Annotated in this window: 36 protein-coding genes; 27 read left to right on the forward strand and 9 right to left on the reverse strand. The window is 71.2% G+C overall.

Features of this window, described 5'->3' with window-relative positions:
* Positions 1-167 precede the first annotated feature (167 nt).
* Complete coding sequence (gndA, locus tag HLK59_RS23085; RefSeq protein WP_171143404.1) at positions 168-1,607, reverse strand: NADP-dependent phosphogluconate dehydrogenase; 1,440 nt, start codon at positions 1,605-1,607, stop codon at positions 168-170.
* A 278-nt stretch (positions 1,608-1,885) separates the two neighbouring features.
* Here gndA and HLK59_RS23090 point away from each other — a divergent pair, with 278 nt between their 5' ends.
* Entirely contained in the window at positions 1,886-3,043 is a 1,158-nt protein-coding gene (locus tag HLK59_RS23090) for a transglycosylase family protein (protein ID WP_171143405.1), read from the forward strand.
* Positions 3,044-3,082: 39 nt separating this feature from the next.
* Here the strand turns inward: HLK59_RS23090 and HLK59_RS23095 are convergent, their stop codons facing one another.
* Positions 3,083-4,249, reverse strand: coding sequence for a DMT family transporter (locus tag HLK59_RS23095; protein ID WP_171143406.1), 1,167 nt, complete (start codon positions 4,247-4,249; stop codon positions 3,083-3,085).
* Between the two features lie 210 nt (positions 4,250-4,459).
* Here HLK59_RS23095 and HLK59_RS23100 point away from each other — a divergent pair, with 210 nt between their 5' ends.
* The 5 genes from HLK59_RS23100 to HLK59_RS23120 all read left to right on the forward strand — a co-directional run bounded on the left by HLK59_RS23100 (position 4,460) and on the right by HLK59_RS23120 (position 10,752).
* Positions 4,460-5,209, forward strand: coding sequence for a (2Fe-2S)-binding protein (locus HLK59_RS23100; protein WP_171143407.1), 750 nt, complete (start codon positions 4,460-4,462; stop codon positions 5,207-5,209).
* A gap of 40 nt (positions 5,210-5,249) precedes the next feature.
* Complete coding sequence (glgA, locus tag HLK59_RS23105) at positions 5,250-6,404, forward strand: glycogen synthase (protein ID WP_171143408.1); 1,155 nt, start codon at positions 5,250-5,252, stop codon at positions 6,402-6,404.
* Positions 6,405-6,452: 48 nt separating this feature from the next.
* A complete protein-coding gene (glgC, locus tag HLK59_RS23110) occupies positions 6,453-7,673 on the forward strand; it encodes a glucose-1-phosphate adenylyltransferase (RefSeq protein ID WP_171143409.1) in 1,221 nt (406 codons plus the stop codon).
* Positions 7,674-7,822: 149 nt separating this feature from the next.
* Positions 7,823-9,142, forward strand: coding sequence for a wax ester/triacylglycerol synthase family O-acyltransferase (locus HLK59_RS23115; RefSeq protein ID WP_171143410.1), 1,320 nt, complete (start codon positions 7,823-7,825; stop codon positions 9,140-9,142).
* A 104-nt stretch (positions 9,143-9,246) separates the two neighbouring features.
* The gene (locus HLK59_RS23120) at positions 9,247-10,752 is read left to right on the forward strand and encodes an SDR family NAD(P)-dependent oxidoreductase (RefSeq protein ID WP_171143411.1); all 1,506 of its coding nucleotides are present in this window, start codon (positions 9,247-9,249) and stop codon (positions 10,750-10,752) included.
* A 175-nt stretch (positions 10,753-10,927) separates the two neighbouring features.
* Here HLK59_RS23120 and HLK59_RS23125 read toward each other — a convergent pair whose 3' ends face one another.
* Together HLK59_RS23125 and HLK59_RS23130 are read right to left on the reverse strand one after the other, a co-directional pair.
* Positions 10,928-11,734, reverse strand: coding sequence for an SDR family oxidoreductase (locus tag HLK59_RS23125; protein ID WP_171143412.1), 807 nt, complete (start codon positions 11,732-11,734; stop codon positions 10,928-10,930).
* Between the two features lie 25 nt (positions 11,735-11,759).
* Positions 11,760-12,155 (reverse strand): inositol oxygenase family protein, encoded by a 396-nt coding sequence (locus HLK59_RS23130; RefSeq protein ID WP_171143413.1) that lies wholly within the window; start codon positions 12,153-12,155, stop codon positions 11,760-11,762.
* A 464-nt stretch (positions 12,156-12,619) separates the two neighbouring features.
* Between HLK59_RS23130 and HLK59_RS23135 the strand changes: the two genes are divergently transcribed.
* Together HLK59_RS23135 and HLK59_RS23140 are read left to right on the forward strand one after the other, a co-directional pair.
* Positions 12,620-12,793 (forward strand): hypothetical protein, encoded by a 174-nt coding sequence (locus HLK59_RS23135; protein ID WP_107080540.1) that lies wholly within the window; start codon positions 12,620-12,622, stop codon positions 12,791-12,793.
* Between the two features lie 45 nt (positions 12,794-12,838).
* Positions 12,839-13,321, forward strand: a complete 483-nt coding sequence (locus HLK59_RS23140) for an N-acetyltransferase (RefSeq protein WP_171143414.1) — start codon at positions 12,839-12,841, stop codon at positions 13,319-13,321.
* 193 nt (positions 13,322-13,514) lie between these two features.
* Here the strand turns inward: HLK59_RS23140 and HLK59_RS23145 are convergent, their stop codons facing one another.
* Positions 13,515-14,858 carry an amidase family protein gene (locus HLK59_RS23145; RefSeq protein ID WP_171143415.1) on the reverse strand — a complete coding sequence of 448 codons (1,344 nt, stop codon included), beginning with the start codon at positions 14,856-14,858 and terminating at the stop codon, positions 13,515-13,517.
* A gap of 295 nt (positions 14,859-15,153) precedes the next feature.
* Here HLK59_RS23145 and HLK59_RS23150 point away from each other — a divergent pair, with 295 nt between their 5' ends.
* The gene (locus HLK59_RS23150; protein ID WP_171143416.1) at positions 15,154-16,986 is read left to right on the forward strand and encodes a family 20 glycosylhydrolase; all 1,833 of its coding nucleotides are present in this window, start codon (positions 15,154-15,156) and stop codon (positions 16,984-16,986) included.
* Between the two features lie 14 nt (positions 16,987-17,000).
* Positions 17,001-18,545 (forward strand): alpha-L-fucosidase, encoded by a 1,545-nt coding sequence (locus HLK59_RS23155; RefSeq protein WP_171143417.1) that lies wholly within the window; start codon positions 17,001-17,003, stop codon positions 18,543-18,545.
* Positions 18,546-18,604: 59 nt separating this feature from the next.
* Here HLK59_RS23155 and HLK59_RS23160 read toward each other — a convergent pair whose 3' ends face one another.
* Together HLK59_RS23160 and HLK59_RS23165 are read right to left on the reverse strand one after the other, a co-directional pair.
* Positions 18,605-19,651, reverse strand: a complete 1,047-nt coding sequence (locus HLK59_RS23160; protein ID WP_171143418.1) for a prolyl oligopeptidase family serine peptidase — start codon at positions 19,649-19,651, stop codon at positions 18,605-18,607.
* Between the two features lie 218 nt (positions 19,652-19,869).
* Positions 19,870-20,916 (reverse strand): LacI family DNA-binding transcriptional regulator, encoded by a 1,047-nt coding sequence (locus HLK59_RS23165; protein ID WP_171143419.1) that lies wholly within the window; start codon positions 20,914-20,916, stop codon positions 19,870-19,872.
* A 222-nt stretch (positions 20,917-21,138) separates the two neighbouring features.
* On the opposite strand from HLK59_RS23165, the gene HLK59_RS23170 reads away from it, so the two are divergent.
* From HLK59_RS23170 to HLK59_RS23205, 8 genes are all read left to right on the forward strand, one after another.
* A complete protein-coding gene (locus HLK59_RS23170) occupies positions 21,139-22,428 on the forward strand; it encodes a sugar ABC transporter substrate-binding protein (RefSeq protein ID WP_171143420.1) in 1,290 nt (429 codons plus the stop codon).
* Positions 22,429-22,434: 6 nt separating this feature from the next.
* The gene (locus tag HLK59_RS23175) at positions 22,435-23,325 is read left to right on the forward strand and encodes a sugar ABC transporter permease (RefSeq protein ID WP_171143421.1); all 891 of its coding nucleotides are present in this window, start codon (positions 22,435-22,437) and stop codon (positions 23,323-23,325) included.
* Positions 23,322-24,173 (forward strand): carbohydrate ABC transporter permease, encoded by an 852-nt coding sequence (locus tag HLK59_RS23180; RefSeq protein WP_171143422.1) that lies wholly within the window; start codon positions 23,322-23,324, stop codon positions 24,171-24,173. The genes HLK59_RS23175 and HLK59_RS23180 overlap by 4 nt, the downstream gene beginning before the upstream one ends.
* Positions 24,174-24,211: 38 nt before the next feature.
* A complete protein-coding gene (locus HLK59_RS23185; protein WP_171143423.1) occupies positions 24,212-25,468 on the forward strand; it encodes a glycosyl hydrolase in 1,257 nt (418 codons plus the stop codon).
* Positions 25,465-27,489 (forward strand): endo-beta-N-acetylglucosaminidase, encoded by a 2,025-nt coding sequence (locus HLK59_RS23190; RefSeq protein WP_171143424.1) that lies wholly within the window; start codon positions 25,465-25,467, stop codon positions 27,487-27,489. The genes HLK59_RS23185 and HLK59_RS23190 overlap by 4 nt, the downstream gene beginning before the upstream one ends.
* Positions 27,490-27,519: 30 nt before the next feature.
* The gene (locus HLK59_RS23195; protein WP_171143425.1) at positions 27,520-30,528 is read left to right on the forward strand and encodes a glycoside hydrolase family 38 C-terminal domain-containing protein; all 3,009 of its coding nucleotides are present in this window, start codon (positions 27,520-27,522) and stop codon (positions 30,526-30,528) included.
* Positions 30,529-30,695: 167 nt separating this feature from the next.
* Positions 30,696-31,076, forward strand: a complete 381-nt coding sequence (locus tag HLK59_RS23200) for a hypothetical protein (protein WP_171143426.1) — start codon at positions 30,696-30,698, stop codon at positions 31,074-31,076.
* Positions 31,073-33,964 (forward strand): penicillin-binding transpeptidase domain-containing protein, encoded by a 2,892-nt coding sequence (locus HLK59_RS23205; protein ID WP_171143427.1) that lies wholly within the window; start codon positions 31,073-31,075, stop codon positions 33,962-33,964. The genes HLK59_RS23200 and HLK59_RS23205 overlap by 4 nt, the downstream gene beginning before the upstream one ends.
* Before the next feature lie 7 nt (positions 33,965-33,971).
* On the opposite strand, the gene HLK59_RS23210 is transcribed toward HLK59_RS23205, so the two are convergent.
* Complete coding sequence (locus HLK59_RS23210; RefSeq protein ID WP_171143428.1) at positions 33,972-34,712, reverse strand: FadR/GntR family transcriptional regulator; 741 nt, start codon at positions 34,710-34,712, stop codon at positions 33,972-33,974.
* A gap of 124 nt (positions 34,713-34,836) precedes the next feature.
* Between HLK59_RS23210 and HLK59_RS23215 the strand changes: the two genes are divergently transcribed.
* The 8 genes from HLK59_RS23215 to HLK59_RS23250 are packed head-to-tail and all read left to right on the forward strand — an operon-like array spanning position 34,837 to position 42,630.
* A complete protein-coding gene (locus HLK59_RS23215) occupies positions 34,837-35,913 on the forward strand; it encodes a sugar ABC transporter substrate-binding protein (protein ID WP_171143429.1) in 1,077 nt (358 codons plus the stop codon).
* Positions 35,910-37,403 carry a sugar ABC transporter ATP-binding protein gene (locus HLK59_RS23220; protein ID WP_171143430.1) on the forward strand — a complete coding sequence of 498 codons (1,494 nt, stop codon included), beginning with the start codon at positions 35,910-35,912 and terminating at the stop codon, positions 37,401-37,403. Before HLK59_RS23215 ends, HLK59_RS23220 begins: the two co-directional genes overlap by 4 nt.
* A complete protein-coding gene (locus HLK59_RS23225; RefSeq protein WP_171143431.1) occupies positions 37,396-38,421 on the forward strand; it encodes an ABC transporter permease in 1,026 nt (341 codons plus the stop codon). Before HLK59_RS23220 ends, HLK59_RS23225 begins: the two co-directional genes overlap by 8 nt.
* Before the next feature lie 37 nt (positions 38,422-38,458).
* On the forward strand, positions 38,459-39,808 hold the full coding sequence (locus HLK59_RS23230) for an L-fuconate dehydratase (protein ID WP_171143432.1): 1,350 nt from the start codon (positions 38,459-38,461) through the stop codon (positions 39,806-39,808).
* Positions 39,805-40,560 carry an SDR family oxidoreductase gene (locus tag HLK59_RS23235; RefSeq protein ID WP_171143433.1) on the forward strand — a complete coding sequence of 252 codons (756 nt, stop codon included), beginning with the start codon at positions 39,805-39,807 and terminating at the stop codon, positions 40,558-40,560. Before HLK59_RS23230 ends, HLK59_RS23235 begins: the two co-directional genes overlap by 4 nt.
* Positions 40,557-41,504 (forward strand): aldo/keto reductase, encoded by a 948-nt coding sequence (locus HLK59_RS23240; protein WP_171143434.1) that lies wholly within the window; start codon positions 40,557-40,559, stop codon positions 41,502-41,504. The genes HLK59_RS23235 and HLK59_RS23240 overlap by 4 nt, the downstream gene beginning before the upstream one ends.
* Positions 41,501-41,815, forward strand: coding sequence for an L-rhamnose mutarotase (locus tag HLK59_RS23245; RefSeq protein ID WP_171143435.1), 315 nt, complete (start codon positions 41,501-41,503; stop codon positions 41,813-41,815). The genes HLK59_RS23240 and HLK59_RS23245 overlap by 4 nt, the downstream gene beginning before the upstream one ends.
* Positions 41,812-42,630 (forward strand): amidohydrolase family protein, encoded by an 819-nt coding sequence (locus HLK59_RS23250; RefSeq protein ID WP_171143436.1) that lies wholly within the window; start codon positions 41,812-41,814, stop codon positions 42,628-42,630. Before HLK59_RS23245 ends, HLK59_RS23250 begins: the two co-directional genes overlap by 4 nt.
* Here HLK59_RS23250 and HLK59_RS23255 read toward each other — a convergent pair.
* Positions 42,618-44,039, reverse strand: coding sequence for a lipase maturation factor family protein (locus HLK59_RS23255; RefSeq protein WP_171143437.1), 1,422 nt, complete (start codon positions 44,037-44,039; stop codon positions 42,618-42,620). The two genes, HLK59_RS23250 and HLK59_RS23255, sit on opposite strands and share 13 nt — an antisense overlap.
* A 91-nt stretch (positions 44,040-44,130) precedes the next feature.
* Between HLK59_RS23255 and HLK59_RS23260 the strand changes: the two genes are divergently transcribed.
* Positions 44,131-45,390, forward strand: coding sequence for a DUF6777 domain-containing protein (locus HLK59_RS23260; RefSeq protein ID WP_346779806.1), 1,260 nt, complete (start codon positions 44,131-44,133; stop codon positions 45,388-45,390).
* The last annotated feature ends 76 nt before the right edge of the window (positions 45,391-45,466 follow it).

Genomic DNA, 45,466 nt, shown 5'->3' on the forward strand with positions numbered 1-45,466 from the left:
GGTTTCGGTACCGGCTCCGACGCCGGTCCCCCCGGGCCCGGAGCCGGTACCGAACCCGGAGCCGGGCCCTCCGCTCAGCTGAGTGGAACGAGGCTGAGGGGCGCGGGGAACTGCGCGATCAACCACCGGTTCCCCGCACCCGCCCTCGTACCGAACCACCCGAGCTCTCAGGCGGACACCTCGGACCGGTCCCCACCCCACAGCGTGTGGAACGACCCCTCCCGGTCCACCCGCCGGTAGGTGTGCGCCCCGAAGAAGTCCCGCTGCCCCTGCGTCAGCGCCGCGGGCAGCCGCTCGGACCGCAGCCCGTCGTAGTACGCCAGCGCCGCCGAGAAGCCCGGCGTCGGCACCCCCTGCCGGGTCGCCGCGACGATCACCTCACGCCAGTCGTCCTGCGCCTCGGCGATCTCCCGCGCGAACGTCTCGTCGGACAGCAGACTCGGCAGATCGGCCCGCGTGTCGTACGCGGCCCGGATCCGGTCCAGGAACGCGGCACGGATGATGCACCCGCCGCGCCAGATCGCCGACACCGCACCGAGGTCGATGTCCCACTCGTACTCCTCACGAGCGGCCGCGATCTCGTGGAACCCCTGCGTGTACGACACGATCTTCGAGGCGTACAGCGCCTGCTCGACGCGGTCGGCGAAGGCGGCCGCCTCGGACTCGGACAAGGGGGACGCCGTGGGCCCGGCGAGACCGCGGGACGCCTCCCGCAGCTCCGCGTGCCCGGACAGCGACCGTGCGAAGACCGCCTCGGCGATGCCGGAGACCGGGACACCGAGGTCGAGGGCGATCTGCACCGTCCACCGCCCCGTGCCCTTCTGCTCCGCCTGGTCCACGACCACGTCCACGAAGGGCTTGCCGGTCGCCGCGTCCACGTGGGACAGCACCTCGGCGGTGATCTCGATCAGGTAGGAGTCCAGCCGGCCCGTGTTCCAGGTCCGGAAGATGCCCGCGATCTGCGCGGGCGAGTACCCGGCGACATCGCGGAGCAACTGGTAGGCCTCGCCGATCAGCTGCATGTCGGCGTACTCGATGCCGTTGTGCACCATCTTCACGAAGTGCCCGGCGCCGTCCGGACCGACGTGCGTCACACAGGGCGCGCCGTCGGCCGCCTTCGCGGAGATCTTCTCCAGCATGGGTCCGAGCGAGTCGTAGGACTCCCGCGGGCCGCCCGGCATGATGCTCGGTCCGTTCAGCGCGCCTTCCTCGCCACCGGAGACGCCCATGCCGACGAAGTGGATGCCCTGCTCGCGCAGTGCCTTCTCACGGCGCCGGGTGTCCGCGAAGTGCGCGTTGCCACCGTCGATGATCATGTCGCCGGGCTCCAGAAGCGGCGCGAACTCGTCGATGACCGCGTCCGTCGGACCGCCCGCCTTGACCATGATGACCAGCCGCCGCGGCCGCTCCAGCGCCGCCACGAACTCCTTGGCGGTGTCCGCCGCGATGAAGTCGCCCTCGTTCCCGAACTCCTCGACCAGGGCGTGCGTACGCGCCGCCGTCCGGTTGTGCAACGCGACCGTGTAGCCGTTGCGCGCGAAGTTCCGGGCGAGATTGCGGCCCATGACCGCGAGTCCCGTGACGCCGATCTGGGCTGTATTGCTCATTCGGTTGGCTCCTAGAGGATCCGGTATCGGTGGTGCCGGTCGTGCACGTCAGTATCGCCCCACCGACCATCCTGACGTGCCGCTACGGCGAGCGCACGTCCGGGGTGCCCGGCGTGACGTACGCAGATACGGACGACGGACCCCACCTGCCTCAGCCGTGGTGAAAGTGCGGCGCGTTCCTGGTCGTTCGCGGTGCAGGGCGGCCGATTGCGGTCTTGTCATGGCCTGTTCGGGGCGCTTACTTTTGGCCCTCCTGACGAATGTCGAGGGGGAGCTCCATGGCCGTACGCGGCCGGCACCGCCGGTATCAGCCGAACAGGATCAACCGCGCGTCGCTCACCGTCACGGCGGGCGGTGCCGGAATGGCGATGCCGCTCATCGGCGCCGGCACGGCCCAGGCGGCCGACGTGGACACCTGGAACAAGGTCGCCGCGTGCGAGTCGACCAACAACTGGAGCATCAACACCGGCAACGGGTACTACGGCGGACTCCAGTTCGCCCAGTCCACCTGGGAGGCGTTCGGGGGCACGCGGTACGCGCCGCGGGCCGATCTCGCCACCAAGGACGAGCAGATCGCCGTCGCGGAGAAGGTGCTGGACGGACAGGGGCCGGGCGCCTGGCCGGTGTGCTCGGTCGAGGCCGGGCTGACCCTCCCCCACTCTCAACTTCGTTCGAGCGGGGGGACCCCCACCGGCGACACCCCGGACGTCCACCCGGCCGGGTCCACCAAGAGCTCCGTGGCGGACGTACAGCCGCAGACCACGCCCCAGTCCCGGGCCGGGACCGCCGAGATGTACACCGTGGTGCACGGCGACAGCCTCTCCGGCATCGCCGAGCGGGAGGACGTCAAGGGCGGCTGGCAGCGGCTCTACGCCGCGAACCGGAAGACCGTCGGGGCCGATCCCGACCTCATCCTGCCGGGGCAGCGGCTCAGTCTGCGCGGCGAGGCGGTCACGACGACCACCCGGACGTCTCCCAAGTCGACGCCGCAGACGTCCACTTCGGACACCGAGGAGACGAAGGAGACCGGCCGCTCCCTGGTCGCCCCGGTCGACGCCCCCACCGGAACGCCGTACCACAAGGCCGGTTCGTCCTGGTCGAAGGGCTATCACACCGGTGTCGACTTCGCCGTGCCCACCGGGACCTCCGTGAAGGCGGTCGCGGCGGGGCGGGTGGTCAGTTCCGGGTGGGCCGGTTCGTTCGGCTACCAGGTGGTGATCCGGCACGCGGACGGCCGGTACACCCAGTACGCGCATCTGTCGGCGATCTCCGTGAAGAGCGGCCAGGGCGTCGGCGCCGGACAGCGGATCGGCCGCTCCGGGTCCACGGGCAACAGCACGGGCCCGCATCTGCACTTCGAAGTGCGGACGGGGCCCGGCTTCGGCACCGACATCGATCCGGTCGCGTATCTGCGGACGGGCGGTGTCAGGCTCTGAGGTCTCTCGGGGGCGCGGTCGTGTGCGGGTCGCGTGCGGTCAGGATTTGACGCGTGCGCGGTGGCGGTCGAGGACCGGCATCGGGACGAACGAGGCGCCGTAGAGCGGGCCGTAGAGATAGACCGGTGAGTGGGCGTCGTTGGGGTCCTGCGGTGCGCCGTCCTGGACCGGCTCCGGCGCCGGGACCAGGACCTCCTCGCGGACCTGCTCGGGGAGGCCGACGACGAGGAGGTCCTCGGCGGCGGGCTCGGCCAGGTCGGCCAGCAGCTCCTCGGCGGTGGCGGGCTTCGGGACGCTCACCCTGGTGGTCGGGACGCTCACCTTCGCGGCGGGCTCGGGGAGCGCCGGGGCCGGCTCGGGCAGCGGCTGCGACTCGGTGCGGGTGAGGCGCTCGGTCGTCAGCAGGATCAGACCGCCCGCGGCCACCACACCGCAGCCCAGGGCGAGCACGGTGCCCGTGGTGCCGTAGCGGAAGGTCTCGCCGAACATCGTGATGCCGACGGCGGCCGCGGCCACCGGGTTCACGACCGTGAGGGTGGCCAGCGGGGCCGCGAGGCCGGCGCCGCGGTAGGAGGCCTGCGAGAGCAGTACACCGGCCGTGGCCAGGACGCCGATCACGGCCAGGGAGGGCACGTCCGCCGTCGTCACACCGCCGGTCCAGTCGACCGCGACGGTCTTGGTGAACACCGAGGACATGCCGAACGCGATGCCGGACGCGGTGGCGAGCAGGATGCTGCGCACCGCCGGGTGCCGGTGGGCCGCCCGGCCCGCGATCATCAGCGCGACGACGGCGATGCCGGTGGCCGTGGCGACCGCCACCCGCTGCGTCGTGTCCAGCGACTGCGCGTCGGACGCGCCGACCAGGGAGAGCAGACCGGCCAGACCCACGGTCGACATGATCGCGCCCCGCCAGGCCGTCGCCCCGGCCTTGCGGCGCACGAACAGCGCCGCCATGGGCAGGGCGAACACGATGGTCAGGGCGCCCAGCGGCTGCACCAGGCTCAGCGGGCCGTACGCCAGCGCCACCACGTGCAGCAGTCCGCCGAGGCCGTTCAGCGCGACCGCCGCCCACCAGCTCGCCCGCCGCAGGGGCGCGAACTGCTGCTCGGGGGAGGACACCGCGACCTGCTCCTGGACGATCGCCCCACCGGCGTACGCGACGGCGGAAACGAGCGACAGGACCACGGACAACGCGAGGGCGCTCATGAGCTGCTCCTCTGCGTGAGGCAGGGGCGATGGCCCCGGCGCGGCGAACGGTCGGCTTCCATGTGCAACACGATGCCGCGAAAAGCCATTCCCGTCGTCGTACCTGAGCAGGCAATGGGTCCTACTGCCGATGGAGTACTACGGAGGGTGGGTCCTCCCCAAGGTGGGTGACACCACGCAGAGCCCTCCTGGGGGCACCCCCTAGGGGCCTTGGTACTACTGCTCTTCGTGGACCTCGACGCCGATCTCGCCGCGCTCCGCCCGCTCGGCGGCTTCTTTCTCCTACGCACGGGCGCAGCACCGCGTTCAACGCTGCCGACGCTCGCTCAGACGTACGGAGGTGAAAAGTGTGATGTTTATGGAAATTCCATGACTTTCCGTATCCAGAAGGTCTCCTCCCTGCTGAGCGCCCCCGAACCGCGCGTCGCCGCCTCGATCGCCCACCAGGGCCTCGCGTCCCGGCTGTGGTCGGCGGCGCTCGGCTGCGCGGTCCTCTACGGCCGCGTCCCCGACCTGGACGCCCGGCTCCTGCGGTGGGACCCCGACGGCAGCGCCCCCGACGACCTGTGGCTCACCGAGGTGCGCCCGCTGCCCGGGGACGCCGCGAGCCTCGCGGGCGCCGTACTGGAGGGCCACCTCGAACCGCTCGCTCAGGCGCTGCGCACCCGGTACCGGGTGGCGCCAGGCCTGCTGCGCGGCAACGCGGCCTCCGCGCTGGCCGGCACCGCACGGCAGCTGGCGGGATGGGCGCGGGCGAACGGCCGCCCGGACGCCGTCGCCCGCACCCGCGCCCTGACCACGGAACTCCTCGCCCACCCCGGCCTCGCCGGCGCGCTCGACGCGGGCACCCTGCGGCGCCGCAGCTGCTGCCTCTACTACCGCGTGCCCGGCGGAGGTGTCTGCGGCGACTGTTGCTTCACACGACCCCCGCGCTCTTCCCCGGGCGCCGCTTCTGGGTGACCATGAGGAGCAACCAGCCGTCGAGAACAGGGGGTTCCGGGTGCGAGTGGGACTGCTGACCCGGGAGTACCCGCCGGACGTGTACGGCGGCGCGGGCGTCCATGTCGAGTTCCTCGCCCGGGAGTTGAGCTCCCTGATCGACCTGGACGTGCACTGCTGGGGCGAGGGCCGCGCGGAGGGCGTCCTGCGCCATCGCCCCTGGCCCGTGCTGGACACCGCCAACGACGCGCTGCGCACCTTCTCCGTGGACCTCGCGATGACCGCGGGCCTCGAAGGCCGCGAACTCGTGCACTCGCACACCTGGTACGCCAACCTCGCCGGCCACCTCGGCAAGCTGCTGTACGGCATCCCGCATGTGATGACCGCGCACTCCCTGGAGCCGCTGCGCCCCTGGAAGGCCGAGCAACTCGGCGGCGGATACGCCCTGTCGAGCTGGGCCGAGCGCACCGCGATCGAGGCCGCCGACGCGGTGATCGCCGTCTCCGGCGCCATGCGCGAGGACATCCTCGCCTGCTACCCGGCCCTGGACCCGGCCCGGGTGCACGTCGTGCACAACGGCATCGACACCGCCCTCTACCGGCCCGACCACGGCACCGAGGCCCTCACCCGCATCGGGATCGACCCGGACCGCCCCTTCGTGCTCTTCGTGGGCCGTATCACCCGGCAGAAGGGCGTGCCCCATCTGCTGCGCGCGGTACGGGACATCGACCCGGCCGCCCAGGTCGTGCTGTGCGCCGGAGCGCCCGACACCCCGGAGATCGACCGCGAGTTCCGCGAGCTGTTCCAGGAGCTGAGCGGCGTCCGCGAGGGCGTCCACTGGATTCCGCAGATGCTGCCGCGCCCGGATGTGATCCAACTCCTGACGCACGCCGCCGTGTTCGTCTGCCCTTCGGTGTACGAACCGCTGGGCATCGTCAACCTGGAGGCCATGGCGTGCGGAACCCCCGTGGTGGCCTCGCGGGTCGGTGGCATCCCGGAGGTCGTCGACGACGGCAAGACCGGTGTGCTCGTTCCGGTGGACGACGATTTCGAGCCCGCGCTGGCACGCGCGTTGGACTCGGTCCTCGGTGATCCGGAGGGGGCCCGGCGGATGGGCGAGGCCGGCCGGGAGCGGGCCGTGGGCGAGTTCGGCTGGGACGCGGTGGCGCGGCGGACGGTGCGGCTCTATGAGGAGATCCTCAAACAGGCGTACTAGACCCCGGTCAAGGGCAGGCATGGGTCAACCAGGTTGAGGGGAGCGGCCATGCGTCGTGGCGGACCTTCGGTGCTCGGAATCGTGCTGGCGGGCGGAGAGGGCAAACGCCTGATGCCCCTGACCGCGGACCGCGCGAAACCAGCGGTCACTTTCGGAGGAACGTATCGCCTGGTCGATTTCGTCCTCTCCAATCTCGTGAACGGCGACATCCTGCGCATCTGCGTCCTGACGCAGTACAAGTCGCACTCGCTGGACCGGCACGTCACCACGACCTGGCGGATGTCGAGCCTGCTCGGCAACTACGTCACGCCGGTCCCGGCCCAGCAGCGGCTCGGCCCGCACTGGTACCTGGGCAGCGCCGACGCCATCCTCCAGTCGCTGAACCTCGTCCACGACGAGGAGCCCGAGTACGTCGTGGTGTTCGGCGCCGACCATGTGTACCGGATGGATCCGCGGCAGATGCTCACCCAGCACATCGAGAGCGGGGCGGGGGTGACGGTGGCCGGCATCCGGGTGCCGCGCTCGGAGTCCTCGCAGTTCGGTGTGATCACGCCGGGGTCGGACGGGCTGACCGTGGAGCGGTTCCTGGAGAAGCCCGCCGACCCGCCCGGCCTCGCGGACGACCCGGAGTGCGTCTTCGCCTCGATGGGCAACTACATCTTCACCACCAAGGCCCTCATAGAGGCGTTGCAGCGGGACGCCGAGGACCAGGACTCGGTGCACGACATGGGCGGCTCGATCCTGCCCCAGCTCACCGACCGGGGTGAGGCACAGCTGTACGACTTCAGCCTCAACCACGTGCCCGGTGAGACCAACCGCGACCGCGGCTACTGGCGGGACGTCGGCACGCTCGACGCGTACTACGACGCCCATATGGACCTGATCGCGGAGCGTCCCGCCTTCAACCTCTACAACCGGCAGTGGCCCATCTACACCCACTCCAACCAGCTGTCCCCGGCCCGCTTCAACGCGGGCGGCATGGCCAGCGAGTCGATCATCAGCGCCGGCTGCCTGATCCGCGGCCAGGTCACCCGCTCCATCCTGTCGCCGGGCGTCAGGGTCGACCCGGGAGCGGTGGTCCAGGGCTCGATCCTGCACGACAACGTCAAGATCGGGCGGGGCGCGGTGGTCCGCGGAGCCGTGCTGGACAAGAACGTCGAGGTACCGCCGGGTGCGACGATCGGGGTGAATCCGGAGCGGGACGCGGAGCTCTACACCGTCTCCAAGGGCGGTGTGATCGCCCTCGGCAAGGGCCGGCAAGTGTCCTGAGACACAGGGAAGGGCGCCCCTGTGACTGCTGGGGCGCCCATGGCTGGACTTAATCTGCTGTTAACTGTGCGTAGCTTGATCGTACTTGACCGTAATCACGTGCGGGAGGTTGACTGCTTGCTCACCCGTCGTCGACGCGAGGCAAGCCATTGACTTCTGACCTGCTCGCCCCTCTCGACCTGGCCTTCTGGAACATCGAGTCCCCGGAACACCCCATGCACCTGGGTGCCCTCGGTGTCTTCTCGGCCCACTCGCCCGCCGCGGGCGCCCACGCGGCCGACCTGCTCGCCGCACGGGCGGCGGCGGTGCCGGGACTGCGGATGCGGATCCGGGACGTCTGGCAGCCGCTGGCCTTCGGGGGCGCCACGCGCGAGCCCGCCCCCGACTTCGACCCGCTGGACCACGTCCGGCTGCACGCGCCCACCGCCGACTTCCACGCCGTCGCCGGGCGGCTCATGGAGCGCCCGCTGGAGCGGGGCCGGCCGCCGTGGGAGGCGCATGTGCTCCCCGGGGAGGACGGCTTCTCCTTCGCCGTGCTCTTCAAGTTCCACCACGCCCTGGCCGACGGCCTGCGCGCGCTGACGCTCGCGGCCGCCATCCTCGACCCGATGGACATGCCGGCCCGCAAGCCGCGCCCCGAGGAGCCCGCGAAGGGCTTCTTCCCCGACGTACGCAAGCTGCCGGCGTTCATCAAGGGCACCGTCTCCGACGTCGGCCGCGCCCTCGACATCGGCGCGTCCGTGGCCCTGTCCACCGTCGGCGTGCGCTCGTCCTCGGCGCTGACCTCCGAACCGAGCGGTACCCGCCGCACCGCCGGGGTCGTCATCGACCTCGACGACGTGCACCGGGTGCGCAAGGCCCAGGGCGGCACCGTCAACGACGTCCTGATCGCCGTCGTCGCGGGCGCCCTGCGCCGCTGGCTGGACGAGCGCGGCGACGGCAGCGACGGCGTCGCACCCCGCGCCCTCATCCCGGTCTCCAAACGCCGCCCGCGCACCGCGCACCCACAGGGCAACCGGCTCTCCGGTTACCTGATACGGCTCCCGGTCGACGACCCCGACCCCCTCGCACGCCTCGACACGGTCCGCACCGCCATGGACCGCAACAAGGACGCGGGGCCCAACCGCGGAGCGGGCGCCGTCGCCCTGCTCGCCGACCACGTCCCCGCACTGGGACACCGCCTCGGCGGACCGCTGGTGAGCCAGGCCGCCCGGCTCTGGTTCGACATCCTCGTCACCAGCGTGCCCCTGCCCGGCATCGGCCTGAAGCTCGGCGGCAACCCGGTCACGGAGGTCTTCCCCTTCGCACCGCTGGCCCGCGGCCAGTCCCTCGCGGTAGCCGTCTCGACGTACCGCGGACAGGTCCACTACGGCCTCGTCGCCGACGCCGAGGCCGTCCCGGACCTCGACGTCCTGGCGAAGGCCGTCACCGAGGAGGTGGAGACGCTCATCACCGCCTGCGAGGCTTGACCGTCCCCGTTTTTGGAGGACCGGCCCGGCGCTCCGTAGAATTCCCCGTTCGAAAGCGGACGCGGTCGGAGCGCCGCACGGTGAGCCAAGGAAACGGCAGCGCGATGACGGTGACAGAGGAAGGCCCGGCGGCCACGGACGAAGCCGTGGGCGAGATCGAGTACGGGCCCGGCATCGACCCCGAGCGGCTGGCCGTCTGCCTCGGCGTGCTCGACGAGCTGGACAAGCTGGAGGTCGACCACCCCGACGCGATCGCCGTGCGCCGGGCCACCGCCGGCGTCTACCGCACCGTCAAGCAGCGCCGCCGCCAGGAGCGCCGGGCCGCCAAGACCGCGCACGACAAGACGGTCACCGAAGCCACGGCGACCGGCTCCGCCCAGCGCATCGACGACGAGACCGAGGGCATCCTGCCGTCGTCGGTCACCGAGGCCGGCAGGATCGCCGGGATACTCCAGCGCCCGCGCTCCTGCTACACCTGCAAGACCCGGTACGTCGAAGTCGACTACTTCTACCACCAGCTCTGTCCGGACTGCGCCACCCTCAACCGGGACAAGCGCGACGTCCGCGCCGACCTCACCGGCAAGCGTGCCCTGCTCACCGGCGGCCGCGCCAAGATCGGCATGTACATCGCGCTCAGGCTGCTGCGCGACGGCGCCCACACCACGATCACCACGCGCTTCCCCAAGGACGCCATCCGCCGCTTCAAGGCCATGGACGACTCCGCGGACTGGCTGCACCGCCTTGAGGTCGTCGGCATCGACCTGCGCGACCCGGCCCAGGCCGTGGCCCTCGCCGACCAGGTCGCCGAGGCGGGCCCGCTGGACATCCTGATCAACAACGCGACCCAGACGGTACGCCGGCTGCCCTCCGCCTACGCCGCGCTGGTCGACGGCGAGAGCGCCCCGCTGCCCGCCGGTGAGCTCCCCGCCCACCAGGTCATCGGCGCCTTCGGCTCCGGCGCCGTGGACGGCCTCGCCGCCCTGCCCGTCGGCATCAGCGGTCTCGACGCCCAGCAGGTCGCCGACCTCGCCCTGGTCGCCGGCAACGCCAGCGTCGCCAAGCACCTCGACGGCACCGCCATCGACGCGGGCGGCCTGGTCCCCGACGTCGTGGACACCAACACCTGGGTGCAGACCATCGAGCAGATCTCCCCGGTGGAACTGCTGGAGACCCAGCTGTGCAACTACACGGCGCCGTTCATCCTCATCAGCAAGCTGCGTCCGTCGATGGCGGAGGCCGCGCGCAAGGCATCCTCGAAGCGCGCGTACGTCGTCAACGTCTCCGCGATGGAGGGCGTCTTCGGCCGCGGCTACAAGGGCGCGGGCCACCCGAACACCAACGCCGCCAAGGCCGCGATGAACATGGTCACCCGGACCAGCGCCCAGGAGATGTTCCAGAGCGACGGCATCCTCATGACCTCCGTCGACACCGGCTGGATCACCGACGAACGCCCCCACTACGACAAGCTGCGCCTCGCGGAGGAGGGCTTCCACGCCCCCCTCGACCTGGTCGACGGCGCGGCCCGGGTCTACGACCCGGTCGTGCGCGGCGAGGCCGGCGAGGACCTGTACGGCGTCTTCATGAAGGACTACGCGCCCGGCAAGTGGTAGGCCCTAATTCGCTCGCGGCTCCGGGTGCCGGCGTTCTACCGTGACGGTGGAGCGCCGGTGTGCCCGGTGCGATGGTCACGCGTTCTTCGTGGTTCGATCCCTCGCAGGCCCACCCGCGGGCCTGTCGCCCTGTCGGAGGGCACCGCGCGACCGCCTTGATCTCGGGCACACACGCTCAGCCGGTTCCCGGCGCCCGTGACCGCAGCCGCTCGTGCACCGCGTCCGTCCCGGAGGAGTACGCGGCCCGCACCCGCGTGCCCCCGTCCACCAGCAGGTCTGCGCCGGTCACCCACTCCGCCGCGTCCGAGGCCAGCCACACGACGGCCCGCGCCACGTCCTCCGGCTCCCCGATCCGCCCGAGCGGCAGCCCCGCGGCGAGCTCCTCCTCGCCCGGCTCCCACACGAAACGGGCCATCTCGGTGCGTACGAGGCCGGGGGAGACGGAGTTGACCCGGACCCGCGGGGCCAGCTCGCCCGCGAGCTGCCGGGTGAGGTGCAGCAGGGCCGCCTTGCTGGTTCCGTAGGCGCCGACCCGCGGGCCCACATGTCCCGCGCCCTCCGTGCAGACGTTGACGACCGCACCGCCGTGCTCCCGCATCCACGCCCGCCACGCGCCCTGTGTCAGCCGCAGCGGCGCCTCCACGTTGACGAGGAACGCCTCGCGCCACGCCTGTGGATCGGCGTCCATGAGGGGGCCGTACGGCTGGTTGGTCGCCGCGTTGTTGACGACGACGTCGATCCGGCCGAACTCCCGCAGGGCGAGCCGGACGACCTCGTCCAGATGCGCCGGATCCGCCACACTCCCCGCCACGCCGATGCCGCCCAGCTCGGCGGCGACCCGCCCCACGTCCGCGGCGTCCCGCGCGGTCACGCACACCAGCGCGCCCGCCGAGGCCAGTCGCCCGGCGACCGCCCGCCCGATGCCGCGCGTGCCGCCGGTGACGATCGCGGCCCTGCCCTGAAGTCCGTACGGCGACGTCATCGGCGTACCGTCTCATGACGGACCGTCAGTCGACAGCCCCGAGGCGGGAGTTCCGGGCCGCCACCAGTTCCAGGACGGTGCGCCAGTCCTCCAGGACCCCGGCGTCGAAGCCCGCGGTCAGGCTCTCCTCGTCCGCCATCCGCAGGCGCAGCAGGTCGTCGTCGCCGGCCGGACCGCGGCGGCGTACGAGGTGATAGACCCGCTCGCCCAGCAGGGGCCGTACGGCCTCGGCCGCGCGCTCGGCCCGCAAGGTCCCGTCGCCCGGGCACAGCAGTTGCCCGATGTCGTGCACCAGCCCCGCCACCTGGAGCTCCTTGTCGGCGGGGCGGCCGCGGCGCAGCAGCGCGGCGGTCCGCAGCGCGTGCTGATGCCGGCAGGCGTACAGCAGATCCATCAGCTCCTCGACACTGCGCAGCTCCATGCGTCGGTCCTCCCGCCGGACAGGCCGTTGCCGTCCGTCAGCAGATCATGGCCGCCTTGCGATTCGGCCAACGGGACTTGAACTGCGCTGCCGGGGTGCTCGAAGGCGCGACCGCCGGTGTAGGCCGAACGAGTGATGTCTCGATGGGGCATCAGATGACAAACCGGCACATAGTAGGACCGAGTGCACGTGGGCGACTTGGGAAAGTTACCCCTTGTTTTCAGCCCCATCGAGCGGGCCTCCGCTCATTTGGTTAATCTGTAGCGGACGGACAGCAGTACGGGGTCCCACCCACACCCACGGTCCGTCCCGGGGCAAGCCGATCACCACGGCCTGTTCTGACATGAGTGACCGGCGCCACCGCGTCCGAGCTTTTCTCGACTCAGACCCGAGCGGGCGTCCGGCGGCAGATCGCACACTGACCGGTATGCCCCGAGGGTGACCCGACACATAAGGAGTGCGCGGTGACACCGGAGAAGACGAATCGCGATCAACGGCCCAAGGAACGCCCCGAGCGCGCGGGCCGCCGGCCCGGACAGCTCGGCAGCCTCGACGTGTGGGCGCGGTCCGCCCCCATCCGTCTCGCGGGTTACGAGGACGACCTGGCCGAGCCCCACATCCTGCCCAGCGTGGACTGACCCCGTCGCGATCGCCGTCAGCATGGGCGTGCCAGACTCACGCCCATGCTGATCAGAGAAGCCGCGGCCGAGGACTGGCCGCGGATCTGGCCTTTCTGGCACCGGATCGTCGCCGCGGGCGAGACCTACGCCTGGGATCCGGACACCTCCGAGGAGGCGGCACGGGCGCTGTGGATGAGCCCGGCCAAGCGGGTCCACGTCGTCGAGGACGAGACCGGCGCCGTCGTCGCCTCCGCCTACACCACCCCCAACTACGCCGGCCCCGCCGCCCGCATCGCCAACGCGGGCTTCATGGTCGACCCCGACCACACGGGCCGGGGCATCGGCCGCGCCCTCGCCGAGCACGTCCTGACCGCCGCCAAGTCCGACGGGTACCGCGGCATGGTCTTCAACGCCGTCGTCGAGACCAACCCGGCCGTGGCCCTGTGGACCTCCCTCGGCTTCACCGTGCTGGGCACGGTGCCCGACGCGTACGAGCATCCGCGGCACGGACCGGTGGGGCTGCACATCATGTACAAGGCGCTCTAGGCGGAGACACCGCCTCCGAGCGAGCCCGAGGCGGCCGCGGTCGAGCGGGAGTCTCGCTGCCCCTCGCGCGTGTGCCGATCGTCGTCCAGGAACACGGCTGCGGCTTCGCCACCCTCCTGGCGCTGACCGGCCCGCCCGTCGGCACCGTGGGGGGCGGGCCACCTGCGGGGCGCCCGGCCGGGGCTGACCCGGCTCAGTCCAGCGGTGCCGTCCGCTCCCACGGGTGCAGCTTCTCCAGCTGCTCCGCCACCTCCAGCAGTACCGCCTCCGAACCCGGCCGCCCCACCAGTTGCACGGCGGTGGGGGCGCCGGACGGGAGCTTGCCGAAGGGGACGGACATCGCGGGCCAGCCCGTGAGGTTCCAGGGCGGCGTGAGGGGCGAGTAGTTGCTGTTGGCGACGACGTTGCGCAGCCAGCCCCGCTCGTGCCAGGGGGCCGACTTGGGGGAGCGGCGGGCCAGCGCCGGGGTGAGCAGGACGTCGTACTCCTCGAAGAACGGCTCCAGGCGGCGGCGCAGCGCGTCGCGGCTCGTGCCGGTGCGCACGCCCTTCACGAAGCGGCGGCCCACCGCCGCGTGGACCCGGGTGCGGCGCGTCAGCTGTCGCGGGTCCAGGCCCTGGGCGTCCTCCGAGGTGCCCGCCGTCCAGTGGGCGAGCGAGGTGAGGCTCAGCGACATCGGGTAGGACGGGTCGGCGCGGCGGACCTGGTGGCCCGACTTCATCAGGACTTCGGCGGCCTCCCGGGCGGCGGCCGTGTACGGCTTGGTGACGACGATGCCGGCGAGCGGGCTGCGCAGGGAGAGCGCGATCGTGCGCATCGCGGCGGTGGACGGGGGCGCCGGCTCCGTGTCCGCCAGGATGTCGAGCATGAGACGGGCGTCCTCGACGGTCGTGGCCAGGGGTCCGTTCTCGGACATGCCGAACCAGTCGCCGTCGCTGACACCCGCCGGGACCACACCGTGGCCGGGCTTGATGGTGACGAGGCCGCAGTTGGCCGCCGGGATGCGCAACGAGCCCATGCCGTCGTTGCCGAGGGCGATGGGGACCAGGCCCGCGGCCACCGCGGCCGCGCTGCCGCCGGAGGAACCGCCCGCGGTGCGGGTGAGGTCCCACGGGTTGCGAGCGGTGCCGTGCACGCCCTCCGTCGTACCGAAGACACAGAGCTCCGGCACGTTCGTCAGGCCCACGACCACGGCACCCGCCGCCCGCAGCCGGGCCACCGTGACATGGTCCTCGGTGGAGGGGGTGTCCGGCGTGGCCGCGGAGCCGATGCGTTTGGACTCGCCGCGTACGGCGAGGTTGTCCTTGACGGCGATCGGCACACCCGCGAGGGGCAGCTCGGCCAGGTCGGCGCGGGCCCCCACCTCGTCGGCCTCGGCGAGCGCCGCCTCGGCCCGTACCGTCCGAAAGGCCCCGATACGGCCGTCGAGCCGCTCGATCCGGGCGAGGTGCTCGGCCACCACGTCACGGGGCGTGGCCCGCTTCTCCTGTACGGCGGCGGCGATCTCGGCGGCGGTCCGGCCGATCCAGCTGGTCACGGGTGCTCCTCGGGGGGTACTGGCGAGTACGTAGGGAGAACTGTGCCTCCGCTCGGGCGTCACGTCGAGAGGGGAACGGGCCTGGACCGGGCCCTCGGGCGGGCCTGGACCGGGCCTTCGGGCAGTCGGAGGACCGTCTTGGACATTCGCGCCGGTGTTCTTGGACTTTTCGCGACCGGGCATCCGAAGAACCCCAGGTCATCCGATCAATGGCTCAACTCGGCTCAATTCTCATCCCATTGACAGCCCCTGAGGGCCGCCCAATCATCAGTCATCCGATCAATGGGAGTCGCTCGTGAGAACGTTTCCGAGACGTCAGATCCTGGGCGTCGCCGCCGCACTGGCCCTGCTCCTGGCGCCGGTCCCGGCTCTCGCCCAGGAGGGGCCCCGAGCGCCGGTCACGGTGCCCGCACTGAGCAACTGGGCCCCGGAATCCGGCCGTTACGACTTCGGACCCGGCACCCGCCTCGTGGCGGACGGTCCGGCCGAGCGCAGGGTCGCCGACACCCTCGCCGACGATCTGCGGGAGGCCGGACACGGCACCGTGCCGGTCGTCGGTGGCGCGGCGCGCGGCGGGGACATCGTTGTCGACATCCAGCCGTCCCGGACGTCGCTCGGGGCCGAGGGGTACGAACTCCGGTCCGGAAAGCGGCTGTCGGTGACCGGTGCCACCGAGACCGGCGCCTTCTACGGCACCCGCACCCTCCTCCAGCTCCTCGCCCAGGGCGACCGGATCCCCGCCGGACGCACGGTCGACGTACCGCGCTACAAGGAACGCGGCGTCGGCGTCTGCGCCTGCTACGTCCACATCTCCCTGCCCTGGCTGGAGAACCTCGTCCGGGAGATGGCGTACAACAAGCTCAACCAGCTGCTCCTCGAACTGAAGGTGAAGAGCGACGCCCACCCCGAGGCCAACACCTGGGGCTACTACACCAAGGACGAGATCCGCCGGCTCGTCGCCCTGGGCGAGAAGTACCACGTCGAGATCATCCCGGAGATCAACTCCCCCGGGCACATGGACCCGTGGATCGAGAACCGCCCGGACCTCCAGCTCACCGACTCCGACGGCGACAAGCAGCCCTCACGGCTCGACATCACCCAGCCCGCCGCCTTCGACTACTACACCAGCCTGATCGACGAGTACGCCGAGGTCTTCAAGGCCCCGGCCTGGCACATGGGCGCCGACGAGTACATGCTCGGCTCCGACTTCGCCAAGTACCCGCAGATCCTCGAGTACGCACAGGACAGGTACGGTTCCGGCGCCACCCCGCAGGACGCCTTCATCGACTTCGTCAACCGCGTCCACGCCTACGCGGCGGGCAAGGGCAAGAAGCTGCGCATCTGGAACGACGGACTCACCGGCGCCAACACCGTCCCGGTGACGGCCGGCACGACCGTAGAGCACTGGCTGAACGTGACGGTGAAGCCCAGTCAGATCCTGGCCCAGGGCTATCCGTTGATGAACGCGGCCTACGCCCTCTACCTCGTCCGGGGCGGCTTCCACAGCGACACCGAGGGCCTGTACGACCAGAGTTGGGACCCGCGCAGCTTCGAGGGCGAGAAGGTCGCCTCCGCCCAGGGCATCACCGGCGCGAAGATCAGCCTCTGGCCGGACAACGGGCGCGGGGAGACCGAGAACGAGGTGGCCCTGCGGCTCTGGCCCGCCCTGCGCCACATCGCCCAGGCCACCTGGGGCGACCCGCATCCCGACGCCACGTACTCCGGGTTCACCGCGCGCGGCACGGCGGTCGGACACGCGCCGGGGTGGCGGGACCTGACGAAACCGCCGGTGGCGGACGGGACGTACACCTTCGCGGCGGACGGTGTGTCCTTCGGCGCCGACGTGGCGCGCACACCGGACGGCTATGTGACGCTGCGCGGCCCGGCCGGCTGCCTCGCCGTGAGCGGCGGCAAGCTCACGCTCAACGTGCCCCTCCAGGCGGGCGTCGAGGCCACCTGGGACACCTGTGCCGCCGCGAACACCCTGCAACGCTGGGAGTTGCGGCGTGCCGGGGGCGGATACCGCCTCGTGAACGCCATCACGCAGATGGCCCTGAGCGTGACCGACGGCCGGATCGTGCAGTACCCGCCGGACCGACTCCCGCCCGCCCTGTGGCAGCTGACCTGAGGAGCCCCACCTCCATGACCGTCTCCAGACGTACCTTCGTCGCCGGCTCGGTCTCCGCGCTCGTCGCGACCGGCCTCACCACGACATCCGCCGCCGGAACCCCCCTGCCGGCCGAACCCGCGTACCGCATCCCCGTCAGCCCCGACGACACGGCCGAGGACCTGGTGCGCAAGGCCTCCCAAGTCCGGCCCACCGCACGGCAGATCGCCTGGCAGGCCCTGGAGCGCACCGCGTTCCTGCACTTCGGCGTGAACACCTTCACCGGCCTGGAATGGGGGACGGGGGACGAGGACCCGGACGTCTTCCAGCCCGCCGGACTGGACACCGACCAGTGGGCCAGGGCCCTGCGCGACGGCGGCTTCAAGCTGGCCATCCTCACCGTCAAGCACCACGACGGCTTCGTCCTCTACCCCTCCCGCTACTCCGACCACACCGTCGCCTCCAGCAGTTGGCGCGAGGGGCGGGGCGACGTACTGCGCTCCTTCGCCGACTCCATGAGACGCCACGGCATCAAGGTCGGCGTCTACATCTCGCCCGCCGACGAGAACCAGTACCTCGACGGCGTCTACGCCAACGGCAGCGCCCGCTCCACCCGCACCATCCCCACCCTCGTCGAGGGCGACGACCGCACACCCGAGCGGACCTACACGCTGGACGCCACCGACTACGGCGCCCACATGCTCAACCAGCTCCACGAAGTCCTCACCGAATACGGGCCGGTCGACGAGGTGTGGTTCGACGGTGCCCAGGGCCGCATCCCGCCGGACAAGGTGGAGAGCTACGACTGGGACAGCTGGTACACGCTGGTGCGGGCGCTCGCGCCGGACGCGGCCATCGCCGTCACCGGACCCGACCTGCGCTGGGTCGGCAACGAGAGCGGGCTGGCACGCGAGGACGAGTGGAGCGTCGTCCCCGTCAAGGAGAACCAGTACGGACGCACCGACTGGGCGCTGTCCTACGACACCGCCGACCAGGGCAGCCGTGCCGCGCTGGTCAGGGCGCGGCCGAGCACCGACTACCTCCAGTGGTGGCCGGCGGAGTGCGATGTGTCCATCCGGGACGGCTGGTTCTACCATGCCGACCAACAGCCCAAGAGCGTCGATGAGTTGACGGACATCTACTTCGGGTCCGTCGGGCGCAACTCGGTGCTCCTGCTCAACATCCCCCCGGACACGGACGGGTTGCTGCCCGCCGCCGACGTGACCCGGCTGCGCGAGTTCCGGGAACGCGTCGACCGGGAACTGCCCGAGGATCTCGCGCGCGGCGCCCGTACGACCGTCGCACCGGGACTGGTGACCGTCGACCTCGGCACCGCCCGGGAGGTGGACCGGTTCCGGCTGGCCGAGGACATCGCCCACGGTCAGCAGGTCGAGAGCTTCGTGGTGGAGGCGCTGCGCGACGGGGCCTGGACGGAGGTGGCCCGGGCCGGGACGGTCGGGGCGAGCCGGATCCTGCTGCTGCCGGTTCCGGTGCGGGCGCGGCGGTGGCGGGTGCGGGTCACCGGGTCGCGGAGCGCCGTACGGATAGCGGAGTTCGGGATGTACAGATCGCGGCGCTGAGGGTACTCGGGCAGAGGGCGGTCATCAGGGAGTCGGCGACCTGGTGACCGCCCGTCCGGTCACCGAAGATGCCGGGAGAAGAAGTCCATCGTGGCGTCCATGGAGGCCGCCCACCGAGGGTAGAAGGTGTGGCCCTCGCCCTGGTACCTGCGGAGTTCGACGCGCTTGCCCGCCGCGCTGAGAGCGGTGGCCATCTGCTCCGACCAGACGATCGGGCAGGTGTCGTCCGCGGTGCCGTGGTGGATCAGCAGCGGCTCGGTCACCCGGTCCACGTAGGTGCGGGGCGAGACCTCCCGCCAGAACGTCGGATTCTCCTCGGGCGTGCCGTACTCGGCGTCGATCTCGGCGACGAGCGGGTCGTCGTCCGAGCGCTGGAAGTGGTCGATGTTCTCGTCGGGGCGTGAGCTGACCGGCGCGAAGGCGACCGCCGCGTCGAACAGGCCCGGTGCCACGACCAGGGTGTTGTACACGACGCCGCCGCCCATCGAGCGGCCGAGCAGTCCGAGCCGGTCGGCGTCGATCTCCGGGCGTCCGGAGTCGCGCAGGGCCAGCGCGGCGCCGATGACGTCCTCGGTGTAGCCGAGGCGCAGGTTGATGTCATTGTCGGGGTCGTCGTCCGAGGCCGCGTGATTGCGGTAGTCGGTGTGCAGGACGACGTAGCCGTTGCGGGCCAGGAGGTCCTGCTCCCGGGCGAGCCCCCGGCCGGTCGTGTACACGGCGGGGTCGATATAGCCGTGCGCCAGCACCAGCGCCGGGAACGGGACCTTGCCGCGGGGGATGTTCATGAGCCCGGAGATCGTCAGACCGTTCGACTCGTACGTCACCCGGTAACTGGTGTAGGCGCCTGTGCGGGCCAGGACGGTGCCGAGGCGGAGGTCGGAGCCCTGGTGCCGCTTCGCCATGAGGGCGGGCAGGGAGACCGGATGGACTGGCTTCTCACTGGGGGTGGGGGAGGGCGTGGGTGCGGCGGTGGTCGTCGTAGGGGGCTGGGCCGACGTGGCGGTCTTCTCCGGTGCCGGCGCAGCCTCGTCGTCGCCCCCGGTGCAGCCGATCGCGACGACCAGCGTCAACCCGGCGACGGCACAGGCCGTTCCCCGTACCCGCATGCGGCCCATTATCTCCCAGAGGGACGCGGAAGAAACGGGCCCGTTTCAGGCGCCTCGCGTTCCGGACACGGCGGAACTCCCGGGCGATGCGCGCCAAGGCCCGCGGCGGTACTTCCCAGGGGCCCGCGCCACGCGCACGGTGGCACTTTCCAGGCGTCGCGCGCCCCGCCACAGCGGTGCTTCCCGGGTACCCCGGGCCCCGCCCACGACGGCACCTCTCAGGCGCCCCGCGCCGGCCCCGTGCTGTCCCGTTCGATCAACCGCGGCACCGGTACCCGTACGGTCCGCGCGGGCCCGCCGTCCAGCAGCGCGGTCAGCTCCCGGGCCGCGGTGCGGCCGAACTCCACACTGTCCCGGGACAGCGCGGACAGCCACGGCTTGACCATGCGGCACAGCGCCGAGTCCTCCCAGGACACCACCGACACGTCCGCCGGCACGCCGCGGCCGAGCCCGGTCGCGGCGGCGGCACCGGCGAGGGCCATCACGTCGTTGTCGTAGATCAGCGCGGTCGGCGGATCGGCGGCCTCCAGGACCCGGCGGGTGACGGCCGCGCCCTCCGCGTCCGAGTAGTCGGTGGTCACCGACTCGACCCCGGTCAGCCCGCGCCGCCCGGCCTCGGCGCGCAGCGTCCGCATCCGGCGTTCGGTGTGGGCGAGCCCCGGCAGTCCCGCGATGTGCACGATCCGGCGGTGGCCGAGCGCGTACAGCCCGTCCACCACCGAGGCCATCGCACCCGCGTCGTCCGCCCACACCGTCGACAGACCGGGGTGCCGCTCGTCCGGCGCGCCGCCGATCACCACGGCGGGCAGGCCCAGTTCGTCGAGGAGGTCAGGGCGCGGGTCGGCGGTGCGCGGGTCGACCACCAGCACCCCGTCCACCCGGTGCTCGGCCCACCAGCGCCGGTACACCGCGCACTCGTCGTCGACGTCCTCCACCACCTGGAACAGCAGCCCGAGATGGCGTTCCGCCAGCACTTCCTGGATGCCGGAGACGAGTTGGAGGAAGAAGGAGTCCACCCCCAGGGTGTCCGCCGGGCGTGCGAGCACGAAGCCGACCGTGGCCGCGCCCTCGCCGGACAGCGCCCGGGCCGCGGTGCTGGGCCGCCAGCCGAGCTCCTCGGCGACCTGGCGCACCCGTTCGCGGGTGTCGTCCGAGACACCGGGCCGGCCGTTCAGCGCGAAGGAGACGGCGCTCTGGGAGACGCCGGCGTGCCGCGCGATGTCCTTCATCGTCGGCCGACGCGCGGGCAAGCGCTTGCCTGGCACGGTGCTTCCCCATTCCTGTGGTGGATTTCCGGCCAGTATGCACTAATGCGGTTCAGTGACGGCAGACTAATGCGGTTCAGCTGGAAATTTCTAATGCGCATTAGTAACTAAAGAAATTAGCTCGTCCGGCTCCATTGACGGGCCTGCGAACCGGCGTGCAAGGTCTCCGTCGTTGGCCAACTCCGCTGCACCAACCCCGCTGCACAAGGAGGCCGTTCCGCCGTGCCCGTATCCCGCAGAGCCCTCGTCGCCGCCGCCGTCTGTCTCGTCCTGCCGCTGAGCGCCTGCGGCTCGGGGAGCGACGGCAACTCCTCGACCGACGCCTCCGGCAAGGTCGAGGGCGACATCACCTTCCAGACCTGGAACCTCAGGGCCAATTTCAAGGACTACTTCGAGGGACTGATCGCCGACTTCGAGAAGGAGTACCCCGGCACCGAGGTGAAGTGGATCGACCAGCCCGCCGAGGGATACGCCGACAAGATCAGCGCCGACGCCGCCGGCGGCACCCTGCCCGACGTCGTCAACGTCTCCCCGGACCTCGTCGCCCCGCTCGCGAAGGCCGGCCTGGCCCTCGACCTGGACAAGGCCGCGTCGAAGTACCAGGAGGAGTATCTGGAGGGGGCCTGGGCCAGCCACCGGATACCGGGCATGACCGGCACCTACGCCTTCCCCTGGTACCTCAACACCGGGCCGCTCTTCTACAACAAGGCCCTGTTCAAGGACGCGGGCCTCGACGCCGACCAGCCGCCCAAGACGTACGACGACCTCTTCGCCGACGCCCTCGCACTGGCCGACAAGACCGACGGCAAGGTCGCCACCCTCGCCAACGTGCCCACCGTCGAGGACTTCGGCCGCTACGGCGTCGAACTCATGAACAAGGAGGGCACCGCCTTCGCCTTCAACGACGCGAAGGGCGTCGAACTCCTTACCAAGTACAAGGAGTTGTACGACGCGAAGGCCCTCGACCCACAGGCGCTGACCGCCACCCCCGAGTCCTCCGGCAAGAAGTTCCTCACCGGGGCCGTCGCCATGAACCCCGGCAGCGCCCTCGACCTCGGCAACTTCAAGAAGCAGGCGCCGAACCTGTACAAGAACATCGGCATCACCGACCAGATCACCAGCACCGGCCACGTCAACATGTACGTGATGGGCGTGATGGTCAACGCGCAGACCAAGAAGAAGCCCGCCGCGGTCGCCTTCGCGCACTACGTCACCGACGCCGCGCACCAGATGTCCTTCGCCAAGAAGGTCGCCATCTTCCCCAGCACCGCCGGCTCGCTCGACGACCCGTACTTCACCCAAGAGGACGGCACCGACGAGACACGGGTGCGGATCGCCGCCGCCAAGTCGCTGAAGACCGCCGTCAACTACACACCGGTGCTGTTCAGCGAGCAGATGAAGACGGCGCTGCGCAACGAGGTCGCCAAGGCGCTCCAGGGCAAGGAGAGCCCGAAGGAAGCCCTCGACAACGCTGTCAAGGCCTGCGACACACTGCTCCAGCAGCAGGGATAGCGCACGATGGCATCCACCGTCTCCCGGGTGCGGCGCCAACTGCCCGCAAGCCCATGGCTGTTCGCCGCACCCGGACTGCTGATCATCGGCGCGTTCATCCTCTACCCGTTCGTGTCGACACTGGTCAACGCCTTCACCGACCGACGCACGCTCGTACCGGGCGAGTTCGTGGGACTCGCCAACTTCCGTGAGCTGCTCCACGACGACATGTTCTGGATCGGGCTGCGCAACAGCACGCTCTACGTGCTCGGCGTCGTCCCCGCGCTGGTGATCCTGCCGCTGCTGCTCGCGCTGCTCGTGCAGAAGAACATCCCCGGCATCACCTTCTTCCGTTCCGCCTTCTACACCCCGGTCGTCGCCTCGATCGTCGTGGTCGGACTCATCTGGGTGTGGCTGCTCGACGAACGCGGCCTGGTCAACGCCCTGTTGGAGACGGTCGGGGTCGGCCGGGTCGGGTTCCTCAGTGACCAGTGGCTGCTCCTGCTGAGCGCCATGACCGTCACGGTCTGGAAGGGCCTCGGCTACTACATGATCATCTATCTGGCGGCGCTGGCGAACGTGCCGCGCGAACTCCACGAGGCGGCGGCGGTGGACGGGGCGGGCGCGGTGCGCCGGTTCCTCACCGTGACCGTGCCCGCCGTCCGTTCGACGATGGTGCTGGTGGGGGCGCTCTCCTCGGTCGCCGCGTTCAAGGTCTTCTCCGAGGTCTATCTGATGGCAGGCCCGAGCGGGGGACCCGCCGGTGAGGACACCACGCTGGTGATGCTCGTACAGCGCACCGGAACCGGACTGACCGGCCGGGTCGGCTATGCCTCCGCCATCTCGGTGGTCGTCTTCGTGGTCACCGTCGCGCTGATGCTGCTGGTGCTGCGAGCCGATCGGAGGGACGAGGCGTGAACGTCACCGACGAACACGGCCGGCGCGTACGGACGTGGGAACTCGCCCTGCGGTACGTGCTGTTGCTCGCCGTACTCGCCCTGACCGTCGGCCCGTTCCTCTGGCAGCTGTCGACCTCGCTGAAGGGCCCCACCGAGGACATCTACAGCTCCCCGCCGACGTTCCTCCCGGAACACGCGACCGTCCACAACTACGAACGGGTCGCCGACACCATCCCCGTGTGGGACTACGCGTGGAACTCGCTGAAGGTCGCCACCGCCAACGTGGTCGCCAACTGCGTCGGCTCGGCCCTCGCCGGCTACGCGCTGGCCAGGCTGCGCTACCGAGGCCGACGCGCCGCCACCCTGGCCTTCATCCTGGCGATGCTCGTGCCCGTGGAGGGCATCATCATCGCCCAGTTCACCACCATGCGGGAGCTCGGCCTCAACAACACCCTGATCGGCGTGGTCCTGCCGGGCTGTATCGGCGCGATGAACGTCCTGCTGATGCGCAACGCCTTCCTCAACCTGCCCTACGAGATCGAGGAAGCGGCCTACGTCGACGGCGCCAACGTCTGGCAGCGGTTCCTGCGCATCGCCGTGCCGTCGGTGAAGGGCACCCTCGCGGTCGTCGCGATCTTCGCCTTCATGGGCGCCTGGGACGAATTCCTGTGGCCGCTCATCGTGCTGAGCGACCCGTCCAAATTCACGCTCACCATCGGCCTCAACTATCTGCACGGCACCTTCGCCAACGACGAACGCCTCGTCGCCGCGGGCACCGTCATCGCCGTGGCACCGCTGATCGCCCTCTTCGCCTGTCTCCAGCGGTACTTCTTCCGCGGGGTCGGCGAGGGCGCGGTCAAGGGCTGAACAGGGCTGTCCTCCCCACCGAGTCCAAGGACCACCACATGCCTGCTGCCGTGCGCTTCGGCGTCAACTACACCCCCAGCGAAGGGTGGTTCCACCACTGGCTCGACTTCGACCTCGACTCCGTCCGCGCCGACCTCGACTCGATCGCCGCGCTGGGCCTGGACCACATCCGGGTCTTCCCGCTGTGGCCGTACTTCCAGCCCAACCGCACCCTGATCCGGGAGCGGGCCGTCGCCGATCTCGTGCGGCTGGCCGACGCCGCCGCCGAACGCGGACTCGACGTCAACGTGGACGGTCTGCAAGGCCACTTGAGCAGCTTCGACTTCCTGCCGGCCTGGACGCGGACCTGGCACCGGCGCAACCTCTTCACCGACCCGGAGGTCGTCGAGGGCCAGGCGGCCTATCTGCGCACGCTCGCCGCGGCACTGGCCGACCGGCCCAACTTCATCGGCATGACGCTGGGCAACGAGGTCAACCAGTTCTCGGCGGGCCCCCATCCGGACCCCGACCGGGCCACCTCCGAGCAGATCGACGCCTGGCTCACCCGACTGCTCGCCGCCTGCGAGGAGGGGGCGCCGGGGAGACTGCATCTGCACGCCGAGTACGACGCGACCTGGTACCAGGACGACCAGCCGTTCACCCCGGCGCAGGCCGCCCGCCTCGGCGGTGTCACGGCCGTGCACTCCTGGGTCTTCAACGGCACCGCCCAGCGGCACGGCCGCACCTCCGTGCCGACCGAGCACCACGCCGCGTACCTGATCGAGCTGAGCAAGGCGTGGGCCGACGACCCGCACCGCCCCGTCTGGCTCCAGGAGGTCGGCGCGCCCGCGCCCCTGATCCCGCCCGAGCACGCCGCCGCCTTCACCGCGGCGACGGTGGTGAACGCCCTGGACTGCCCCGACCTGTGGGGCATCACCTGGTGGTGCTCGCACGACGTGTCGCGGGACCTCGCCGACTTCCCCGCGCTCGAGTACGGGCTCGGCCTGCTCACCAACGACCGCCGCCCCAAGGACATCGCCGAGGTGCTGGCGAAGGCGGCCGGCGAACACACCTACGCCCCGCGACCCCGCACCACGGCACTCGTCGTCCCCGCCCACCCGTCCAGGCGCTCGCAGTGCGCACCCGGCGGGCCCGTCTACGAGGCCTTCTTCCGGCTCGTCGCCGACGGCGCCCGGCCCACCACCGTCCTCGACACGCGCGCCGCGGACGGTGACCACCTCACCGCGCGCGGCATCACCGAAGTCGTCACGTCCGACCAGGTACTCCCCACCCCACAAGGAGGCACCCGCTCGTGAACCCCACCAGACGCACCGTCCTGCTCGCCGGAGCCACGGCCGCCCTGCTGCCCGCGCAGCCCGCCGCGGCAGCCACGAAGGCACCGTCCACGAAGACAGCGACCTCGAAGGCGGCGACCTCGAAGGCGGCGGCCGCCCTCCAGCCGTACGCCTCCTACTGGTACCCGGACTCCCTGCCCGCCGGCACCCCCGGCACCGGCATCACCTGGCGCAGCCTCAAGACGTGGAGCGCCGCCGACGACACCGACCTCGCCTTCAACGCGGCATCCGTCCCCCTCGCCGCCCGTTTCACCCCCACCCCGGTGAACGCGACGGCCCGTTCCGGCCAGGCCCGCGTCCAGTCCCTCGTCTCCTTCGGACCGACCGCGGGCAACCCCTCGCAGGGCGCGGCGACGGCGGACTACTACGCCTTCGGACACTGGGCGTACGTCGACGAACTCGTCTTCTGGGGAGGCTCCTCGGGCGAGGGACTGATCCTCGCGCCCAACGCGCCGATCGTGGACGCCGCCCACCGGCACGGCGTGCCCGTCCTCGGCAACATCTTCCTGCCCCCGGTCGCGTACGGCGGTCAGCTCCAGTGGACCCGCGACCTGGTCCAGCAGGACGCGGCCGGCCGCTACCCGCTCGCCGCCCGACTCGTCGCGGTGGCCGAGGCGTACGGCTTCGACGGGTGGTTCGTCAACGCGGAGACCGGGGGAGGGAACAGCGCGCTCGGTGCGGCCATGCTGGGATTCCTGCGGGAGTTGAAGTCGCTGGCGGCGGCCCGGGGGCAGCGGGTCACCTGGTACGACTCGATGACCGTGAACGGGGCGGTGAGCTGGCAGGGCGCGCTGAACAGCCGTAACCAGGCCTTCTTCGAGACCGCCGACGACATGTTCGTGGACTTCCGCTGGACGTCGGCCACTCTGGCGTCCTCGGGGCAGCAGGCCCAGCAACTCGGCCGCAGCCGCTACGAGTTGTGGGCCGGCGTCGACGTGGAGGCGAACGGCTGGAACACCTCCGAGAGCTGGGACGCCATCGTGCCCTCCGACCGGGCACACGTGACCTCGATCGGCCTGTACCGGCCCGAGTGGACCCGCAACCACCTGCCCGCGACACGCACACCGAAGGACTTCCACGCGGCCGACGACCGCTTCTGGACCGGCCGTTCGCTGGACCCGTCCCGGCCCGACGGCACGGACACCTGGCGAGCGCCCGCCGTGTCCGTCGCCGACCGGTCGACGGTGACGTCGGTTCCGTTCGCGAGCGTGTTCAACACCGGGCACGGGCTGCGATGGTACGAGGAGGGCACGGTCACGTCCGACGTGCCCTGGAACCACCTCGGCCTCCAGGACCGGCTGCCGTCGCGTCGCTGGGTGGTGCGGACCGAGGGACGGCGGCCGGCTGTCGGCTTCGACTTCGCGGACGCGTGGCGCGGAGGGAGCAGCGTGCTGGTCGACGGTGAACTGGACGCTCCGACCGTGCTGGACGTGTACGCGACCCGGCTGCCGGTCGGTGCCGACACGGTGGTCGAGCTGACGCACCGGACCGACGCGGGTGCGGTGGACGTCGAGTTGGCGGTGGCGACGGGGGATTCGGCGTCGTACACGTATCTCCCGGTGGACTCGGGCGACGGCTGGCGGACGTCGACCGTACGACTCTCCGGTCTGACCGGTCCCGTCCACGCGCTCGGAGTCCGCCTCACCGCGACCGGCGGCCCCGTGACATGGCGGCTGGGCGGGGTCGCGGTCCGGGACGTCGTGGATACCCCCGTGCCGCCGACCGGGTTCCGGGTGACCGCCGCGTCCGGCGGCGACCTGCGTCTGGCCTGGGACCCCGCCCCCGGCGACGTCCGCCACCACACCCTGCACCGCCTCCTGCCCGACGGCACCCGGCGCTTCCTCGGCGGCACCTGCCAGAAGGCGTACTTCCTCGGCGGCCTCCAGCCCGAACAGGGCGAGCGGGCGGCACGGTTCGAACTGCGTTCCGTGGGGGAGCTGTACACCTCGTCGGCTCCGGCCACCCTCACCCACACCTGGTAACCATCCCCCCTCAGCCTGGGAGCACCCCGCATGCATGACGACCGCCGTCTGGTCGAGGCCCGTCTCCAGCGCGTCCTCGACGAGCGCATCCGCCCCGCCGTCCATCCCGAGTCCGTGCCGCTGGAAGTGGCGGTGTGGCACGCCCCCGGCGAGCCCGTCCCGGCGGCCGAGGGGCTGGCTGCCGGGCCCGAGCCGATCGAGGTCGGCGCACGCTGGGGTGCTCCCTGGGGGACCAGCTGGTTCCGGGTCACCGGGACCGTCCCCGAGGCATGGGCCGGCCGGACCGTCGAGGCCCTCCTCGACCTCGGCTTCGACGAGAACATGCCCGGCTTCCAGTGCGAGGGCCTGGTGTACCGGCCCGACGGCACCCCGGTGAAGGGCCTCAACCCGCGCAACCAGTGGGTCAGGATCGGTGCGCCCGTCGAGGGCGGCGAGGAGGTGCGGCTGCACATCGAGGCCGCCTCCAACCCCGTCATCCTCGACTACCACCCCTTCCTGCCCACGCAGTTGGGCGACAAGGAGACGGCGGGCAGCGAACCCCAGTACACGCTCACCCGTATGGACCTCGCCGTCTTCGACGAGACGGTGTGGCAGCTCGTCCTCGACCTGGAGGTGCTCGGCGAGCTGATGCACGAGCTGCCCATGGACTCCGCACGCCGCTTCGAGATCGTGCGGGCGCTGGAGAGGGCACTGGACGCGATCGACCTCCAGGACGTGAACGGCACCGCCGCGCAGGCACGGGTACGTCTGGAGACGGTGCTGTCCGAACCCGCCGTGCCCTCCGCCCACCGCATCAGCGCCGTCGGCCATGCCCACATCGACTCGGCGTGGCTGTGGCCGCTGCGGGAGACGGTACGGAAGGTGGCCCGGACGACCTCCAACATGACCGCCCTTCTGGAGGACGAGCCGGAGTTCGTCTTCGCCATGTCCCAGGCCCAGCAGTGGGCCTGGGTGAAGGAGCACCGGCCCGAGGTGTGGGCGCGGGTGAAGAAGGCGGTGGCGGACGGACGGTTCGTGCCGGCCGGCGGCATGTGGGTGGAGTCGGACACCAACATGCCGGGCTCGGAGGCGATGGCCCGTCAGTTCGTGCACGGCAAGCGGTTCTTCCTCGACGAGTTCGGCATCGAGAACGACGAGGCATGGCTGCCGGACACCTTCGGCTTCGCCGCCGGACTCCCGCAGATCATCAAGGCCGCGGGCGCCAAGTGGCTGCTGACACAGAAGATCTCCTGGTCGCAGACGAACAAGTTCCCGCACCACACCTTCCGTTGGGAGGGCATCGACGGCACCCGCATCTTCACGCACTTCCCGCCCGTCGACACCTACAACTGCTCCATGAAGGGCAGCGAGATCGCCCACGCGGCCCGCAACTTCAAGGACAAGGGGGTGGCGAGGCACTCCCTCGCCCCGACCGGCTGGGGTGACGGAGGCGGCGGCACGACACGCGAGATGGTCGCCAAGGCGGCCCGGCTCCGCGACCTGGAGGGCTCGGCGACCGTGGTCTGGGAGACCCCGGCGGAGTTCTTCGAGAAGGCCGAGGCCGAGTACCCCGACGCGCCCGTCTGGGTCGGCGAGCTCTACCTCGAACTCCACCGCGCCACCCTCACCAGCCAGGCGAAGACCAAGCAGGGCAACCGGCGCAGCGAACACCTCCTGCGCGAGGCGGAGCTGTGGGCGGCGACAGCGGCCGTGCGCACCGGATTCCCCTACCCGTACGAGGAGTTGGACCGTATCTGGAAGACGGTGCTGCTCCACCAGTTCCACGACATCCTGCCGGGATCGTCCATCGCCTGGGTGCACCGCGAGGCACGGAAGACGTACGAGCGGATCGCCGGGGAACTGACCGCGATCATCGAGGCCGCCCAACACGCCCTGGCCGGAGAGGGGGTGCGGGAGCTGGTCTTCAACTCGGCACCCCACACCCGCGACGGCGTCCCCGCGGGCGGCGCGGGCACTCCCGCAGCCGAGGGCCGCACTCACCTCACCCCGCGCCCCTCGGGCGGCTTCGTCCTGGACAACGGCCTGCTGCGGATCGAGATCGACGCCCAGGGCCTCGTCGTCTCCGCCCACGACATCGAGGCGGACCGCGAGACCATCGCCCCGGGCACCGCGGCCAACCTCCTCCAACTCCACCCGGACTTCCCGAACATGTGGGACGCGTGGGACGTCGACGAGTTCTACCGCAACACGGTGACGGACCTGATCGAGGTGGAGGAGATCGCTCCCGAGGGCGAGGGCGTCCGGATCGTACGGTCCTTCGGCTCGTCCCGTGTCACCCAGGTGCTGTCGCTCGCGCCCGGGCAGCGTGGGCTGCTGCTCGACACCGAGGTCGACTGGCACGAGACGGAGAAGTTCCTGAAGCTGGCCTTCCCCCTGGACGTGCACGCCGAACGCTACGCCTCCGAGACCCAGTTCGGACACTTCCACCGCCCCACTCACACCAACACCAGCTGGGAGGCGGCCAAGTTCGAGGCCTGCAACCACCGCTTCGTCCACCTGGAGGAACCGGGCTGGGGCGTCGCCCTCACCAACGACTCGACCTACGGCCACGACGTGACCCGCACGGTCCGTACCGACGGCGACCGCGGCACGACGACGACCGTCCGTGTCTCCCTGCTCCGCGCCCCCCGCTTCCCCGACCCCGAGACCGACCAGGGCGTCCACCGCTTCCGGCACGCGCTGATCCCCGGGGCGTCCATCGGGGACGCGGTCCGGGAGGGCTGGCGGATCAACCTGCCGCAACGGCGGACGACCGGGGCCGGCGAGGTCGCGCCGCTGGTGACGGTCGACCACGACGCGGTCGTGGTCACGGCGGTGAAGCTGGCCGACGACGGAAGCGGTGACGTCGTGGTGCGGCTGCACGAGGCGCACGGGGGGCGGGTCAGGGCGACGCTCACGGCGGGCTTCGAGGTCGCCGACGTCACGGCCACGGATCTGCTGGAGCGGCCGCTGGCTCAGACCGTGCGGCGTGCGGGAGACCGGGTGTCGTTGCGGCTGCGGCCGTTCGAGCTGGTGACGCTGCGGTTGCGCCGCGCCTGACGGTTGGAGGTGTGACGGGAGGCAACAGGCGTGTGCACAGGAGCAGTTGATGTCTCGTGTGGCTGATGGGATGTCAGAACCGGGTCGCTGGAGGGCGGCCCGGCTGCCACACTGGACACGCCGAGGCCCCGTCCCGCCTGCTGAGGGGCCCGCACGGGGGAGGGCTCATGTCCACGGAGTTGAGCATCGTCGCTCTCGGACACGAGGAGACGGCAGCCTCGCAGCCCTGGCGACTGGAGGCGCTGCGGGAGGACCTGCTGGCGCTCGACGTCGACCGGGTCGGGCCGCCGACGTCCGGCGCGGCTCCGCCGAACAGCCGGTCCGGGTTCGCGGAGACGCTGGGCGCGCTCCTGGTCGTCCTGCAACCGTCGGCACCCCTGCTGGAGGGAGCCCTCGGGATCGTCCGTGACTGGATGGCCCGCACCGGCTCCCGGACGGTCGTGCTGGAGATCGACGGTCACCGGCTGGAGCTCACCGGTGTCGACGGCGCGGATCAGCGCCGGCTGGCCGACGAGTGGCTCGCGGCGGTGACGGCAGACCGGTCGTGAGAGAGCGCCGACGCCACGCGCTGCTGGTGGCCACGAGCTCCTACAGGGACCCGAGCCTGCACGCCCTGCGGGCACCGCTGCGCGACGCGACCGAGCTGGCCCGGGTGCTCGGCGACCCGGCGATCGGCGGCTTCACGGTCGAGGTGCTCGACGACCCCGGCGCGCACGAACTGCGCAGAGGTGTCGAGGACTTCTTCGCCGACTGCGCGGTCACGGACACGCTCCTGCTGCACTTCGCCTGCCACGGGCTGAAGGACGAAGGCGGCAAGCTCTTCCTCGCCGCCGCGGACACCGTGCGAACCCGTCTGGAGTCGACGGCGGTTCCGGCCGATTACGTCAGCCGGCTGATGATGCGCAGCCGGGCCGGACGGGCCGCCGTGATGCTGGACTGCTGCTACGCCGGGGCGTTCGAGCGGGGCCTGTTCAGCCGCGCCGACCCCGAGGTGCACGTCAAGGACAGCTTCAGCGCGCTGGAGCAGGCGGGCGGCGAGCGGGGACGCGCCGTGCTCACCGCGTCCAGTGCGGTGGAGTACGCCTTCGAGGGCAGCCTCGTGGTGCCGAGCGCGCTCGCCGGCTCGACCATGGGCGCCGGACGCGCCGAGGGCGAACCGGGGCCGTCCCTGTTCACCGGTGCGCTGGTCGAAGGGCTGCGGACCGGCGACGCCGACCTGGGCGGCGACGGGGTCGTCGGCCTGGCCGAGCTGGCCCAGTACATCGGCGGACGGGTCCGCGCGGTCACCCCGCACCAGAACCCGCAGCTGTGGATGTTCGGCGCGTACGGCGACCTCACCATCGCCCGGGCGGCGCGGAGCCGGGACCCGGTGACCGTGCCCATGGGCGTCGATGTCCGGGCCGAGGAACGACGGCTTCGGAGGGTCGCCGAGATGCGGACCCTGTTGGAAGGCCCGGACGTCCCTCAGGCGCTGTATGCCCTGGGCGAGCTGGACCAACTCGCCCGCGACACGAGTGCGATCGTGCGGGAGCCGGCGCGGCAGGCTCTCACGGCGGCGGGGCCGCGGATCACGGACACGCACTGGGATCTCGGCGTGATCGTCGCGGGGCGGCCGGGGCCGGAGATCGACGTGCCGGTGTCGGGGCCTCCGGTGGTGCGCGCGACCACGAAGGTCGTCTCGGAGAGCGCGTGGCTGCGGGTGCGGCCCGGTGCGCGAGGGCTGGTGTTCTCGGCGCTCGCCGAGACCCCCGGCGTGCACGAGGGCCGCCTGGTCGTGCGTGCCGCGACGGGGGAGTGCGCGCTGACGGTCTCGGCGCAGGCCGTCGCGGAGGAGCCCCTTCCCGTCGTCACTCTGGGGGCGACAGAGCCGTCGCATCCTCGCGGCCCACGTGCGCTCCTCGCCGCCCACGCCCTCGTCGCCGCCCTGTCCGTGGGCGCCGTCCTGGCCCTGGGCATCCGCATCGCCGTCGTCCCCGGCCAGACGGCCACCGGCCCCTTCATCGCCCTCGCGGTCTGCACCGTCCTGTATCTGACGGCGGTCGCCCTGACCGCGCGCACCGGGCGGACCCGGCTCCCGCGGCTGTCCCGAAGAGGCGGCCTGCTCCACGGCGGCGCCGCCCTCTCGACCGTGGGCGCGGTCGTCGCGGCGTCCCTGCTGGGGCAGCCCGCGGACGGGCCCGTCGGACGGTACGACCGGCCCCGGGGCGACATCCTGGTCGAGGGCAGGCGCATCACGGGATCCGAGGACACCGGCGGCGAGCAGCGCTATGTGCGGACCTACACGGACGGCGAGCTGTACGCGGCCGTCACGGGGTACGCCTCGCAGGGCTCCGGCACCTCGCTCCTCGAACAGGCCGAGGACGACGTCCTCACCGCGACCCGCTCCAGCGAGAAAGCGGGCGGAGACGTCGCCACCACCATCGACGCGGCGGCTCAGAAGGCCGCCTTCGACGGCCTGGGGGACCGGCAGGGTGCGGTCGTCGCCCTCGATCCGCGCACCGGTGCCATCCTGGCCCTGGTGTCGACACCCTCGTACGACCCGGGGACCTTCGCCGGGAGTACGGCGGCCGACCGCAAGGCCTGGGACAAGGTGCGGAAGGACGCCGACCACCCGCTCGTGAACCGTGCGCTGCGGCAGACCTTCCCACCGGGGTCCACGTTCAAGGTGGTCACCGCCGCCGCGGCGCTGGAGAACGGTCTGTACGACTCCGTCGACGAGAAGACGAACACCCCCTCACCCTGGATGTTCCCGGGAACCACGACCAAACTGACGGACCCGGTCGACTCACTGTGCGAGGGCGCGTCTCTCCGAGAGGCGCTGAGCCAGTCCTGCAACACGGTCTTCGCCAAGATCGCCACGGACCTCGGCAGAGCGGACATGCGGGCGCAGGCGGAGAAGTTCGGCTTCGACGCCGCACTGGAAGTCCCGGTCCCGGCAGAGGAATCGGTGTACCCCGACGGCGCGCAGGCGACCCAGGAGGCCCTCAGCGCGATCGGCCAGTACGAGACCGCCGCCACCCCGCTCCAGATGGCGATGGTCGCGGCGGCCGTCGGGAACGACGGCACCCTGATGAAGCCCCACCTGGTGGTGGACGGCGACAACGGCTCCGGGGCGTTGAGCCGGCCGCTCTCGAAGGGGAACGCCGACAAACTGCGGAAGATGATGCGGTCGGTCGTCGAGAGCGGCACCGGCACCGGGGCCGCGATCGAGGGCGTCGAGGTGGGCGGCAAGCCCGGCACCGCTCAGAAGGGCACCGCGAACCTCCAGAGCCCGTTGTCCTGGTTCATCTCCTACGCCTGCCCGGAGCCCGGATCACCTGCCACGGCGGCTGTCGCCGTGGTGGTCTCCGCGGAGGACGCCGACAGCACGGACACCGGTGGCGGGCCGTCCGCCTCCATCGCGAAGCGCGTGATGCAGGCGCTGCTCGACAAGTAGCCCCCGGCTACCCCAACTGCATCCTGAGCCACTGCTCCACCTCCCCCACATGCGCAGCCGCCGCCGCCCGAGCCGCCTCCGGATCACGCGCCACCAACGCCCGATGGATCGCGGCATGCTCCCGCCGTGTCCGCGTGAACGCGCCCTCCTCCTGGTAACCGCGCCAGACCCGGGCGCGGAAGGTGCGGGAGGACAGGCCGTCCAGGATGGCGGCCATGGTGTCGTTGCCCGCGGCGGCGACGATCTCGCGGTGGAAGTCGAGGTCGTGGGCGAGGATCTCCTCAGGGTCGTCCGTGAGGTTCATCGCGGTCAGGTGCTTCTCCACCTCGGCCAGCTGGTCCGGCGTGATCCGGGCCGCCGCCATGGCCGTCGCCGTGGACTCCAGGATGCGCCGCACCTCCAGCAGCTCCACCAGGCGCGGGCCCCGGGAGAGATCGGCGACCACACCGAAGGTCTCCAGCAGATCGCCGGCCTCCAGCTGGGTGACGTAGATGCCGGAGCCGTGCCTGGCCTCCAGCACGCCGAGCACGGTCAGCGCGCGGATCGCCTCGCGCATCGAGCTGCGGGAGATGCCGAGCTGGACCGCCAGGTCACGTTCGGTCGGCAGCCGCTGCCCCGGCTCCAGGCGTCCCTCGCCGATCATCGCCTTGATCCGGTCGATGGCGCGCTGTGTCACGGTGCCCTTCTGGGGGGCCGTCTCGTCGTCCACGCCATTCCTCCACTCACCAGGTGGCGGAAGTCTAGCCATGGATGTGGTCCTACCACTACGGCCCAAACTCCGGGAAATTCGCCGTCAGAGGGTGTTCTTTCGGCAGAGTGGTCTGATAAGTATGCGGTCATCTGCTCGAACCCGCTCAACGAGGAGCCGTCAGATGCCCGGCAGGACAGTGCGAAAGCGGAACAGATCCAGGATGGTCGGCACGGTGGCGGCGGCCGCCGTCGCCTCGCTCGTGCTCGGCGCGTGCGGGAGCACCAAGGACAGCGCCGGCTCGGCCGACGGCGGGGGAGGGGACGGCACCGGCAAGGTCGGGGTGATCCTGCCCCTGCTCACCTCGCCGTTCTGGCAGTCGTACAACGACTACGTCCCGAAGATGGCGAAGTCCGAGGGCGTGGACGCGCTCAAGACCGTCAACTCCAACAGCGACCCCTCGCAGCAGATCACCGACATCAACAACCAGCTCAACCAGGGCGTCGAGGGCCTGGTCGTCGCCCCGCTGGACAGCGCGGCCATCGAGGCCGGCCTCGACCAGGCCGAACGCAAGGGCGTCCCCGTGGTCGCCGTCGACGTCGCGCCCGACAAGGGCAAGGTCGCCATGGTCGTCCGCGCCAACAACGTGGCCTACGGCGAGAAGGCCTGCGAGTACCTCGGCAAGCAGATCCCCTCCGGCAAGGTCGTGCAGATCATGGGCGACCTCGCCTCGGTCAACGGCCGGGACCGCTCGGAGGCGTTCCGCGCCTGTGTGAAGAAGAACTTCCCCGAGCTGAAGGTGCTGGAGATCCCCGCCAAGTGGGAGTCCGACACCGCGGCCTCCAAGCTGGACACCCTCCTCAACGCCAACCCCGACATCAAGGGCATCTACATGCAGGCCGGCGGCGTCTACCTCGCGCCGACGCTCCAGACCCTGAAGTCCAAGGGCATGCTGAAGACGGCGGGACAGTCCGGCCACATCACGATCGTCTCCAACGACGGCATCCCGCAGGAGTACGACGCCATCCGCAAGGGCCAGATCGACGCCACCGTCTCCCAGCCCGCCGACCTGTACGCCAAGTACGGCATGTACTACATCAAGGCGGCGATGCAGGGGAAGACGTTCGAGCCCGGCCCGACGGACCACGACTCCACCATCGTCAAGCTGCCCAGCGGCATCCTGGAGGACCAGCTGCCCGCCCCCCTGGTCACCAAGGAGAACGTCGACGACCCCGAACTGTGGGGCAACACCGTCAAATGACCACGGCACTCGTTGAAGCGCACGGCATCGTCAAGCGCTACGGACCCACCACCGCCCTCGCCGACGGCAGGCTCACCGTCCTGCCCGGCGAGTCGCACGCCCTCGTCGGCCGCAACGGCGCCGGCAAGTCGACCCTGGTCACCGTGCTCACCGGCCTCCAGGCGCCCGACGAGGGCGAGGTCCGCTTCGACGGCGAGCCCGCACCCGCGCTCGCCGACCGGGACGCCTGGCGCCGCAAGGTCGCCTGCGTCTACCAGAAGCCCACCGTCGTCCCCGAACTCACCGTCGCCGAGAACCTGTTCATCAACCGGCAGCCCCTCACCGGCCGTTTCATCAGCTGGCGCCGCCTCAGAGAGGAGGCCGCCGCACTCCTCGGCACCTGGGACGTGCACGTCGACCCGGAGGCCCGTACCGCCGACCTCAAGGTCGAGGACCGCCAAATGGTGGAGATCGCCCGGGCGTTGAGCTTCGGCGCCCGCTTCATCGTCCTCGACGAACCGACCGCCCAGCTCGACAACCGGGAGATCGAGCGGCTCTTCGCCCGGATGCGGGCCCTCCAGGAGAACGGCGTCACCTTCCTCTTCATCTCCCACCATCTCCAGGAGGTCTACGAGGTCTGCCAGACCGTCACCGTCCTGCGGGACGCCCGCTGGATCACCACGGCCCCCGTGGCCGACATGCCCCGCGCGGCCCTCGTCGAGGCCATGGCCGGGGAGACCATCGCCGAACAGGCCACCGGCATCAGGGACGTGGACAGGACCGCCCCCGTCGTCCTGGAGGCCCGCGGCCTCACCTCGGACGCCTACCAGGACGTCGACCTGACCGTGCGCCGCGGCGAGGTCGTCGGGCTCGCCGGCATCAGCGGCAGCGGCAAGATCGAGCTCGCCGAATCGTTCACGGGACTGCACCGGCCCACCGGCGGCACCGCCCGACTCGACGGTGAACAGCTGCCGTTCGGGGACGTGCACAAGTCCCTGGAAGCCGGCGTCGGCTGCGTCCCGCGCGACCGGCACGGCCAGGGCCTGGTGTTCGGCATGACCATCGGCGACAACGCCACCATGACCGTCCTCGACCGGCTCGGCCGCTTCGGCTTCGTCGCCGGCGGCCGCAAGCGCGCCTTCGCCACCGAGCTGATCGAACGGCTCGACATCCACACCGAGGGCCCCGACCAGCCCGTCTCCGACCTCTCCGGCGGCAACGCGCAGAAGGTCGTCATGGCCCGCGCGCTCGCCTCCGACCCCCGCCTGCTGGTGCTCATCAACCCCACCGCGGGCGTCGACGTGAAGTCCAAGGAATCCCTGCTGGCCCGCGTGGACACCGCCAGGGAGGACGGGACGGCCGTACTCGTCGTCTCCGACGAACTCGACGACCTGCGGCGCTGCGACCGCGTCCTCGTCCTCTTCCACGGCCGCGTGGTCGCCGAACACCCGGCGGGCTGGCGCGACCACGAGCTGATCGCCTCCATCGAAGGAGTGGACCACCATGGCTGACACCCAGGCGCCGCCGGTGAAGCTGCCGCGCGTACCCGAGGCGCGCTCGGCCCGTACGGTCCTGCTCCGCCGCGCCCGCGAACTGGCCCTCGTACCCGCCCTGCTGGTGCTCATGGTGCTGGGCACGATCGTCAACGACTCGTTCCTCACCGAACGCAACCTGATCTCGATCCTCGGCGCCTCCGCCGCGCTCGCGATGGTCGTGCTGGCCGAGTCACTGGTGCTGATCACCGGCAAGTTCGACCTGTCCCTGGAGTCCGTCGTCGGTATCGCGCCCGCCGTGGGCGCGCTGCTGGTGCTGCCGGCCGCCCAGTCCGGCTGGGGCACCGAACTCCCCGCCGCACTAGCCCTGTTCGCGGTTCTCCTGGTGGGCGCCGCCGTCGGCGCCTTCAACGGCGTCCTCGTCGTCAAGTTCAAGCTCAACGCGTTCATCGTGACGCTCGCGATGCTGATCGTGCTGCGCGGACTGCTGGTCGGCGCGACCAAGGGCAAGACGCTGTTCGGGATGCCCGACAGCTTCTACTCGCTGGCGACCACCACCTTCCTGTCCGTCCCGATGTCCGTGTGGGTCGCGGCCGTCGCCTTCGCGGTCGCCGGACTCGTCCTGAAGTACCACCGCGTCGGCCGCGCCCTGTACGCCATCGGCGGCAACGCGGACGCGGCCCGCGCCGCCGGTATCCGCGTCGAACGCGTGATGCTCGGTGTGTTCGTGGTCGCGGGCACCCTGGCCGCGGTCGGCGGGATCATGCAGACCGGGTACGTGGGCGCGATCAGCGCCAACCAGGGCAACAACATGATCTTCACCGTCTTCGCGGCCGCCGTGATCGGCGGCATCAGCCTCGACGGCGGCAAGGGCACCATGTTCGGCGCCCTGACCGGCGTACTCCTCCTCGGCGTCGTCCAGAACCTGCTCACCCTGGCCCAGGTCCCGTCCTTCTGGATCCAGGCCATCTACGGCGGAATCATCCTGCTCGCCCTGATCATCGCCCGGGTGACGACCGGCCGCGCCCAGGACTGACCCGCCCGCCACCACGACCCCGACCGAGAGGCCCTCAGTGTCACCGACCCCCGGCCCCCCTGCTCGTATCACTGCGCTCGACACCTACGACATCCGTTTCCCCACCTCGCGCGAGCTCGACGGCTCCGACGCGATGAACCCGGACCCCGACTACTCGGCGGCGTACGTCGTCCTGCGCACCGACGGGACCGACGGACACGAGGGACACGGCTTCAGCTTCACCATCGGTCGGGGCAACGAGGTCCAGGTCGCCGCCATCCACGCGCTCAGGCACCACGTGGTCGGCCGGTCCGTCGACGAACTGTGCGCCGACCCGGGGACCCTCAACCGCGACCTGATCGGCGACAGCCAGCTGCGCTGGCTCGGCCCCGAGAAGGGCGTGATGCACATGGCGATCGGCGCCGTCATGAACGCCGTGTGGGACCTGGCCGCCAAGCGCGCCGACAAGCCGCTGTGGCGGCTGCTCGCCGACGCCGACCCCGAGTGGCTGGTCGCCCAGATCGACTTCCGCTACCTCACCGACGCCCTCACCCCCGAAGAGGCCCTGGAGATCCTCCGCAAGGGCCGGGAGGGCGCCGAGGAACGCACGGCCGAACTGCTGGAGCGCGGCTATCCCGCCTACACCACTTCCCCCGGCTGGCTCGGCTACAGCGACGAGAAACTCACCCGGCTCGCCACCCAGGCCGTCGCCGACGGCTTCCGGCAGATCAAGCTGAAGGTCGGCGCGGACCTCGACGACGACATCCGGCGCTGCCGCGTCGCCCGCCGGGTCGTCGGCCCCGACATCCGCATCGCCATCGACGCCAACCAGCGCTGGGACGTCGCCGACGCGATCCGCTGGACCGAGGCCCTCGCCGAGTTCGACCCCTACTGGATCGAGGAGCCCACCAGCCCCGACGACATCCTCGGCCACGCGGCGATCCGCCGGGCCGTCGCCCCGGTCAAGGTCGCCACCGGCGAACACGTCCAGAACCGGGTCGTCTTCAAACAGCTCCTCCAGGCCGGCGCCCTCGACGTCGTCCAGATCGACGCGGCCCGCGTCGGCGGAGTCCACGAGAACCTCGCGATCCTGCTCCTCGCCGCCAAGTTCGGCGTCCCGGTCTGCCCGCACGCGGGCGGCGTCGGCCTGTGCGAACTCGTCCAGCACCTGTCGATGTTCGACTACGTTGCCGTCACCGGCACCACCGAGGACCGGGTCATCGAGTACGTCGACCATCTGCACGACCACTTCCTCGACCCGGTGGTGATCAGGGAAGGTCACTACACGACACCCACCGCACCGGGCTTCTCGGCCGCCATGAGAACCGAGTCGATCGCGCGGTACACATTCCCGGACGGCGCCTTCTGGGCGGCGGACCGCTCCGAGAAGAAGGGACAGGCCGCATGAACGACTTCGAGGGTCTCAAGGCCCTGGTGACCGGCGGCGCCTCCGGGATCGGCCGCTCAACGGCCGAACTCCTCGCCGCACGCGGCGCCCGCGTCGCCGTCCTGGACCTGGACCCCTCGTCGGTGCGGAAGCCGCTGCTCCCCTTCAAGGCCGACGTCACGGACGACACCTCGGTGCGCGAAGCGGTCGCCGCCGCCGTCGCGGAACTCGGCGGCCTCGACGTCCTGGTCAACAACGCGGGTATCGGCGCCCAGGGCACCGTCGAGGACAACGACGACGCCGAATGGCACCGCGTCCTGGACGTCAATGTCGTCGGCATGGTCCGCGCCGCCCGTGCCGCCCTGCCCCATCTGCGCCGCTCCTCGCACGCGGCCATCGTCAACACCTGCTCCATCGCCGCCACCGCGGGCCTCCCGCAACGCGCCCTCTACAGCGCGACCAAGGGCGCCGTGTACTCCCTCACCCTCGCGATGGCCGCCGACCACGTCCGCGAGGGCATCCGCGTCAACTGCGTCAACCCCGGCACCGCCGACACCCCCTGGATCGGCCGCCTCCTCGGCAAGGCCCCCGACCCCGCCGCCGAACGCGCCGCCCTGGAGGCCCGCCAGCCCACCGGCCGCCTGGTCTCGGCGGACGAGGTCGCCGGCGCCATCGCCTACCTGGCGAGCCCGCTGTCCGGCGCCACCACCGGCACCTCCCTCGCGGTCGACGGCGGAATGCAGGGACTGCGACTGCGCCCGGCGGGCCGGTGAGGCCCCCGAGCGGCCTCGGCCTCGGGGCCGCCGCGATCGGCAACCTCTTCACCGAGGTCACCGACGAGCAGGCGTACGAGACCGTGTCCGCGGCCTGGCAGCGCGGCATCCGCTCCTACGACACGGCACCCCACTACGGCATCGGCCTCTCCGAACGCCGCCTCGGCGCGGCCCTGCGCGAGCACCCGCGCGAGGAGTACACCCTCTCGACGAAGGTCGGTCGCCGCCTGGAACCACGGACCGGCGGCGGTGACGACCTCGCGAACGGCTTCGCGGTCCCCGCCACGCACCACCGGGTCTGGGACTTCACCGCGGACGGCGTACGCCGCACCCTGGACGCGAGCCTGGAACGGCTCGGCGTCGACCGTGTCGACATCGTCTACCTCCACGACCCGGACGACCACGCCGAAGCGGCCTTCCGGGAGGGCTACCCGGCCCTGGAGAAGCTCCGCTCGGAGGGCGTGGTCGGGGCGATCGGCGCCGGCATGAACCAGACGGAGATGCTCACCCGCTTCGTGCGCGACACCGATGTGGACGTGGTGCTCTGCGCGGGCCGCTACACCTTGCTGGACCAGAGCGCGCTGACCGACCTGCTGCCCGCGGCCGTGGCACGCGGCACGTCCGTCGTCGTCGGCGGCGCCTTCAACTCCGGTCTGCTGGCCGACCCGCGCCCCGGCGCGACGTACGACTACAGCAGCGCACCGCCCGAGTTGCTGGACCGGGCCCTGCGTCTGAAGTCCGTCGCCGAGCGCCACGGCACCACCCTGCGGGCCGCCGCCCTGGCCTTCTGCGCGGCCCACCCGGCGGTGACCGGCGTCCTGGTCGGCGCCCGCTCCGCCGCCGAAGTCCACGACTGCGCCGACCAGTTCGAGACGGCGGTGCCACCGGAGTTCTGGCAGGAGCTGAGGGACACCGGATTCCTCCCGGCCGAGGAGCCCTCATGAGAGTCGCCCTGCACACCAAGGTCCGCGCCGACCGCGTCACCGAGTACGACGCGGCCCACCGCGAGGTCCCGAAGGAACTCACCGACGCCATCAGCGCCGCCGGCGCCACCTCCTGGACCATCTGGCGCAGCGGCACCGACCTCTTCCACGTCCTGGAGTGCGAGGACTACGGCCGGCTCCTCGCCGAACTGGAGAAACTGCCGGTCAACGTCGCCTGGCAGGCCCGCATGGCCGAACTCCTCGACGTCGTGCACGACTACTCCGACGAGGGCGCGGCCGCCGGCCTGCCCGTCGTGTGGGAGCTGCCGTGACCGTCGACGCGCACCACCACCTCTGGGACCTCGCGGTACGCGACCAGGACTGGATCGCCGAGGACAGCCCGATCCGGCGGGACTTCACCGTCGCGGACCTCGCGCCCGAGGCGGCAGCCGCGGGAGTGGACCGGACGGTGCTCGTCCAGACGATCACCGTCGCCGAGGAGACCCCGGAGTTCCTGGAACTCGCGGACACCCATGACCTCATCGCGGGCGTCGTCGGCTGGACCGACCTCACCCGCCCCGACGTCGCCGACGAACTGGCCCGCCTCCGCGAACTCCCCGGCGGCCGGCACCTCAAGGGCATCCGCCACCAGGTCCAGGGCGAACCCGACCCGCACTGGCTGCTGCGGGCGGACGTACGGCGAGGTCTCGCCGCGGTGGCCGAGGCGGGCCTCGTCTACGACCTCCTCGTCCTGCCCCACCAACTGCCCGCTTGCGTCAAGGCTGCCGAAGCCCTTCCCCAACTCACCTTCGTCCTCGACCACTTGGGCAAGCCCCCCATCGCCTCCGGCGCCCTCGAACCCTGGGCCGCCGACCTCCGCGCCCTCGCCGCGCACCCCAACACGGTCGGCAAACTCTCCGGCTTGGTCACCGAGGCCGACCCCGCCACCTGGACGATCGACGACCTGCGCCCGTACGCCGACGTAGCCCTGGACGCCTTCGGCCCGGACCGCCTGATGTTCGGCTCGGACTGGCCGGTGTGCGGCCTGGCGGCGACGTACGGCGAAGTGCTCGACACCGCACGCGCGTTGGTGGGCCCCGATACCCGGGTCTTCGAGACGACCGCCACCCGCGTCTACGACCTCTGAGCCACCTCCGCCAGCTTGGTCGGCGGCAGATACTCCCGTACGTACGTCCGCTCCCAGCACGCCCCCGTCTCCCGGAGCTCGCGCAGGCTCGTGTACCGGTAGCGGAAGAGGCGGGCGCGGATGTAACGGGGCGGGGCGTCGGGCGGGAAGGGGGAGCGGCGCAGCAGCCTGAGGGTGTCGCGGTCGTTCTCCAGGAGCCGTTCCACGAAGGTGCCGAACCAGGGACCGGCGTAGGACGGGGACAGCGCGGCGAACCACATCAGCCAGTCCAGACGCAGGTGGTACGGCGCGAACTGACGCGGCCAGCGCCGGGGATCGCCGGGCTTGCCCTTGAACTCGTACTCCCGCCAGTCCGAGTCCGCACGCGGCACCTCGTCGGCCGTGCCCTCGACCACCACCTCGTACCGGAGCCGGCTCACACTGCCGAACGCCCCGTAGGTGTTGACCAGATGGAGCGGGTCGAAGGAGCGGTTCATGATCTGGCGGCGGGAGATCATGTTCGTCACCGGGTGGTAGCTGAGGTACGCGATCAGCGCGGCGACGGCCAGGACCACGATCTCGTACCAGAGCGGGGCGGCAGGCGCGGAACGCGGGGTGCCCGGGAGCTCCAGCGCCGAGACGGCGAGCACGATCGTGAGCCAGTTCAGCCAGGAGAAGTTGCCCGACAGGACCAGCCACAGCTGGGTGACGATCATCAGGGACGCGGCCGCCGTGGCGATCGGCTGCGGGGTGAACAGCAGTACGGGGACGACGAGTTGGGTGACATGGTTGGCCGCCGCCTCGGCCCGGTGCAGCGGGCGGGGGAGATGGTGGAAGAACCAGCTCAGCGGGCCCGGCATCGGCTGGGTCTCGTGGTGGAAGCAGAGGCAGGTCAGCTTCCGCCAGCAGGCGTCGCCGCGCATCTTGATGAGCCCCGCGCCGAACTCCACCCGGAACAGGATCCAGCGCAGCAGGAACAGCACCAGGACCGGCGGGGCCACCTCGTCGTTGCCGAGGAACACCGCGAGGAACCCGACCTCCAGGAGCAGGGACTCCCAGCCGAAGCCGTACCAGGTCTGACCGACATTGACGATCGACAGGTACAGCACCCACGGCAGCAGCCACAGCACCATGCCGCCCCACAAAGGGAGCCGGGAGTCCAGCCCCGCCAACAGCGCCGCCGAGACCGCGCAGCCCGACCAGGCACAGGCCGCGAAGAAGCGGTCCGAGTAGTGCAGTTGGAACAGGCTCGGGGCCGCCCTGAAAGAGATCCGCCGGACATACCGGGGGATGGGCAGCATGCCGCGCGCGCCCAGCAGCGCCCGGAACTGAAGGGCCGCCGTCAGGAACGCGACGAGGTACACGCCGGCCAGGGCCCGCTGGAAGACCAGCCGGCTCAGCCAGTAGTCGGGTGCGGTGAACCAATCCACGGCCAGGTGCTCCTCCCTGCCATTGTCCGCTCCGGAGTGCCGGAACCCTATGTCACGCTCCGTGTACCGCTCCTCCGCTTGCGTAACCCAAGTGAGTGAAGCAGACAATGGTGGCGAACTGCCCGGCATGAGGCGGGAGAGCACGGTGCGTCCATCCACCGGAACCTTCGTCACGGCCTGCACGCTCTCGACGGCACTGATCGTCGTCGGCTGCGTCGGCTCCGGCGACGAGAACACGAAATCCAGCGGAGAACTCTTTCTCCAGCCCGTCGCGGCCCAGGGTCCCGACCCCTTCACGGACTCGACGGCGACCCCGACGGCCACAGCCTCGCCCGTCACCCGAACGCAGCAACCGGCACAGCCGGGCGTGCGGTCGATCTCCGGCGGGACGCCCGGCCTGTACGGCGGCACCGTCGGGTCCGGCAGTTGCGACGTGAACCGGCAGATCGGCCGGCTCACGGCGGACCGGGCCAAGGGGCGGGCCTTCGCACAGGTCGAGGGCATCCCCCAGGACTCGGTCCCCTCGTATCTGCGCTCCCTGACCTCGGTCGTGCTGCGCGCCGACACCCGTGTCACCAACCACGGCTACCGGGACGGGCGCACCACCACCTACCAGTCCGTCCTCCAGAGCGGCACCGCCGTCCTCGTCGACACCCGGGGCGTGCCGCGCGTCCGCTGCGCCTGCGGCAACCCGCTCACACCCGCGCGGACGACGAGCGGCTCCACGGCCACCAGCGGGCGGGCGTGGTCCGGCTACCGGCACGGCCAGGTGGTCGTGGTGGCCCCGGCGCCCCGGGTGGTCACCCACCTCACGATCATCGACATCGTCGACAACACCTGGATCGAGCGGCGCTGCGGGCGCGACACCCGGCACGACCACGTCGTACCGCGTCCGGAGCCGGTGGCGCCGACATCGACTCCGACATCGCCACCGAGCCCGTCCGGCGAGAGTCCGAGCCGGAGCACGGACCCGAGCGCAGGCCTGGCCTTCGGTGAGAGCGCCGCCCCGAGCGAGGAGAGCTCCGTGCCGGACATCCCGGCCCCCGACTGCGTGACCCCGACCGTCACCGTCACCCCGGGCGCTCCCGTCATCCCGACCGCCCCCGTCACCGGCACGCCCGCCGCCGAGGACCCCGCCTGCCCCGCCGCCACGGCCACGGCACCGCCCCCGACCGCGACCGGCGAACCCACGGTCGAGGACCCGTCGGTCACGGAGGAGGAGATCGGCCCCGAGACCGTCCCGGACACCCCCGACGTACCCGACGGCGGCGGGCTGATCCCCGACAGCCCCGACGAGCCGACGACCACCGACAGCATCTTCGACAGCCCTGCCGACATACGGGAAAGCTGACGTCCACCAGTCGAAGAATCGGACAAACCCTGGCAAGGTGGCCCCATGGTTGATCGGGGAGCGAGCGCCCTGTCAC

Source organism: Streptomyces sp. S3(2020) (assembly GCF_013044505.1).
Lineage (GTDB): Bacteria > Actinomycetota > Actinomycetes > Streptomycetales > Streptomycetaceae > Streptomyces.

Excerpts from the sequence above, each read along its gene's own strand:
- gndA (WP_171143404.1), bottom strand. The coding sequence starts at position 1,607 with ATGAGCAATACAGCCCAGATCGGCGTCACGGGACTCGCGGTCATGGGC.
- HLK59_RS23090 (WP_171143405.1), top strand. The coding sequence starts at position 1,886 with ATGGCCGTACGCGGCCGGCACCGCCGGTATCAGCCGAACAGGATCAAC.
- HLK59_RS23095 (WP_171143406.1), bottom strand. The coding sequence starts at position 4,249 with ATGAGCGCCCTCGCGTTGTCCGTGGTCCTGTCGCTCGTTTCCGCCGTC.
- glgC (WP_171143409.1), top strand. The coding sequence starts at position 6,453 with ATGCGTCGTGGCGGACCTTCGGTGCTCGGAATCGTGCTGGCGGGCGGA.
- HLK59_RS23120 (WP_171143411.1), top strand. The coding sequence starts at position 9,247 with ATGACGGTGACAGAGGAAGGCCCGGCGGCCACGGACGAAGCCGTGGGC.
- HLK59_RS23125 (WP_171143412.1), bottom strand. The coding sequence starts at position 11,734 with ATGACGTCGCCGTACGGACTTCAGGGCAGGGCCGCGATCGTCACCGGC.
- HLK59_RS23130 (WP_171143413.1), bottom strand. The coding sequence starts at position 12,155 with ATGGAGCTGCGCAGTGTCGAGGAGCTGATGGATCTGCTGTACGCCTGC.
- HLK59_RS23140 (WP_171143414.1), top strand. The coding sequence starts at position 12,839 with ATGCTGATCAGAGAAGCCGCGGCCGAGGACTGGCCGCGGATCTGGCCT.
- HLK59_RS23155 (WP_171143417.1), top strand. The coding sequence starts at position 17,001 with ATGACCGTCTCCAGACGTACCTTCGTCGCCGGCTCGGTCTCCGCGCTC.
- HLK59_RS23160 (WP_171143418.1), bottom strand. The coding sequence starts at position 19,651 with ATGCGGGTACGGGGAACGGCCTGTGCCGTCGCCGGGTTGACGCTGGTC.
- HLK59_RS23175 (WP_171143421.1), top strand. The coding sequence starts at position 22,435 with ATGGCATCCACCGTCTCCCGGGTGCGGCGCCAACTGCCCGCAAGCCCA.
- HLK59_RS23185 (WP_171143423.1), top strand. The coding sequence starts at position 24,212 with ATGCCTGCTGCCGTGCGCTTCGGCGTCAACTACACCCCCAGCGAAGGG.
- HLK59_RS23195 (WP_171143425.1), top strand. The coding sequence starts at position 27,520 with ATGCATGACGACCGCCGTCTGGTCGAGGCCCGTCTCCAGCGCGTCCTC.
- HLK59_RS23200 (WP_171143426.1), top strand. The coding sequence starts at position 30,696 with ATGTCCACGGAGTTGAGCATCGTCGCTCTCGGACACGAGGAGACGGCA.
- HLK59_RS23210 (WP_171143428.1), bottom strand. The coding sequence starts at position 34,712 with ATGGCTAGACTTCCGCCACCTGGTGAGTGGAGGAATGGCGTGGACGAC.
- HLK59_RS23215 (WP_171143429.1), top strand. The coding sequence starts at position 34,837 with ATGCCCGGCAGGACAGTGCGAAAGCGGAACAGATCCAGGATGGTCGGC.
- HLK59_RS23220 (WP_171143430.1), top strand. The coding sequence starts at position 35,910 with ATGACCACGGCACTCGTTGAAGCGCACGGCATCGTCAAGCGCTACGGA.
- HLK59_RS23225 (WP_171143431.1), top strand. The coding sequence starts at position 37,396 with ATGGCTGACACCCAGGCGCCGCCGGTGAAGCTGCCGCGCGTACCCGAG.
- HLK59_RS23235 (WP_171143433.1), top strand. The coding sequence starts at position 39,805 with ATGAACGACTTCGAGGGTCTCAAGGCCCTGGTGACCGGCGGCGCCTCC.
- HLK59_RS23245 (WP_171143435.1), top strand. The coding sequence starts at position 41,501 with ATGAGAGTCGCCCTGCACACCAAGGTCCGCGCCGACCGCGTCACCGAG.